The organism is Bradyrhizobium sp. UFLA05-125, assembly GCF_059803515.1.
In genome coordinates this window covers 1-46,346 of sequence record NZ_JBANBJ010000068.1, presented here as the reverse complement: position 1 = coordinate 46,346, position 46,346 = coordinate 1, and the positions used below count along the sequence as shown (strand labels likewise).

The following is a 46,346-nucleotide window of genomic DNA, read 5'->3' as shown; positions in this document are numbered from 1 at the left end:
CGCCGCGCAGGTGAGGGGCGCACCTTTCATATCGAGGACGTGCAGGATCAGGTCGAACTCGCCTTGATGCGCAGCGAACACCACAAGGTCGCCCGGGCCTATGTGCTCTACCGCGAGGAACGGTCCCGCCAGCGCGCCGAGGAAGCGGCCGCGCAGCCGGCGCCCGTCGCCGCACCGACCCTTCACGTCACGCTGCCGGACGGCTCGCGCGTCGGTCTGGACACGCGCCGGCTCGAGCTGATCATCAATGAGGCCTGCGCCGGTCTCGACGGCGTCTCCGCAGCCCCCGTGCTGGCCGAAACCACCCGCAATCTCTACGACGGCATCAGCCAGGACGAGCTGGCGCTGGCCTCGATCATGGCCGCGCGCACGCTGGTCGAGCAGGAGCCGGGTTATGCCTATGTCAGCGCGCGCCTGCTGCTCGACAAGCTCCGCGGCGAGGTGCTGTCGCATGTCCATGGCGTTACGACGTCGGCCTCGCAGGCCGACATGGCGACGCGCTATGCCGAATACTTTCCGGCCTATGTGAAGGTCGGCATCGCAGCCGAACTGCTCGATCCCGAACTCGCCCGCTTCGATCTCGGCCGCATCGCTGCGGCGTTGAAGCCTGAGCGAGACTTGAACTTCCAGTTCCTCGGCCTTCAGACGCTCTACGACCGTTATTTCCTGCATCAGCAAGGCAAGCGGATCGAACTGCCGCAGGCCTTCTTCATGCGCGTGGCGATGGGCCTGGCAATTCGAGAGATCGACCGCGAAGCCAAGGCGATCGAGTTCTACGATCTCTTGTCATCGTTCGACTTCATGGCCTCGACGCCGACGCTGTTCAATTCCGGCACGCTGCGCCCGCAGCTGTCGTCCTGCTTCCTCACCACCGTATCGGACGACCTCGATGGCATTTTCAAGTCGATCAAGGACAATGCGCTGCTCGCAAAGTACTCCGGCGGTCTCGGCAACGATTGGACGCCGGTGCGCGGCCTCGGAGCCCACATCAAGGGCACCAACGGCGAAAGCCAGGGCATCATCCCGTTCCTGAAGGTGGCCAACGACACCGCGATCGCCGTCAACCAGGGCGGCAAGCGCAAGGGCGCGGTCTGCGCCTATCTGGAGACCTGGCACGTCGACATCGAGGAATTCCTCGATCTGCGCAAGAACACAGGCGATGACCGCCGTCGCACCCACGACATGAACACCGCCAACTGGGTGCCGGACCTGTTCATGCAGCGGGTCGACGCCGACGACGAGTGGACGCTGTTCTCGCCGGACGAGACGCCCGATTTGCACGATCTGTATGGGACGTCCTTCAAGATGGCCTATGAGGCCTATGAGGCCAAGGCGAAGGCCGGTGGCATGCGTGTGTTCAAGACCGTGCGCGCGACCGACCTCTGGCGCCGCATGTTGACCATGCTGTTCGAGACCGGCCATCCCTGGATTACCTTCAAGGACCCCTGCAACCTGCGCTCGCCGCAGCGCCACATGGGCGTGATCCATTCCTCGAACCTCTGCACCGAGATCACGCTGAACACTTCGGCCGACGAGGTCGCGGTCTGCAATCTCGGCTCCGTCAACATGCTCGCCCATGTCGGAGCTAACGGCATCGACCAGGCCAAGCTGAAGCGGACGGTGACGACGGCGGTGCGAATGCTCGACAACGTCATCGACATCAATTTCTACACGATCCCGGAAGCGCGCCGCTCCAACATGCGCCACCGGCCGGTTGGGCTCGGCCTGATGGGCTTCCAGGAGGCACTTCAGGTCCAGCGTATCCCGATCGCGTCCGAAGCGGCGATCGCTTTCGCCGACATCAGCATGGAAGCGATCTCCTTCCACGCCATCGAGGCATCCTCCGATCTCGCCACCGAGCGCGGCCGCTATCCGAGCTTCGAGGGCTCGCTGTGGTCGAAGGGCATTTTGCCGCTCGATTCTATCCAGTTCGTTGCCGACTCGCGTGGCGGGCTCGACGTCGATCGCGCCTCGACGCTGGACTGGGATCGCCTCCGCAAGAAGATAGTGGCAGGCGGCATGCGCAATTCGAACGTCATGGCGATCGCGCCGACAGCGACGATTTCCAACATCTGCGGCGTGTCGCAGTCGATCGAGCCGAACTACCAGAACCTGTTCGTCAAATCGAACATGTCCGGCGACTTCACGGTCGCGAACGAGTTCCTGGTCCGCGACCTCAAGGCGAGGGGGCTTTGGGACGAGGTGATGGTGTCCGACCTCAAATATTTCGACGGTAGCGTCGGCCAGATCGATCGCGTCCCGGAGGATCTGAAGGCGCTCTACGCGACGGCCTTCGAGATCGACAGCGCCTGGCTGATCGAGGCGGCCGCACGGCGGCAGAAATGGATCGACCAGTCGCAGTCGCTCAACCTCTACATCGCCAATCCCTCCGGCAAGAAGCTCGATGCGCTCTATCGCCTCGCCTGGCGGCGCGGATTGAAGACGACCTATTACCTGCGCTCCCGCAGCGCCACCCATGTCGAGAAGTCGACGCTGAAGGGCACCGACGGCAAGCTCAATGCGGTCTCCGCCACGGCGGCCGTGTCGCACGCGCCGATCATGATCCCGGCCGCTGCGGCGCCAGATCTCGACGGCATCAAGGCCTGCCGGATCGACGATCCCGAATGCGAAGCGTGCCAGTAAGGAGATGACGATGCTCGATTGGTCCGACACCGAAACCACGGCGGCTGCTCCGGCCGCCTCGACCCTCACCACGGCGCTGCGTCCGCAGACCCAGCTCAAGCTCGAGCCGGCCGACCCGACCGGCCTCGGTGCGATCGATCGTACCGGCGGCCGCGTGTCCGTCGACGAGAAGCGGATGATCAACTGCCGCGCCGACGTCAACCAGCTCCTTCCGCTCAAGTACAAATGGGCCTGGGAGAAATATCTCTCCGGTTGCAACAATCACTGGATGCCAACCGAGGTCTCGATGCAGGCCGACATCGCGATGTGGAAGTCGCGCGACGGCCTGACGGATGACGAGCGGCGCGCGATCAAGCGCAACCTCGGCTTCTTCGCGGCGTCTGAGTCGCTCGTTGCCAACAACATCGTGCTGGCGATCTACCGTCATCTCACCAATCCGGAATGCCGGCAGTATCTGTTGCGGCAGGCGTTCGAGGAAGCGGTTCACACCCACACATTCCAGTACATCGTTGAAAGCCTCGGCTTGGATGAGGGCGAGCTGTTCAACATGTACCGCGAGGTGCCGTCGATCACCGACAAGGCTGCCTGGGCGCTCAAGCACACGCAGCATCTGGATGATCCGTCCTTCCAGACGGGAACACCGGACCGCGATCGCGCTTTCCTGAAGGACCTCGTTGCGTTCTACGTGGTGTTTGAGGGGATGTGGTTCTACACGGGCTTTGCGCAGATCCTGTCGCTGGGACGCCGCAACAAGATGGTCGGCATTGCCGAGCAGTATCAGTACATCCTGCGCGACGAGAGCATTCACCTGAACTTTGGCATCGACGTGATCAACCAGATCAAGATCGAGAATCCGCATTTGTGGACGCCAGAGTTTCAGGAGGAGGTCCGCGGCATGATCCGGGAGGCAGCCGAGCTCGAGGCCGCCTATGGTCGCGATACGATGCCGCGCGGTTTCCTCGGCCTGAACGCTGCGTTGTGCGAACAATACATGCACTTCATCGCGAACCGACGCTGCGCGCAGATCGGTCTGCCGCCCGTATTCGCCGTGGTCGAGAACCCGTTCCCCTGGATGTCGGAGGCGATGGACCTTAAAAAGGAGAAGAACTTCTTCGAGACCCGCGTCATCGAATACCAGAACGGGGGAGCGCTGAGCTGGGACTGAAGCCGCACGCGTTCCAAGCGGGGATGAGGGTGACTTTCCGGGAATGCTGCACTCACTTCCAGAAAGGGGGAGGGAGGACGGTTCGGTTCTTGTCTGCAGTTTGCCAACGGGCTCACATGCAACTGCCACTTCTCAAATCGGCCCTGACCCTCCATTGTGCCGGTCCGAAACGAATGGAAGTGGAACAGAACCCATGTCGGACAAGGTCTCGCGTCGTCAGTTTGCGAAGATCGCGGGGCTGTCCGCAGCGGGGATCGCGGCCCCCGGACAATCCGTCGAGGGAAAACCGGCAGCCGCGCCGCGCCCGGCGGGAGGCTTTCCGCCGGGCTTCCTCTGGGGCACCGCCACTTCGTCCTACCAGGTCGAGGGTGCGGTCGCCGAGGACGGGCGAGGGGTCTCGATCTGGGACACGTTTACGCGCGTGGCCGGCAAGATCGAGGATGGCACCAATGGCGACCGGGCGAATGAGCATTACCATCGCTACAAGGACGACATCGCGCTGATCAAGGAGCTCGGCTGCAAGGCGTATCGCTTCTCGATCGCCTGGCCGCGGGTTTTTCCGGACGGCGACGGCAAGCCCAACCCGAAGGGGCTCGACTTCTACAATCGCTTGATCGACGAGCTCCTGGCAAACGGCATCGAGCCGTGGCTCACTCTCTATCATTGGGACCTGCCGCAATCGCTGCAGGATCGCTTCGGCGGCTGGCGCTCGGCCGAGACCTGCAAGGCGTTCGGCGACTATGCAAGCTATGTCGCGCGGCATCTGACCGATCGCGTGAAGAACGTGTTCACGCTGAACGAGAGCGGCAGGTTCGTCTATTTCGGCTATGGCATCGGCATCGACGCGCCGGGGCTGACGCTATCGCAAGCCGAGGTGAACCAAGTCAGGCACAACACCGCGCTGGCGCATGGGCTCGCGGTGCAGGCGGTCCGCAGCTCCGGCCGCCGGGGCACCCGGGTTGGGCCCGCCGAGAACATCGATGCCTGCATTCCAGCGATCGACACGCCCGAGAACGTCCGCGCCACCGAGATCGCGCTTCGCGAGCTGAACGCGAGCTATCTCAACGTGATCATGGAGGGCAGATACACCGACGCCTTCCTGAAATTCGCGGGGCCCAACGCGCCGAAATACACCGATGCGGAGCTGAAGATCATCTCCTCGCCGATCGACTTCCTCGGCCTCAACATCTACGCGCCGCAGCATTACGTCGTGGCCTCCGACAAGGGCGCCGGCTTCTCGCTGCTGCCGATCCCAAAATCGTTTCCGCACATGAATTCGGACTGGCTGCGCGTCGGCCCCGAGACGATCTACTGGGTGCCGAAGCTGGCGGCGAAGATCTGGAAGACGGGCCCGATCTATATCAGCGAGAACGGCACGTCCGGCGACGATGAGGTCACCGCCGACGGCAAGATCTTCGACACCGACCGCATCATGTATTTGCGCAACTACCTCGCCCAGCTCGAGCGCGCGACCGCGGAGGGCGTGCCAGTCCGCGGCTATTTCCTCTGGAGCCTGATGGACAATTTCGAGTGGATCTACGGCCTCAACAAGCGCTTCGGCCTCTATCACGTGAACTTCGAGACCCAGGTCCGCACGCCAAAGCTTAGCGCAAGCTTCTACCGCAATGTGATCGCCAAGAACGCAGCGGGGGTGTGATCTGTCTCGCTTATCTCCCTTGCCGTCGATCCGTTGGTTGATCCCCAATAAGCAACGGCCGCCCGTGAAGGGCGGCCGCCATCATTTGATGATCGTCAGGCTGACTAATGTTCCGGGAATCCCGGCTCTCAGTGGTCCGCGAACTCGAAGAAGTCGAAGAGATCGCTGATCGCCGGACTGTTGAGGGGAACATAGGGATTGCTGAACTCGGCGACCGGGTTCGGGAAGTTGTCGCGACTGCGATGCGTGATCGTCGGCAGCTGCCAATTGCGCTCTATGAATTTGATGATCGAGACGTGATCCGCGTAGTCGTGCGAGATATGGCCCGGCTTTACGAACGGTGACACCACGATCAGCGGAATGCGAGTGCCGTCGCCGAAAAAGTCGAGCGGCTGCACGTAGCCCGAGTCGTAGTAGCCGCCGCCTTCGTCGAAGGTGATGAAGATGGCGGTGTCGTGCGCGTAGGGCGAAGCCTGGATCTGATCGACGATCTTCTTGGTGAAGCCTTCGAACAGATCGAGCTTGGAGGACGCCGGGTGGCCGTCGACGAAGCCGCTTGGCTTGACGATCGAGACTGCAGGCAGGGTCCGAGCGGAAATATCTGCATACAGTTTCGTCGAGTCGTGCAGGTGCTCGGCAACCTGGTCCGGATGCGACATGATGGACGTGTCGTACTGGAACGGATTGCAGATGTTGCAGTATTCATCCGCGGTCGGACCCGTCGCGCCCCAATTGAGCTGGTACGGATCGTCGACGTAGTTGTCCCACTGGTCGCCATAGTACTTCCACGAAATGTTCTTGTCGTTGAGGAGGTCGCCGATGCTGCGGGTCGACGACGGCGGAATGGTGAACGGCGTATTCGACGGATTATGGTCGATGTAGGCGTTCTTGCCGTTGCCGAACCAGCCGGGATTGTAGTTGTTCAGCAGATAATAGTGGCCGGGCTCGCAGTGGGGATCAATCGGGCGAGGCAGTGACTTGAGATAATCCGTGATGGGCTTGACGCCGGGCTGGCTGGGATCGGAGCAATCGCTGTACGAGCCGCCGCCGGAGGCCGGCGAGACAGAGAACGGCGGCGGATAGCCGGAGTTATAGCTGTTGCCGTAACCATCCTCGGTGTACCAGTTGTTGGTGTCGGACGCCGGATTGGGGTTTTCGATCATATGGACGACACCGGCATCGGGGGTGCCGCCGAAGACCTGAACCCCGTTCGGCGGCGCCGCCGGCTTGCCGTCGGAGTCGCTGAACCAGAGCGCGTCGGCATGGCCGAACATGATGTGGTTGGCGCCGGTGCCGCCGTTGACGGATTGGTGGAAGTTGTCGCTCATCGCGTACTTGTCCGCCAGGCTCGTGAAATAGGGCGCGTCACCCTTTTGCACGTTGTAGAAGCCGAGCGCGGTCGAACCTTCTCCCGTGGTCACTGCGCCTGGCGCATATTGGGTGCTGAAGGTCTCCGGCTGCGCAGCGCCGTTGGCACCGGCACCGACAGTCACTTCGACCCAGGCGAACAAATTGCCGGTGCAGCCCGAGGGATTGTCCCGGCTGGCGGAGCCCTTACCGCAATTCAATTGCTGCCACATCTGGTAGAAGCGATGCACCGGGCTCGCTGCGTAGCTCTCGTAGGGGAACGTGTTGCCGTTGGTCAGCTGAAACGGGCCGGCCGGCAGGCTGTTGACGGCGGTGATGCGCTGGTCCGGCGTTTTCGAGGTCTGGCCGGTGCCGCCGGTCAACAGTGAAGAATAGTAGCTCGGGTCCAACCCGGTTTCCGTTTGCTGCGCGAGCGTCAGGCTCGCCTGGCACTGCGAGATCGGCGTGCTGCCGCACTTGTTGGGGATGTAGGAGACCTGGGGTCCGCCGACCAGCGGAGCCGGCAGCTGATCGTTGGGGAAGGTCTGCTTCGGCGGGCTCAGCAGAAACGCATCCTTTGTACCGATGTCCTTTGCAGCCAGCTGATGCGCCTGTTCGAAGTTGGGGCCGGGGACCGCGTTCTTGTTGGCATCGAGCTTGATGATGCCCCTGGAGAGCAGGTTGTCGACGGTGTTCCGGCGCTCCTTCGGTACGTAGGTCGCGAACACGTGGTCGAAGCTGCGGTTTTCGCCGATGATGACGATGACGTGCTTGATCGGCGACCGCGTGTAGTGATCGGCGGAGGACGGCGCGCCGCCGGCAAGCACTGGACTCAGGCAAAATTGCCCCATCGCCAGTGCACTCAGCCCGATGCGGCAACTGTCCAGCAAACGTGACTTGCGTCTATTTAAACTCATTCTGCGCTCCCTTGGTAAGTTGTTGACCTGACGACTGGGTGGAAACGGCGGTGTCGGTCGGCTCGACACGGATGCGTCCCATCATGCCGTTGTCCTCATGCTCGAGGAGGTGGCAGTGATAGACGAAGGTGCCGACGATGTTCGGGTCGCGAAAATCCATGCGCAGCCGTACGCTCGGATATTGCAGCATGCGGCCGTTGTAATAAGGGACGTTGACGGTATCGCGCACGAACGGCTCGTTGACCTGCATGCCCGACCATTCGCGCAGCTCGAAGTGAAGCTGGTGGGTGTGGAAGTCGTGCAGCTCCGTCGAGCGGTTCTCGATGATCCAATCCTCGACGTCGCCTTGCTTGACGACGATGTCCGGAATGTCGGAACCGGCGTCGAACGGCTTGGGCTTTTCGCCGTCCACGGTGATGTAGAACGTCACCGGGCTGTTGGGATCGTCCGGATTGGCCGGCTGCTCGGAGAAGTACAGTTTTCTGACGCGCACTGGCGCAACATCTCCGATCCATGGGCGAGCGACTAATGGCAGCGGCTGCGGATTTGCCGGCAGCCTCGATTGCGGTTCGGGCGCATCGGCCGCCGCCGTGATCGACACGAGCGCGCGGTTGGGATCGTTTTCACCGGCCGGTCCGGTATCGACCGTTCGCGTCACGAGCAGCGCCGGCACGCCGAGCGGTGGGCCTTCGGCGATGAATTCGACGCGGGAGCCGGGGGGCACGCCGATATGATTGACCCACTCGACCGAGCGCGCCGGGCTGCCGTTGAAATGGATCGGCACGCCATCGATGGCGACGATGCCGAGCGGTTGCGGCGCGCGCCGGAACACGAGTGCGAGATTCAGATAGGTGATCGCCGAGGCGTTGAGAACGCGCCAAAGCTGTCGCTCGCCCGGCTTCATCTGTAGCGATGCCGGCGGATAATCGGGATAAGGCACAGGCAGGAAATTGACGGACAGGTCTTTCGCCGGCCTGCCGAAGCCGGTGCCGTTGTTGGTGGTGTCGCCGTCACTGTCGAGCTGATTTTTCGGGACGACCGGCTCGGATTTTGCCGGCGGTGCGTCGGGATTCAAAAGGTCGAGGTCGCGGATCACCAACACCCGCTCGGGGAGTCCAGCCAATTCCGGAGCAGCCCGCTCGACGCCCTCTATGATCAGGGCGCCTGACGCTCCGCCGAGCACCTGCGCCTTGCTGTAGCCGTGAATATGCGGGTGATACCAATAGACTCCGGGCGGCTCGTCGGCGGGAATGCGCAGCCGATATTCGAATGGCGGATCGTCCGGCTGGATCGAGGTCCTCAGCACATCGTCCTGATGGCAAACCGGCGGGGCCGTCAGCCCGTGAAAGTGCAGATTGGCCGAGGTCGGTCGCATGGCGTCGCTGCCGCACGGATCCGATATCTTTCGCGACACACACAACGGCGCCGGAAACGGCAGCGCTGGCGGCTGATCAGCAACCGGGCGTGCCGGCGCAAACTCGGTGAGATCATTCTTGAAGCGCACGATCAGCAGATCGCCCGGCTTGACCCGCAATGTCGGCGACATCTCGCCATCGGGCGTCAGGTAGCAGTAACGGGTCGAGCCGTCCGGTTGCTTGCTGTTGTGAATGGCCAGATCGACCTGCAGGACCCCGTCGTTGCTGCGAAGGTCCCGCGGTTCCTCCAAGGCGCTTCCGGACGTTGGTCGCTGACAGGGGTCGCGTTGCGGTTGCAAAGTCTGCGTAAGTCCGCTGGTTCCGAGCAATGTCGCGAAGCTGATCGCTCCGAGCCCTAGTATCGCGAACCAGGTCACGACAGCGAATACGCCAACGGACCATCGTCGCGTCGATCGACTTCGGCTGGTCCGACCAAGCCAACCCAGTGAGCGCGCTTCGGAATCAATCATTGATAGACCCGGTCCCGCTTCATTGAGGATGACGGAAAAATGACGGTCGCTGCGTCGTATCGACGCGCGTGTTTTGTATCACCCGCTCTCTGACAGGTTGTTTACACGACGATGACACGCGCGATCGCAGTCGACCGAATTCTCATCTGGCAGGTGACGACGATCAGTGCTGTGCTGGAGACGAAGACGAAAGACTTCGCAAGCAACGTCCGACGGCGTCGTGTACTTTGCGCGAGAGACGTCGATGCTTGCGTGCGATGTCGGATTGGTCGATCTGCTTGATCAAGGTCACGTCGCATGCAATAACGCCGGCCCGCGATCAATCACCGGAACGGCGTTGGGCCAACCGATCGGCTGGAACCTGACGATGCTTGGCTTGGGTCGCGGTCGCCAGAATTTGCGAATGGTTTCAGCTCGGTGATACCGGCACGGGTGCGCTGTATGGCGGGGCGGACAACGATGCTGAAACCGACCTGGTGCCTGTTCCTGGTCTCGACGCTCTGCGTGCTTGCTCCGAATGCGGCGCTGGCTGCGGACAATTTCAGTGAAGAAGCAGCGCGCGGCGCCGGTGATTTGGCCGCAACGCCGTTCGGGGATTCCACCGCAGTTTCCGTTTGGGTGCCGAGCGCGCCTGCCCAGCAGCCGGGCGGCCGCGCGCGACGCGGCAATCCGCTGTGGGAGGTCTCGCTCGAGAGTCTCAGCGTGACGCGCGAGCGTCCGGTGTTTTCGTCCTCCCGACGGCCGCCACCAGCCGCTGTGCCTGAGATCGCCGTCGCGAAGCCGCCGTCGCTGCCGAAGCCGGCGCAAGAGGAGCGTCCTCTGCAGCTATCGCTGGTGGGCACCGTCACTGGCGGCGACCGGAGCCTTGGCATTTTCGTCGACCAGATCTCAAAGTCTGGCTTGCGTTTGAGAATAGGCGAAGAACATCAGGGCTGGACGTTGCAGGCGGTGCAGGGCCGCGCGGCGACGTTCGCGCGGGATCAGCAGAGCGTCGTCCTGAATTTTCCGGAGCCCGGCACAGGGGCGCCGGCGCCACGCGTCGAAGTTGCCGATGTGGCATCTCCGGTCGACGAGCCCAGGCGGCCGCATGTCCATCGTTAGCCGATCGGCACCCGCGGTTCTACTTTGCATGGGGTTGTTTTCGGCTTTTTGCAGCGAGGGCGTCCGCCAGCGCGCATTGACTCCGTTCTGCCCCTGATTCAAAACCGTCCTCAACACTGATAACAAAGGACAACGCCCGTGACCGACGCGCTGATCATCGATGCCTGCCGCACCCCGCGCGGCGTCGGCAAGGCCGGCAAGGGGGCGCTGTCCGGCATCCATCCGCAGCAACTGGGTGCGACCGTGCTGCGTGCGCTCGCCGATCGCACCGGCATCGACACCGCAGATGTCGACGACATCGTCTGGGGCTGTAGCGCGCAGGTCGCAACGCAAAGCGGAGACCTCGGGCGGATGTCGGCGCTCGATGCCGGCTATGACGTGCGCGCCAGCGCGGTGACGCTCGACCGCTTCTGCGGCTCCGGCATCACCAGTGTCAATATGGCCGCGGCTTCGATCATGGCCGGTGCGGAAGACCTCGTCATCGCCGGCGGCTGCGAGATGATGTCGATGGAGGGACGGCGCGGCGCCGGTCCCATGATGATGGATTCCGGCAATCTGCGCCTGCGCGCAAAGCATCCGCAGTCGCATCAGGGCGTCTGTGCGGATGCGATCGCGACCATGGAGGGTATCACACGAAGGGATGTCGATGCGCTCGGGCTGGAGAGCCAAAAGCGCGCGGCGCATGCGATGGCCAATGGCCACTTCAAGAAGAGCCTGGTGCCGGTCTATCGCGAGGACGGCAGCCTCGCGCTCGATCACGAGGAGTATCCGCGGCCACAGACCACGATGGAGGGACTTAGCAGCCTCAAGCCGGCATTCCCTGCGATCGCCGACTATGCGCTCGACGACAAGGGGACGACGTATCGCGGCCTGATCCTGCAACAATATCCCGACCTCAGAATCGACTTCGTGCATCACGCCGGCAATTCGTCTGGTGTCGTCGATGGCGCCGCCGCGATCCTGCTGGCTTCGCCGGCCTATGCCAGGGCGCACGGGCTGAAGCCTCGCGCCCGCGTGGTCGCAATGGCGAATATGGGGGACTCGCCGACCCTGATGCTGAACGCGCCGGTGCCGGCGACCCGCAAGGTGCTGGCCAAGGCCGGGCTTGGCATCGACGACATCGATCTGTTCGAGATCAACGAGGCCTTTGCGGTGGTTGCGGAAAAATACATCCGCGACCTCAGGCTCGACCGCGCCAGGGTCAACGTCAACGGCGGCTCGATTGCGCTCGGCCACCCGATCGGCGCCACCGGCTCGATCCTGATCGGCACCATCCTCGACGAGCTCGAGCGGCGCGACCTGCAGCGCGGTCTCGTCACCATGTGCGCAGCCGGCGGAATGGCGCCGGCGGTGATCATCGAGCGGGTTTAGCCTTATTTTATAGAGTGAATTGCGCTCCTCCTTGCACAAAGGCGGCGCTCGTCGCTTGTCGAGAGCATGGAATCAGCTTTAGCAAGGGCGTCGCGGGCCTTTGAAATAAGGTAAAAAGCGCTGTTTTGGCTACCACCCGCTCTGGAAGTGGCTAAAAAGCAGGGTTTTTTGTCACAGCGGGACAAAAAAGCCCGTAATTTCGCGACAAAACTGTACAGAAGGCTATAGGCCTTCAACGGTTGGTCTAATATGCAACCGGCAACGAATCAGAGGAGACACGATGCCAACCCAACTGTCCAAATCGCAGCTGATCGAAAAGATCGCGACTGCCACCGAGCTTTCCAAGCGCGACGTCAAGAACGTCATGGAGACCTTGACGGACGTCGGCCACAAGGAGCTCAAGAAGAACGGCCTCTTCCTGGTGCCGGGCTTCGCCAAGTTCGTGGTCATCAAGAAGCCCGCGACCAAGGCGCGCAAGGGCACCAACCCGTTCACGGGTGAAGAGATGATGTTCAAGGCCAAGCCGGCCCGGAAGATCGTTCGCGCACGGCCCGTGAAGGCCGCCAAGGACGCCGTGGCCTAACGGCTAAAAGCAAAGGCCCCCTCCACAAGAGGGGGCCTTTTGTTTGAGGTGCCGCAGGGGCGAGGCGGAGGGGTCAGCCCCTGCGGTATCTGGCTTTGACCCTAACGGGCCGAAGCTGACCGCGCGGCGCAGGGATCTGCTCCCGGAGCCGGCCGATCGCGCGATCGAGCCATTGCCGCAACCGCTGCACCGTCCGCTTCGTCTTCGTCCTTTTCAACACCATCGTCATCACCGTTCTCACTCGGCTGCCTCGACCTGCGCCTTGGCCGGGTCAAGCGCTTCGGCGACCGCCTCGTCGACCCGTTCGAGCCAGATGAATTCGAGGCTCTCGCGCGCGCTCTTCGGGATGTCGTCGAAATCCCGCTTGTTGCGCGCCGGCAGCATCACCCGCTTCAGACCTGCGGCTGCGGCCGCCACCACCTTCTCCTTGATGCCGCCGACCGGGAGCACCAGGCCGCGCAAGGAGATCTCGCCGGTCATGGCGGTGTCGTTGCGCACGGTGCGGTTGGTCAGGAGCGAGGTCAGCGCCGTGAACATTGCAACGCCTGCGCTCGGGCCGTCCTTCGGGGTGGCGCCTGCCGGGACGTGAACGTGGATGTCGCTCTTCTCGAACAGCGCCGGATCGATGCCGAGCTGGGTCGCGCGGCTCTTCACGAGCGTCAGTGCGGCCTGCACGCTCTCGCGCATGACGTCGCCGAGCTGGCCCGTCAGGATCAGGCTGCCCCTGCCGGGCACGCGCGTCGCCTCGATGAACAGGATGTCGCCGCCGACCGGCGTCCAGGCAAGCCCGGTGGCAACGCCCGGCACGCTGGTGCGTAGCGCAATCTCGCCCTCGAAGCGCGGCTGGCCGAGCACGGGCGCGATGTCCTTCGGCGTGACCGCGACCTTGGTCGCAGTGCCCTCGGCAATCTGCACCGCCGCATGCCGGAACACCTTTCCGATCTCGCGCTCCAGCCAGCGCACGCCGGCCTCGCGTGTGTAGCCCTTGACGATCAGCTTCAACGCCTCCGGCTCGATCTCGGCCTGTTCTGTCGTCAGGCCATTGGCCTCGAGCTGACGCCGCACCAGATAGCGCGTGGCGATCTCGAGCTTCTCGTCCTCGGTGTAGCCGGCAAGGCTGATGAGCTCCATGCGGTCCAGCAGCGGTCCCGGGATCGAGTCCAGCATGTTGGCGGTGGCGATGAAGACCACCCGCGAGAGGTCGAAGGGCACACCGAGATAGTTGTCCCGGAACGTGCCGTTCTGCTCCGGATCGAGCACCTCCAGCATCGCGGCCGACGGATCGCCCTGCACGCCGCGGCCCATCTTGTCGATCTCGTCCAGCATCATCACGCAGTTCCGGCTGCCTGCCTTCTTGATGCCCTGGATGATGTTGCCGGGAAGCGCGCCGATATAGGTGCGGCGGTGGCCGCGGATCTCGGCCTCGTCATGCACGCCGCCCAGGCTGACGCGCACGAAGGGGCGATCCATCGCGCGCGCGATGGACTGGCCGAGCGAGGTCTTGCCGACGCCCGGCGGGCCGACGAAGCACAGGATCGGCGCCTTGCCCTGCGGCGCGAGCTTGCGCACCGCGAGATATTCAATGATGCGGCTCTTGATCTTCTCCAGGCCATAGTGGTCCGCATCGAGGATGCGGCGCGCCTCCGCGATGTCGATCGGCTTCTCCTCGGGCAGCGCCCAGGGCAGTTCGATCAACCAGTCCAGATAGGTGCGGACCATGCCGGCTTCGCCGGCGGCCTCCGGCATGCGCTCATAGCGGCGCAGCTCCTTCTTCGCATGGGCTTCTGCCTCCGGCGGCATTTTTGCTTTCGCGATCGCCTCGGTCAGCTCGGCGACCTCGGCCGCCTTGCCATCTCCTTCGCCGAGCTGCCGCTGGATGGTCGCCATCTGCTCGCGCAGGATCGCCTCGCGCTGGCGCTCGTCGAAGGCCGCCTTGGTTTGCTGGCCGATTTCGTTGGATATGCGCAAGACCTCCAGCCGCTCGGCGAGCCGCTTCGACACCTTGTCCATGCGGACGGAGAGATCGACAGTCTCCAGGATCTCCTGCTTGTCCTGCGGCTTGATGTCCATATAGGCGGTGGCGAGATCAGCCAGCGCGCCGGGCGCGGTCGTACCCTGGAACATCGCCACCAACTCGGGCGGCACCTGCGGCAGAAGCTGGATCGCCTCGATCGCCTGGCGCTGCAGGTTGAGGAAGCGCGCCTCGATCTCCGGTGACGTCGTGGTCGGCTCCGGAATTTGCTGGATGCGCGCAGCCGGGAACGGCGTCCCCGGCAGGAAGTCGAGGATGCGTGCGCGCTGCACGCCCTGACAGACGATGTGATGGGTTTCGTCGGGCGCGGTGATGTAGCGAACGATGTTGGCGATGGTCGCGATCCGGTAGAGGTCGTCCGGCGCGGGGTCGTCGATGTCGGGGTTGCGCTGGAGCACGATGCCGATCGGCCGCTGCTCGCGCAGCGCCTGCTGCGCGGCGGCGATCGATTTCGGCCGCCCGATCGCGATCGGCGCGATCACGCCCGGAAACAGCACCATGTTGCGGACGGGGATGACGACCAGTGCGTCGTCCGGGATTTTTGCGGCTTCGGTGGTCAGGGTGGTCTCGATCTGTTGTTCGTTGGCCATGGTCGACCTCAGGCGGATTTGGCGAGGCGTAGCGCGACGCAGCCGTCCATCACGAAACGACTGATCGCATAGCGTCCAACTGGCAGTGCAATACGGCGCTCGAAACGCCCCTGCGGCAACTCGAGCCGGTGGATGCGCGCGTTGCGCAGCTCCGGCGGCAGCGTGCGCCGGCCCGAGATGATGAGCACCCCGTCATGGATCACCGTTTCGACATTGTCGGGATCGACGCCGGGTAGGGCAACGAGGATCAGGAGCTCCCGGTCGGTCTCCAGCACGTCGATAGGTGGCTCCCAACAAGACTCCTGGCGGCCGAACTGCTGGCGCAGCCGCTCGCCGCGATTGAGCTGCTCCAGGGCTTCGGAAAGCATCCAGTCGAGGGGATTTTTGGGTTGCATGGCGCGGGCTCTGGGATGGAAAGGCTGCATATGGTGCGCCCCCTGCAAAAATCCAGCGCGTCTGCCGGGTAGCGGTCGCCCCCTCCGCTTCGCAATCGTTCCTCTTAGTCCCGCCGGCTCAGCATCCTGCTTGCGGTCCATTCGGCGCAGTTCGTGCTGAGCAGCGCGGCCGCGGTCCGCGCCGATCTGTCGTGGGATCAATATATTGATTTTCTTGTAATTTTCGCGCGGCGCCCGGGGCGGACATATCACCCTCCGCAAAGCCGTCCGCTTTCTCTTGCGCAGCCTCATGGCTTTGACGTAACTCGGGTCGGTGAGGGCGCGGAACGCGCGCGTCGCCAGGATGCCGATCCCGATGACAAACCAGCGCATGGCCGGCGACGGCACGGCCGCAGAGTAGAAGAGCCTCGCCGGTGTTCGCGCGGATCAGGCACATCGTCGATCGCAAGAGATCGCACAAGGGATCGAACAAAGCGTCGAACCGGATGCTGGTCCGCATCCGCGCCCTGCTGCGCAGCAATGAATTCTACCTGATCCCGCTCGCGCTTCTGATCGGCATCGCCACCGGCGGCGTCGTGACGCTGATGGCCGAGATCGCGCAGATTGCGCACGTCCTGATCTTCGGCATTCCCGTCGACGTGCGGCTGTCGGCGAACGCCTATGTCAGCCCGTGGGCGGCGCTGAGCGCGCCCGCCGTTGGCGGCCTGGCGCTCGGGATGATGGAGTGGTCGCGGCGGCGGCTGAAGATCTCCAGCGCTGTCGACCCGATCGAGGCCAACGCGCTGCGTGGCGGCAATCTGTCCCTGCGCGACAGCGTGGTGGTCTCGAGCCAGACGCTGATCTCCAACGGCTGCGGCGCCTCCGTCGGCCTCGAGGCCGGCTACACCCAGATCGGCTCCGGCATCGCCTCGCTGCTCGGCCAGTTCTTCAACCTCCGGCGCAACGATCTCCGCCTGATCGTCGGCTGCGGCGCCGCGGCCGCGATCGCAGCCGCCTTCGGCGCTCCGATCACCGGCGCGTTCTATGCCTGCGAGCTGATCGTCGGCGTCTATGCCGTCGGCAGCGCCGCGCCGATCCTGGCTGCCTCACTCGCCGGCGCGTTGACCGCGCAGTGGCTCGGCGGCGCGCCGTACTCCATCGAGATACCGAAGGTGAGCACGGTCGGCATCGAGCAATATCTGGCGCTGATCGGGCTCGCGCTCGTCACCGGCGGCGTGGGCATCGCCGTGATGCGCTCGTCCTCGACGTTCGAGCGTCTGTTCGCCTGGCTACCGGTCTGGCTGCGCCCGGTGATCGGTGGCCTCATCGTCGGCTCCTTCGCGATCACCACCCCGCAGGTGCTGGCGGCCGGCCACGGCGCGATGGTGCTCGATCTTTTTCACGACATGACGATCGGCCTGATCGCGCTGATCATTGCGCTCAAGCTGACGGCGTGCCTGATTTCGCTGGCATCTGGCTTCCGCGGCGGCCTGTTCTTCGCCTCGCTGTTTGTCGGCAGCCTGATCGGAAAATTCTTCGCTGCCTTGCTGCTGCTGATCAGCCCCAGCTTCGCGATCGATCCGCTGGTTGCGATGCTCACGGGCATGGCGACGCTCGGGGTCGCCATCGTCGGCGGTCCCCTGACGATGTCGTTCCTGGTGCTGGAGATGACGCGCAATGTCGACGTCACCGCCGTGGTGCTGGCGGGCTGCATCGTCACCTCGATCTGCGTGCGCTTCATGTTCGGCCATTCCTTCTCGACCTGGCGCCTGCATTTGCGCGGCGAGACCATCCGCAGCGCCAACGACGTCGGCTGGCTGCGCAACCTCACGGTCGAGCGGATGATGCGGAGCGACGTCGGCAAGGTGCCGTCCTCGACGACGATCGCCGCCACAAGACGCGAATTCGCGCTGGGCTCGCGGCCGGGCATCGTCGTCGTCAACAACGCCGACGAATATGTCGGCCTCGTCATGCTGCCCGACCTGTTCTCCAGCGACCTCGACACCATCGCCGACGACATCCAGGTGATCGAGCTCGCCCGCTACACCGACATCGTGCTGATTCCGGAGATGAACGTAAAAAGCGCGATGGCGGTGTTCGACGAGGCCGAGGCGGAGATGCTGGCGGTGGTCGAATCCGCCGACAGCCGCAAGGTGATAGGCTTCCTCACCGAGACCTTCGCCCGTCGCCGCTATGTCGAGGAGATCGACAAGGCCACCCGCGGAGTGTTGGGCTCGTTGTCGTAGCACTCAGCGGTATTGGAGGAGGGGTGCCGCGGCGCTCGCCGCCACCCGGCCTCACACTTTCCATGATGGGGTCTTGCTTTGGACAAACCGCATTGGCGATGATGAGCCAAGCGGAAATGCGACGAACGCTCTTCGGGGCGACATTGGGCTGGGGTAGGAGCGCCAATGAATTCCGTGTCAGATCCGACACAAGTCGAGCCACATTTTGTGCTGTCCGCGCGAATGGACCAAGAGCTCACGCACACCTACGAGAAGATCAGAAGCGTGGATGAAGAAATTGCGCGCGCCAGCGAGCAGCTTTCCAGGCTGGAGCGCGAGGAGCGACAGGAGCGTGATGAAGCGCGCAGCCGCCCGCCGCGCGGCCGGCCAGCGCTCCGCGGCTTCGTTGGCTTGGCGCTGGCAGCGGGGATTGGCACCGCGGCCCTGGTCTCGCAATCATCCCACGGTGATGGGATCAGGCAGATGATCGCAGGCTGGGCACCGCTGCATGCTGCGCTGCCCTCACCTTCGCAAGCAGAGCCGGTGCTTGCCGCGCAGCCCGGCCTGGCGCCTGTTCAGCTGGCCCAGGCATCGCCCGCATCGCCGCAACCGGACCCCCCCTCGCAGACCGTCCCGGAGGCGGTCGCGCCGACCGCGACCGTGCTTCCTCCGCAGGTGACGGAATTGCTCGAGAAGATGGCGAGCGATCTCGCCAACGTGCAGCAAGGCATCGAGCAGCTCAAGGCAAGCCAGGAGCAATTGAAGGCGAACCAGCAGCAGATGTCGCTCGACAACCTCAGGGTTGCCGACGAGTTGAAAGCGAGCCAGGAGCAAATGGCGCGCCTTGTTATGAAAACGCCCGATATCAAGACGTCGGTCAATGCCCCTGACCAGACGGCGGGAAAGCCTGTTCATCAGACCTCCGATCCCAACACGCGCCCGAAGACGGCCGCTGCCGCCGTGCCTCCGCCGCGCCCGGCGGCAGCATCGTCACCCAAGCCGGCGCAGGCGGGTCCCGCGCCGCATGCGGCGGTGCGACGGCCAGCTCCGGTGCAACTGGAGTCCGCACAACAATAGCTTGTCGGTGCGGCTCTTGATCTCGGCCCGCGGACGCCGTCCGTGGGGATCGAGGGGTAAATCTCACTCCAGTCGGTCGACCTGGCGCAGGATTGGGAACAGCTTCATCCACGACAGCGCCACTGCGATGGTGCCGATGCCGCCGAGCAGCGCTGCAGGCATTGCGCCGAGCAGGGCGGCGACCATGCCGCTCTCGAATTCGCCGAGCTGGTTCGAGGCGTTGATGAAGAGGAAATTGACGGCGCCGACGCGGCCGCGCATTGCATCGGGTGTGGCGAGCTGCACCAGCGCGACTCGGACGATGACGCTGATCGTGTCGGCCGCACCCATGGCCATCAGTGCAGCGATCGACAGCCACACGGTCTGCGACAGAGCGAAGACGATGGTGGCAAGCCCGAACGCGATCACCGCCTGGAACATCCGCAGGCCCGCACGACGCGCGATTGGATGGCGCGCGATCACCGCCGTCATCAGAAGTGCGCCAACGGCCGGCGCTGCCCGCATCACGCCGAGCGCCCACGGGCCGGCATGCAAGATGTCCTTGGCATAGATCGGCAACAGTGCGGTCGCGCCGCCGAGCAGCACGGCGAACAGATCGAGCGAGATCGTACCGAGGATAGCGGGATTGCTGCGCACGAACTCAAGGCCCGCGAACAATTCGGCGAGGTTCGGCGGCTCAGATTCGGCGGGACGTTCGAGCTCGATCGCAGCGACGAGCACCATTGCGAGGAGTGAGCATAGCGCCATGATGCCGTAGGGCGCGCCAGGTGCAAGCGCATAGGCGATCCCTCCGAGCGCGGGACCCGTGATCGTAGCGAACTGCCGTGTGCCGGTCGCCATGGCGGTCGCGCGCTGGAGCATGCCGTCCGGTGCGACGCCCGGCAGCAGCGCGGAGGCGGCCGGACTTTCGAACGCGCCGGCGAATCCGAGGATGGCAAGGACCGCGAAGATCTCCGGCGCCGTCACCGCTCCCGCGAACGTGCGGACGCCGAGCCAGGCTGCAGCCAAGGCTTGGATGAGCTGGCAAAGTTGAACGATGCGGCGGCGGTCGTAGCGATCGGCCGCGTGCCCCGCGATGAAGACGAGAATGGCGCTCGGAATGAACTGCACGAGACCCGCCATGCCGAGATAGAAGGCGCTGCCGGTGAGTTCATAGATCTGCCAACCCACGGCAACGGTGGCGACGTTGTGAGCGAATTCCGAGAGCGTGCTGCAGCCGACATAGAGCAGCAGCGGCCGATGCCGCGTCAGCGTGTCGGCCCGATTTGCGGCAGAAGCCGTTTGGTCTGAAGTCATTTGATCCAAATTTCATGCGAGGTAGGGCAGGGACGGCGGGCGCTGCTGCCATCCCCGCCGGTTAGAGACCACGAAGGCAGCGATCCGGCGGACCAGTGGCAGGACTACCAGCAACAGGCGCATAGCGCGCCGGCAGGTTGCGAACCGCAACATCTGATCTCTTTGGGAAAAGGACGCGCCGGTCACGTCGAACCCCGAAAATTGCATCGATCCCGACCGCGTCGGTTGATGCGTTGGTTCACGTGAAACGCTTACGGCGCCGAAGAACAGCGCGCCGGTTTCATAACGGCTCCGCTGAAGTCGATCAAGCCGGATTTGCCAGGCAGCTTTACGATCGTTCAAATCGGCGCGGCGGATTGCCGCGATCGGGAAACCACATCGCTGGGTTGTGGGTTATATATCGTTTGCTTAACTTGGTTCTTGATAGCGAACGGAGGAAGGCTCAGATGACGGATCAGGCCATGATGTCCTTGAAAAGCAGGAGCGTCCTGCTGGCTACGCTCGCTGGCCTTGCCCTCGTCGCGGCGTCGGCGGTGCCCTCGGCTGCGGCTACACGCACGCTCGCGAAGGCTGCCACAGTGGCCCCGGCATCCGCCGCTGCGACTGACTTCAGCGCCGCACGGCGCCGCTATTACCGTCGCGGACCGAGTGCTGCGGGCCTCGCCGTCATGGGCGCGGCGACTGGCCTGATCGCCGGCGCGATCGCCGAGCAGCGCCGGCAGGATTACTACGAGAACAACTATTACTACGGTCCGGGTCCGCATTACGGCCCGGGCTATTACGGCGGCGGTCCTTATTATGGTGGTCCGCGCTACTATCAGCCGTACTGATCACGAGGGCTTGCCAACAGAGTTCGCGCGGACAAGCGCGTCTCTAGCGGGGCAGCAGGTTTGTCTTGGCGAGATCGACGACTTCGTCGCCGCGGCCATTCATGACGGCACGCAGGACCCAGAGACTGAAGCCCCTGATCTGCTCCGGGGTGATCGTTGGCGGCATCGAGAGCTCCTGCTTGGCGGTGACCACATCCAGGAGTGCTGGCCCGTCATGCGTCAGGATCTCCTGTATCGCGCCCGGGAGTTCGCCTGGGTCCTCGACGCGACGACCCATGATGCCCATTGCGCGCGCCATGGCCGCAAAGTCAGGGTTCTTCAGATCGACGTTGGTGTCGACGAAGCCTGCAGCCTTCATCTCGAGCGCGACGAAACCGAGCACTCCATTGTTGAAGACGACGACCTTCACTGGCAGCTTCATCTGGGTGAGCGTGATCAGGTCGCCCATCAGCATGGTGAAACCGCCGTCGCCCGAGAGCGAAATGATCTGACGTCCTGGCTGTGCCGCCTGCGCGCCGATCGCCTGTGGCATGGCATTGGCCATGGAACCGTGCACGAATGATCCGATCAGCCGGCGGCGTCCGTTCATCTGCAGATAGCGCGCCGCCCAGACGGTCGGTGTGCCGACATCCGCGGTGAACACCGCATCGTCGGCAGCGTGATCGCTGATCAGCTTCGCGAGATATTGCGGATGGATCGGCTTGCGGCCCGGGGTGCCCTCCGCGAGCGCGTCGAGGCCTTCGCGCGCCTTCTTGTAGTGCGCAATCGCATTGTCGAGGTGCCGTCGTTCGGTCTTGACCTTCAACAGCGGCAGCAGCGCCTCGATGGTCAGCCTGACATCGCCGATTACGCCGAGATCGAGCTTACAGCGCCGGCCGAGATTTTCCGGCCTGATGTCGATTTGCGCGATCTGGCAGTCGGTCGGGAAGAACTGCTTGTAGGGGAAATCAGTGCCCAGCATCAGGAGGACGTCGCAGGCATGCATCGCTGCATAACCGGACGAGAAGCCGATGAAGCCGGTCATGCCAACATCATAGGGATTTTCGTGTTCGACATGCTCCTTGCCGCCGAGGGCGTGTACGATGGGGCTCTTCAAGGTCTCGGCCATCCGCATCAGCGGTGCGTGAGCGCCGGCGCATCCCCGGCCGCAGAACAGCGTGACGCGCTCCCTGCCGTTCAAGAGAGACGCCAGCGCCTCCAGTTCGCTGGTCTCGGGGACGATCTTCGGTATGGACAGCGCCAGGCCCCGGGCGGTCGCCAGAGCACGTTTGGGTGGCGCGCGAAACGCGACGTCGCCAGGTATGGCCACGACCGCAACTCCGCGCAATCCGACCGCCGCGCGGATGGCATTTTCCAGCACGTAAGGCAGTTGGCTTGGATCCGAGATCAGCTCGCAATAATGGCTGCACTCCTGGAACAGATTTTGCGGATGGGTCTCCTGAAAATAGCCGCCGCCGATCTCGGCCGAGGGAATCTGGGCTGCGATCGCGAGTACCGGAACGCGGCTGCGATGAGCATCGAACAAACCATTGACGAGATGCAGATTGCCCGGTCCGCAGGACCCCGCACATACTGCAAGGCTGCCCGTCATCTCGGCCTCGCCGGCCGCGGCAAACGCTGCGACTTCCTCGTGCCGCACATGCACCCACTCGATGGTGCCACGGCGGCGCAGCGCTTCCGTGAGGCCGTTGAGGCTGTCACCGACGATACCATAGATCCGCTTGACACCCGCCTGCTCGAGCGTTGCCACGAAGAGGTCGGCCACGTTGTTGATCGCCATCACGTTCTCTCCGTATCGCTGGTGTTGTCGGGCCAACGGCCGTTTATCCGTCGAAGCTCCCCATGTGGCATGTTACACCCCATGGCCCGCTCCGCAGGATGACCGATCTAACAGTATGGTCGCGCGAGCGAGCAATCACCGCCCTGCGGGCGCCGAGAGCGCACCGGTCGAGTAGCGCCACCAGTCGATCTCGCGTGGCTCGGTCGGCCAGGCGGCAGCGTTGGAGTCGCGGAAGGACTGGGTAGCGGGGGCGGGGGCCTTGCGGGCGTGGTGGCGCTGGCTTGCCGAGGCCGTCTGGATCGTGAGGGCCGCGAGCAGCGTCGTGGCGAGCAGGGTCAGCGTTGTTGTTCGCATCATGGTCTCCCTTGTCTGACGCCGAGCGAGAGAAATGTCTTGTGCTGGTGTTGCCGCTTATCGGAGATGGCGATGCGTCTTGCCGAATATCACGGTTTCGGCGATCACGAAGCGGCGAGCCGAAATTTTGGTCGCGGCTAAATAATCGGCAATGCCGCCCGTGGTCCTGATGGACTCGCCGCCCGCGATCCGCTTGAATGGGACGAGCTGATGGATCGAGCCACAACGATGTGGAAATATTTGCTGGTCTTGGTGCTGGTGGCCTCGCCCGCCGCAGCGCAGGTCAAGCCGACACCGAAAGCCGCGACGGTGGGGCATCCCGACCCTTGCGTGCCGATCGGGCGTACCGCGGACGGCAAGCTGGTCTATTCCATGAAATGCGAAAACCTTCCGGCGCCGCCGCCGCCGCAAGCGGAACTGAAGGAGGGGCCCCTACCCGCCGCTGAGCCGGAGCCCGAGACTCGGCGAAGCGGCATTTTCGGCTGGTCGTATGACCGCAGGTAGCGCGGGGCCCTTGCATAGGTCCTGCTGGAATGCTCTTTGCTTGAAAGTTCCCCTTGGAGGGCCGAAGCCCTCCAACCCTAGAGAGATGAGATGAGCAAACTCGTTATCCGCGCCGGCGATTTCACCTTCGATGCCCGCTTCGAGGAGCAACTGGCGCCGAAGACCGTCGCTGCTTTCCGCAAGGCCATGCCGTTCGAAAGCCACATCATCCATGTGCGCTGGAGCGGCGAGGGCGTCTGGATGCCGCTCGGCGACCTCGATTTCGGCGTCGGCTACGAGAACCACACCAGCTATCCCGCGCCGGGCCAGATCATCCTCTATCCCGGCGGCATCAGCGAGACCGAGATCCTGCTCGCCTATGGCGGCGTGCACTTCGCGAGCAAGATGGGTCAGCTCGCCGGCAACCACTTCATCACGCTGACGTCGGGTCTGGAGAATCTGGCGACGCTGGGCAAGAGCGTGCTGTGGAAGGGCGCCCTGCCGATCCGCTTCGAGGAAGCCTGACTTGTCCGAGCCCCGCTATCCCCGTGATCTGCGCGGCTACGGCCGCAACCCGCCGCATCCGCATTGGCCGGACGGGGCCCGGGTCGCGGTGCAGTTCGTCGTCAATTTCGAGGAGGGCGGCGAGAACAACATTTTGCACGGCGACCGCGCGTCGGAAGCGTTCTTGTCCGACGTGCTGGGCGCGCAGCCCTGGCCCGGCCAGCGCCATGCCAACATCGAATCGATGTTCGAGTATGGCTCGCGCGCCGGCTTCTGGCGGCTGTGGCGGATGTTCACGATACGCAAATGGCCGACCACCGTGTTCGGCGTTGCCACGGCGCTGAAACGCAATCCCGAAATCGTCGCCGCGATGCAGGAGGCGGGCTGGGACATCGCCAGCCACAGCCTGAAATGGATCGAGCACAAGGACATGACCGAGGCGCAGGAACGCGCCGAGATCACCGAGGCCATCCGCGTGCATAGCGAAGCGACCGGCGCTCGGCCGCTCGGCTGGTACACCGGCCGCTCCTCGATCAATACCAACAGGCTGCTGATGGAGGAGGGCGGCTTCCTCTATCTCTGCGACTCCTATGCCGACGATCTGCCCTATTGGATCAAGGGCGCGGGCCGCAAGCAGCTCGTCATTCCCTATACGCTCGACAACAACGACATGCGCTTCATCAACGCGCAGGGCTTTGCCGAGGGCGAGCAGTTCTTCACCTATCTGAAGGACGCCTTCGACGTGCTCTATGCCGAAGGCGAGAGCGCGCCGAAGATGATGTCGGTGGGCCTGCATTGCCGCCTGGTCGGCCGTCCCGGCCGCGCGGCAGGGCTGATGCGCTTCCTCGACTATATCGGGAAGCACGAGCGCGTCTGGGTGCCGACGCGATTGCAGATCGCGCAGCACTGGCACGACCGTCTCGCCCATCTCGCCGACGACGCATTCGAGATCTAGGCGAGGGGGCGATGTCGCAGGTCTCGCTCTCCGATCTCAACGCTGCAAGCGAGGCCGATTTCGTCGCCGCGCTTGCCAATATCTTCGAGCACTCGCCATGGATCGCCGAGCGCGCCGCGGACCAGCGGCCCTTTGCCGGCATTCATCAATTGCTCGCAGCGATGACGGCGGCGGTCGATGGAGCTGCGCCGGAATTGCGGCTGGCGCTGATCAAGGCGCATCCCGATCTGGCCGACAAGACGCAGCGCGCTGCTGGATTGACCGCGGACTCCAATGCCGAGCAGAACAGCGTTGGGCTCGACCGCTTGTCCGACGCCGAATACACGGCGTTCGAACGCATCAACAATGCCTATCGCGCAAAGTTCGGCATCCCCTATATCGTGTGCGTGCGCCGCCACACCAAGGATTCGATCCTGCGCGATTTCGAGCAGCGTCTGCCGAATGATGCCGCGACCGAGACGCAGCGTTCGATCGCCGAAATCTGCCGCATCTCGGCGCTGCGACTGGACCAGCTCGTGGTTGCTGACGATCGTCTGAAGGTCCACGGCAAGCTCTCAACCCACGTGCTCGACAATCACAGCGGCAAGCCCGCGCCGGGCATCGCGGTCGAACTCGTCGAGCTCGCGGCCCTTGGCGAAAGCCGCATCATCGCGCGCGCGGTGACCAACCATGACGGTCGCACCGATCAGCCCTTGATCGGTGGTCGTCCCTTGCCGATCGGCCGCTACGAGCTTCGCTTCAGTGTTGGCAAATATTTTGCTGCGCGCGGCGTGCCGACGTCGGACCCGCCGTTCCTCGACGAAATCCCGCTGCGTTTTGCGATCAGCGAGCCCGAGGGCCACTATCACGTGCCGCTGCTGGTCACGCCCTGGAGCTATTCGACCTATCGCGGGAGCTAGCCGCCGAACTTTTCGTGCAGTGCCGGGAACAGGCGGTCCGGCTTGAACGGTGTCGACGTAAAACGAATGCCGGTGGCATCCGCGATGGCATTGCCGAGCGCGGCAGAGACGGGATTGTATGGGCTTTCGCTCATCGATTTTGCGCCCATCGGTCCGATCGTGTCTGATGTCTCGGCGAAAAGCACTTCCGTGTGCGGCACGTCGGCGAAGGAGGGTAGGTGATAGTGGCGGAATTTGGCGTTGATGATGCGCCCCTGCGCGTCGATCACCATCTCCTCGTACATCGCTGCCCCCAGAGCCTGTGCTACGCCGCCCTCGACCTGGCCGCGGCACTGCATGGGATTGGCGACGACGCCAGCATCTCCCGCCTGCACGCTCTTGAGAATTTTCAACTGGCCGGTGGCCTTGTTCACGGCCACGCGAAAACCCTGCACGTTGAACGCGACCGAGCGCGGGGTGCCCTGAGAATTGCCGCTCGTTGCGAGCACCTCGCCTTGCTCCTGCGCGTTGCTTGCGAGATCAGCAAAGGAGATTCGCCTGACGCCGCTGACGACAGAATTGTCGTCGAGTGTGCAGGTCGCGGCATCGCATAGCCACGCCTCGGCTGCGGTTGCCTTCAACATGTTCGCAAGACGCTCCGCCGCCGCATGCGTCGCCTTGCCGGCAACGAAAATGCCGGCGCTGCCATAGGCGCCGGTGTCGTGACCGCCATGAGCAGTGTCGGATTGCTTGAGGCGGATGTTGTCCACAGTGGTCGCGAGCGCGGTGGCCGCAATCTGCCGGTGCACCGTGCTGGTGCCGTTGCCGAACTCGGCGGTGCCGACGGTGAGATCGAAGCTGCCGTCGTCGTTGAGCGCGATCATCGCGTCCGCGATGTGCCCGGCCGGCGGCACGGTGTCGATCATGGTCAGCGCGATGCTCTCGCCAATCAGCCAGTCCGGCGACAAATCGGGCCGGGGCGCATCCGCCTGCATCGCGCGCTCGACCAGATCGAGGCATTGGTCGAGCCCGTAGGAGCCATAGGCGACGTCGTGATACTCCGACGGGGGTGGCGACAGCATGGGATCACCGGGCCTGACGACGTTGCGGCGGCGGATGTCGTATGGGCTGACGCCGAGCTGCGTTGCCAGCTCGTCGATCGCCGCTTCCACCGCTACCAGCGTCTGGGGCAGGCCATAGCCGCGAAATGCGCCTGCGGGCACCGTGTTGGTGTAGACCGCGACTGCGTCGACCTTCTTGTTCGGACAATTGTAGACGCTGATCGACTCGGCCACCGAGTGGCCTAGCACCGGACCGGCATGATTGCCATAGGCGCCGGTGTTGGAGAGCACATCGAGTTGGAGCGCCGTGAGCTTGCCGTCCGCATCGGCGCCGGCCTTGATATGGACGCGCATCGGATGGCGCGTCGACGTCGCGATGAACTGCTCCTCGCGCGTCAGCTCGAGCTTGACGGGCCGCCCCGTCTTCAGCACGGCGAGCGCCAAGATGTCCTCGACGAACATCTCCTGCTTGCCGCCAAAGCCGCCGCCAACGCGCTCGCAGAACACGCGGACCTTGTCCATCGGCAGATCGAAAATGTCGGACAGCGCGCGCCGCGTCAGGAACGGCACCTGCGTGGAGGAGCGGACGTTGAGCACGCCGGACGGGTCGAGCCAGGCAAGCCCGCCATGCGTTTCCAGCGCTGCATGTTGCACGCGCTGGGTCGTGAAGGTGCCCTCGTAGGTAACGGCGGAATTCGCGAGCGCCGCTGCGACATCGCCAAACTCGCCATGCATCTCCGCGACGATGTTGCGCTTTGCGTTTGCGACGCGATGTTCGGTTGTGCGGTCGGGATGAATAACAGGCGCGCCCGGCGCCATCGCCTGCTCTGGGTCGACAACGGCGGGCAGGACGTCATAGGTGACCTCAAGGCGCCGGCACGCTTCCTCCGCGGCGGCCTCGGTCTCCGCCACGACGGCGGCGACCTTTTGGCCGACGAAACGGACGACGTCGTCGAGGACGCGCGTATCCTCGGGGTCCATCCAGTCCTTTTCGTGCCGCGCGGTCGAGAACAGGCGGTCGGGTACGTCCTCGTGGGTCAGCACCGTGTGGACGCCGGGAACGTTCAATGCCGCGGACTTGTCGATCGAGGCGATCTTCGCATGCGGATGCGGCGAACGCAGGAGCTTGATGTGGAAGAGGCCGTCGATCGCTGTGTCGAAGGTGTAGCGCGCCTTGCCGCGCACGATGTCGGGGCCGACGGGCACGGGAAGGCTGCGGCCGAACGCGCCGCCGGCCTCGACGCCATCGTCGACATTGATCTTACCGTCGAGCGCATCCGCGATCGCGCGATAGCCGGTGCAGCGGCAGATGTTGCCCTTCAGCGCCGCGCCGAGTTCGGTGCGCTGCGCCTGGTTCAGCGACGCACAGGTCAGGATCATGCCGGCGGTGCAGAAGCCGCACTGAAACCCTTGCGCGTCGAGAAAGGCCTGCTGCATCGGATGCGGGCCGTCGTCGCCGCCCAGTCCTTCGATGGTGGTGATTGCGCGGCCCTCGGCGCGGAAGGCCGGGATCAGGCAGCTGTGCACGGGCTCGCCGTCGAGCAGCACGGTGCAGGCACCGCAATCGCCGGCGTCGCATCCCTTCTTGACGCCGAAGTGCCCGAGCTCGCGCAGGAAGGTTCGCAGGCATTGGCCTGCGCGAGGGCTCTCCGAAAACGGCTTGCCGTTGATCTCGAAGCTCATGGGCGCGCGCTATCCAGCAATTCGCGACGGATCTCCTCGGCAAGGTGCAGCGTCATGTGCTTGCGCCAGAACGGCTTGCCGTGGACGTCGTCATGATAGAGGCCGTCGGTGATCTCGACCGCGATGGCTGCGCTCAAAGCTTTCGCATCGGGCAGCTTCGGAAAGGGCAATCGGATCGGGCGCACGGTCGATGCGGTCACCGTCAGGTCCAGCGTACCATCGCCATCGAGACTGCCGATCAACAGCGCTGCGGAGCGGCCGACCGGCGTCAGCGAGATCTGGCGGAACGCCGAACGACGCTTCAGCGCCGCGAGGGGGATATCGATTTGCCGCAACAGGTCGCCCGGCATCAGGCGGTTGCGCTGGTTGCCGGTGACGAAATCGAGGACGGGAAGTTTCTGCTCGCCGCCGCCGGCCTTCCAGATCGTGCAGACGCCGTCGAGCGCCGAGGTCAGCGAGATCATCGGACCTGCCGGCAGTGACATACAGAGATTGCCGCCGACCGTCGCCGTCTTCCAGATCTTGAACGAGGCGAGGAAGGCGCGGCAGCATTGGCTGATCAGCGGTGCGGCGAGCCACTCGGGCGGACTGGTCAGCGCATCGAGCTCTGCGATGGTGCAGGTGGCCGCGATCGTCAGATGGGTATTCGTGATGGTCAGTGCCGGCCATTTGAGGTCAGCGAGATCGATCAACCGGGACAGGTGGGCCTGCGGCTCCGAAAACAGCCAGGTTCCGCCCGCGAGCCAAGCATCACCTGCCGTCCAAGCGGGCAGTTGGGCACGGCTCTCCGGATGGGCCACCGACGTGATGGTATTCAAGTCCATGAGTACGCCAACGCCTTAGATAGGATCGATCGCCTGAAAAGGAGTCTTGCAAGTCCGGAGCCAAGTCGCAACAAGGACGCAAGCGGCTGGCCTTCGCCTTGCAGGCGAAGATGCCGGCCGACGTCAGGAGAAACGGGATCATGGATAACGCAAAGCCGGTCTGGATCAAGGATCCGCTCGCCATTCTGGCCGACGGTGCCGAGCGCGGCATCGTAGTGCAGGATGCCCGAATCATCGAGCTTGTGCCAGCCGGCGGCAAGCCCGCAGCAGACGCCGAGGTCATCGATGCGGGCGAGCATGTCGTGCTGCCGGGGCTGATCAACACGCATCATCACTTCTACCAGACGCTCACGCGCGCGTTGCCGGCAGCGATGGACCGTGAGTTGTTTCCCTGGCTCAAGGCGCTCTATCCGGTCTGGGCGCGGATGACGCCGGAGGCGCTCCAGCTCGGTGTCACCGTGGCGATGTCGGAGCTGTTGCTGTCGGGCTGCACCACAACGACGGATCATCACTACGTGTTCCCCACAGGCTTGGAGGACGCTGTCGACCTCGAGGTCGCCGTTGCGAAGCGGCTTGGCGTGCGCGTGCTGCTCACGCGCGGCTCGATGAACCTGTCGCAGCGCGACGGCGGCCTGCCGCCTGACAGCGTGGTGCAGGACGAGGACACGATTCTCGCCGACAGCGCGCGGGCGGTCGCAAAGCATCACCAGCGCGGCGCGGATGCGATGGTGCAGATCGCACTCGCGCCATGCTCGCCGTTCTCCGTGACGACGTCGTTGATGCGCGCCACCGCCGATCTCGCCGACAAGCTCGATGTCCGTCTGCACACCCATCTCGCCGAGACCGAGGACGAGAACAGGTTTTGCGAGCAGATGTATGGCTGCCGTCCGCTCGATTATCTCGAGCAGTGCGGCTGGCTCAATGCGCGGACCTGGCTCGCTCACGGCATCTTCTTCAATGCCGATGAGATGAAGCGTCTGGGCAAGGCGAAGACGACCATCAGCCACTGTGCCTGCAGCAACCAGCTTCTCGCGTCCGGCTGCTGTCCGGTCTGCGAAATGGAGGAGGCCGGTGTCGGCATCGGACTGGGGGTCGACGGCTCGGCCTCCAACGATGCGTCCAACCTGATGCAGGAGGTGCGCTCCGCGTTCCTGCTCCAGCGTGCCCGCTATGGCGTGACGAGGATCAGTCACAAGGACGCACTGCGCTGGGCTACCAAGGGCTCGGCCGCCTGCGTCGGCCGTCCCGAACTCGGTGAGATCGCGGTCGGCAAGGCCGCCGATCTCGCGCTCTACAAGCTCGATGAACTTCGCTTCTCGGGCCATGGCGACCCGATTGCGGCCGTTGTGCTCTGCGGTGCGCATCGGGCTGATCGGGTCATGGTTGCGGGCAAATGGGCCGTGGTCGACGGTGCGATTCCGGGCCTGGACGTCGCCGACCTGATCCGCCGCCACAGCGCGGCGGCCCGTGCGATGCAGGCAGGCTAGGCGGGCAGGATAGAGAAGAGGGGGCAACCACCATTGCCGGGTATTGGTGGCTACCCCCTCTGACCTCCTCCGGGAGGAGCAGGTGATTTTACCGATGCAAGAAGCGTGCTACTTGCCCGGGATCTTGTCGTCGATACCCTTGACGTAGAAGTTCATGCCGAGGATCTGGCCGTCATCGAGATGATCGCCGCCCTTGCATTCAACTTCCTTGCCGTCCTGCCCAACCACCGGACATTTGAACGGCAGCACCTTGCCGTCGATGATGCCGGCCTCGGTGTCCATCGCTAGCTTTTTCACGTCGTCAGGCATGTTGGTATAGGGCGCCATCACCACCATCTTGGATTTCAGCCCGCCCCAGACGTCCTCGGACTTCCAGGTTCCGTCGAGCTCGGCCTTGACGCGCTCGATGTAATAGGGCGCCCAGTTGTCGATGATCGACGTGAGCTGGGTCTTGGGCCCGAACTTGATCATTTCGGAGTCTTGGCCGAAGGCGAGCTTGCCGCGCTCGGAGGCGATCTGCATCGCCGCCGGGCTGTCGGTGTGCTGCATGATGACGTCCGCGCCCTGGTCGATCAGCGCCTTGGCGGCATCGGCTTCCTTACCCGGGTCGAACCAGGTGTTCACCCAGATGATCTTGACCTTGATGTTGGGGTTGACGGTTTGCGCGCCGCGCATCGTGGCATTGATGCCCATGATGACCTCGGGAATCGGGAACGAGCCGATGTAGCCCAGCACGCCGGCCTTCGACATCTTGCCCGCTATGATGCCCTGGATGTAGCGGCCCTCGTAGAACCTGCCGTTGTAGATAGACATGTTCTTGTCGCGCTTGAAGCCGGTCGCGTGCTCGAAATGCACGTTGGGATATTTCTTCGCGACCTTGAGCGTCGGGTCCATGTAACCGAACGACGTCGTGAAGATCAGCTTGTTGCCGGCACGGACCAGCTGCTCGATGGAGCGTTCGGCGTCCGGCCCCTCGGAGACGTTCTCGAGATAGGTCGTCTCGATCTTGTCGCCGAACTCCTTCACCAGCGCTTGGCGCGCGAGCTCATGCTGATAGGTCCAGCCCAGATCACCAACCGGGCCGAGATATATGAAACCGACTTTCAGCTTGTCGGCGGCAGAGGCTGCGCCGATGCTGCCGGCGAGCAAGAGCCCCGCGACAGCCGCAAGAAGTGTTTTCCTCATCGTCAATCTCCAAACAGTCGGGGAAAGCTACACTCCGCAGCGTGCACGCCCCATCGTGCACGTTGCGGAAAAACTCTAACGATCGGGCACAAAGACAGTGCCAAGCGCGGCCGGCGCGGTCGAGCCGCCCGTGCGCGCCCGGGAGAGCAGGACCAGAACGATTACGGTCGCAAGATAAGGCAAGGACGACATCAGTTGCGAGGGAATGCCGATTCCCCAGCCTTGCGCGTGCAATTGCAGGATGCTCACCGCGCCGAACAGATAGGCGCCGACGACAAGACGTCCCGGCCGCCATGACGAGAATACCACGAGCGCGAGCGCGATCCAGCCGCGGCCCGCGGTCATGCCGGGAATGAAGAAGGGTGTGTAGGCCAGCGGCAGATAGGCGCCTGCAAGTCCCGCGCAGGCGCCGCCAAACATTATGGCCAGTGTCCTGATGCGCAGGACCGGATAGCCTAGCGCATGCGCGGAGATGTGGTTATCGCCGCAGGCGCGAAGGATCAGCCCGGCGCGCGTGCGGTAGAGGAACCACCAGACACCGACGATCAGTGCCAGCGAGAGATAGACGAAACCATCTTCTCCGAACACGACGCGGCCGATCAGGGGAATGTCGGTAAGATACGGAATATTGAGGTGCGCCGCCGGCGTGATGCGCATGCCGACGAAGCCGGCGCCGATCAGGCCCGACAGGCCGATGCCGAGAATGGTGAGCGCCAGTCCTGTCGCGACCTGATTGACGGCGAGGCCGAGCGTCATCAACGCAAAGATCAGTGACATCAGCGTGCCCGCGAGGATGCCGCAGAGCGCGCCGATGATGATTGAGCCACTCAGCCAGGCACCACCGAAGCCGCAGGCCGCGCCCATGATCATCATGCCTTCGACGCCGAGGTTGAGGACGCCGGAGCGCTCGGTGACGAGTTCGCCCGTTGCCGCGATCAAAAGCGGCGTCGAGGCGGCAAGCACCGACAGGATGATGGCTTCAACCAGCTCCACGGGCCACCTGACGGTTCGGGAAGACCAGCCGAAAGCGGTAGAGGATCAGGGAATCGCAGGCCAGCACGTAGAACAGCAAAATCCCCTGAAAAACCTTGGTGACATCCAGCGGGATCTTCATTGCGATCTGGGCCTGTTCGCCACCGATGAAGGTCAATGCGAGGAAAAGGCCTGCAATTAATATTCCAATCGGATTCAGCCTGCCGAGGAAGGCGACGATGATGGCGGTAAATCCGTAGCCTGGCGAGATGCCGGGCTGGAGATGCCCGACCGGGCCGGCGACCTCGATGATGCCGGCAAGACCGGCAAGCGCGCCCGAGACGGCGAAGGTCAGGATGATCAGCTGGTTGGCCTTGAAGCCGCCGAACCGCGCCGCTCGCGGCGCAGCGCCGACCACGCGGATCTCGAACCCCTTGATGGTTCGTCCCAGCAGCACCGCAGCTGCCGCTACGACCAGGAGTGCGATGATCGAGCCGAGATGAAGCCGCCCACCTTCGATCAGCACCGGGACCGTCGCCACGGGATCAAACTCGGCCGTGGTCGGGAAGTTGAAGCCGTGCGGATCGCGCCAGGGGCCACGGACGAGATAGTCGAGGAAGAGGTCGGCAACATAGACCAGCATCAGGCTGGTCAGGATTTCGCTGGCGCCGAACTTAACCTTGCAGATGGCCGGGATCAGCGCGTAGAGCGCTCCTGCGATCGCGCCGAGCAGCAGCATCGTCGGCAGCACCCAGGCGCCGGCGTCGGTGCCCTGCGTCCTCACCGCGATCCAACTTCCGGCGACGGCGCCGATCAAGAACTGCCCTTCGGCGCCGATATTCCACGCGTTCGCGAGATAGCAGAGCGACAGTCCGATCGCGATCATCACCAGCGGCGTCGCCTTCACTGCGATCTCCTGGAGCGAGTAGCCGTCGGTCAAAGGCGCGATGAAGTAGGCTTGGAGGGCAAGCAGCGGATTCTTGCCGAGGACCGCGAACAGGATGCTCATGGTCACGATCGTCAGGCCGATCGCGATCAGCGGCGAGACCAGCGCGATCGCGTTGGAGCGCTCGGCGCGCTTCTCAAGCACGAGCTGCATGCGCGACCTCCTTCTGATCCAGGCTGCTGCCGCCCATCAATAGGCCGAGCTTCTCGCGTGTCGCTTCGCGGGCCGCGAGCGGCGGCGACAGCCGGCCGTGGAACATCACGGCGATACGGTCGGCGATTTCGGCGAGCTCGTCGAGATCCTGGCTCGTCACCAGCACCGCCGCGCCGCTGGCGGCGAGATCCAGGAGCGCCTGGCGGATGACGGCGGCCGCGCCTGCGTCCACGCCCCAGGTCGGCTGGCTCACCACCAGCACGGCCGGGTTGCGCAGGATCTCGCGACCGACGATGAATTTTTGCAGATTGCCGCCGGAGAGGCTGGCCGCTTCCGGATCCCGCTTGGCCTTGCGTACGTCGAAGGTTTCGGTCGCCTTGTCGACGGTTTTCAATGTGGCCGCCGTGTCGATGAAACCGTGCCTGACCATGCCGCTTGCGGCGTGGCCCGTCAGCAGTGCGTTTTCCGACAATCGCATGCGCGGCGCGGTGCCGTGGCCGAGACGCTCCTCGGGGACGAAAGCCGCGCCGAGCTTGCGGCGCTGGGTGATCGACAAATGGCCGGCGGCGATACCTTCGATCACCACCGTGCCGGGATCCTTCGACAGCCGCTCGCCCGACAAGGCCGCGAAGAGCTCGTCCTGGCCATTGCCGGCGACGCCTGCGATGCCCAGGATCTCACCGCCCTTGAGCTCGAGCGAGATGTGCTCGAGCCGCACGCCGTGCGGCTCGTCGGGGGCGAGCGTGAGATCGTTGACAACGAGCCGCGGTACCGTTGTCTGCCTGCCGGCCGCAGCCCTGACCTCCTTGATCTCGCCGCCGACCATCATGCGGGCGAGCGAGGCTGCCGTCTCTTGCCGTGGATTGCAGGTCGCTACCTTCCTGCCGCCGCGCAGGATGGTGGCGGTGTCGCACAGCCGCTTCACCTCTTCGAGCTTGTGGCTAATGTAGAGGATGGCGTGGCCTTCGGCCTTGAGGCGTTCGAGCACGATGAAGAACTGGTCGGCCTCCTGTGGCGTCAGCACGGCGGTCGGCTCGTCCAGGATCAGGAATTTGGGGTCTTGCATCAAGGCGCGCACGATCTCGATGCGCTGACGCTCGCCGACCGACAATTGCCAGACCTCGCGCTTGGGATCGAGCGGCAGGCCGTAGGTCCTGGAGAGCTGCTCCAGCCGTGCCGACATGTCCTTGAAGGATTCCTTGCCGTCGAGCCCGAGCGCCACGTTCTCGGCGACGGTGAGATTCTCGAACAGCGAGAAATGCTGGAACACCATGCCGATGCCGCGGCTGCGGGCCTCCGACGGACCGGACAGAACGATGCGCTCGCCCCGCCAGCGAATCTCGCCGGCGCTCGGCTGGATCAGGCCGTAGATCGCCTTGACCAGCGTCGACTTGCCGGCGCCGTTCTCGCCGAGCAGGGCATGGATCTCCCTGGGGAAGACATCAATGTCGATCGACGCGTTGGCGAGGAAGTCGCCATAGCGCTTGGTGAGCCCGATCGTCTGGAGCAGCGGTGGCTCCCCGGTATGCAGGCTGTTGGGCATCGCGTCTGACATTCGCCGTCACGTGGGTCGAGTAAAGTGTCTCTGCCTCAATAGTGGGCTAGTTTGATCCGCCGCGTAAGTAGCGAAAAAACGTCATGCCTTGCTCAACGCTTCGGCAAACGAGGGGATTCGCTGTCCATTCGCGATTCTCAGGCGGCAGTTTTAGCGAGTCCGTAGTTGTGCTGTAAGGGTCTGTTGCAAATTTGTGACGGTCCAAACCAAAACGGAACCGCCTGTGCAGCGTTGATGCCAAGTTGGGCAAGTGATGCGTTCGGCTTGTATGCTTTGCGCTGATGCGATGCCCCCGTGCACTCGAGCCCGCTTTCTCGTTTTTTTGCCACGCACAAAAGGCAAATGAAAACAATCGGGATACTCCGGCAACCGCTTGCGCGCGGTTCTGGGGCGAAGCGCGCTGCCGCGCGTGAAGCTTGGCGCAAAAATCCTGAACCCGGTGAGCCTTCTGCTGAAACCTGCAGCAGGCGTTGAAACAAGTTGAGGCTTCTCACCTCTTGGGAACGGCGCAAGTGTCGCACCCAACAGGGCTTGATTTCTAAAGCTTCAACATTGGGGGTGTTCAGGATGTCGTTTCGTTTCAAGGCAATTGCAGCAACGGCGCTGTCTCTTGCTACGCTAGCCACCGGCGGCTTGGCTCATGCGGCGGATCTTCCGGTCAAGGCCGCAAAGAAGGCTTCGGATCTTCCGTTCTTCCTGGCGATCGACGACCGGGTGTCGTTCTCGTATATGCCGAAGGGCACCGACCCCGGCATGTGGAGCGTGCGCCCGGACGGAAGCATCAACGGCACCACGCCCAAGCAGGTCTACTCCTTCACGCATTTCGACCTCTGGGCCTACGGCACCAACTTCTTCACCATCTCGATGTTCAAGTCGGGTCACAACGACCCGGCCAGCCCTTGCGTTGCGCCCGGCGTGACCATCACCGGCGGCGCCGCCGACTGCGCTGGTGCGACGGAGATCTACGGCCTGTTCCGTTCGACCTTCGGCTGGAACGAGCTGTTCAACACCAAGGCCTTCACCGCCGGCCCACTGCACAACATCTCGTTCGAAGTCGGTATGGACGGCAACACCGAGAACAACTTCCTCGCGCCCGCCAAGCGCGATGTCGTCGCCGGTCTGCAGTTCGCCTTCGATCTTCCCTACAAGGGCTATATCAACGTCGCGCCGTTGATGTACTGGGAGTTCTCGAACCACAACGCCTTCACCCAGTGTGGCCTGTTCGTCGCTGGGCCGGCGGGGGTTGTCTGTAACTCGGACGGCAATGTCAGCTACAACCCGACCTGGGCGGTCGAGATCAACTACTACATGGACCTGGGCTTCCTGCCGCCGAACATGCAGTACTGGTCGATCAGCGGCCGTGCCGGCTGGTATGGACCGAAGGGCGACTCCAATGGCCTTCCTGCGCTCTCGGGCGTCGGCCGGTTCTCCACCGCGTCCAAGACCGAGCTGAATAGCGAGCCGATCCGCCTGACCTTCGACGCCTCGAAGGCGGCGTGGGGTGATAAGTACTCGCACTTCGTCGACCTCTGGGTTGCCTACCGCTACTGGCAGAACAAGTTCGGCCTCGACCACAACGCCATGCCCGGCGTTTGCACCGTCGCCGCCACCGGCCAGAGCACCAAGAGCTGCACCGAGTCCACGGTCTATGGCGGTGTCACTCTGAAGTTCTGATCGAAGCTCTCTGCTGAGGACGGAGCCGCACAGCAATGCGCGGCGCCGTTCGCGCATGAGACGTAGAATTGTAGGGTGGGGTTAGCGAAGCGTAACCCACCTCTTCTGCCTCCGCGGACATAGACAGTGGTGGGTTACGCCTTCGGCTAACCCACCCTACGATTGAGGCGCTGGCTACTTCGACCACACGCCGTCGTGCAGGGCTTCGGCTTCGTCTTCCAGGAGCGGACCAACGACCTCGGTTGGCCGCTGGCCGCTGGCAAAGACCTCGCGGCAGGGTAGATCGAGGGTCGGGTTTTCCGCGTGATTGCCGGTGACGCCGCGCAACCGATGCTCGCTCAAGGCATAGACCACGCGGCCGATGCCGGCCCAGTAGATTGCGCCTGCGCACATTGCGCAGGGCTCGGCGGAGGAATAGAGCGTCGACTTGGCGAGCACGTCGTGGCTCAGCGTGCGGCAGGCTTGCGTCGCGGCGAGGCGTTCGGCGTGCGCGGTGCCGTCGTGGTCGGGCATGTAGCCGTTCTCAGCCTCGATCAGCACGTTGCCGTCCACATCGACCACGAGGCAGCCGAACGGGTGGTTGCCGTGGGTGAGGGAGCGGCGGGCGACCTCAAACGACAGCCTCAAGAAGTGATCGTCGCGTTCCGATGCGCCGCTCATCGCTGCTCCGCGGTTAATGTCCCGCCATGTGCCGGCCGACCACGGTGAGGTCGGCTTCGCTGGTTCGTGCTTCATACACGAATTCGCCGTGGAACATCACCACCAACCGGTCGGACAGCTCGAGCAATTCGTCGAGATCCTCGCTGACCAGCAGCACCGCCGCGCCACGATTGCGCGCAGCCATGATCTCTGCGTGGATTTGCGCAACCGCCGCGAAATCGAGGCCGAAGCAGGGATTGGCGGCAATCAGCACCTCGACGTCGCCGCCGAGCTCGCGCGCCAGCACCGAGCGCTGGACATTGCCGCCTGACAGCGCCGAGATCGGCGTGTCCGGTGTGCGCGTCTTGATTTTGTATTGCGCGATCTTCTTCCTCGCGTCGTTGCGGAATGCGCCGCGGTTGAGCCACCAGCCGAGGCTCGCAAAGGGCGCTCGGTCGAACTCGCGGAAGGCGATGTTGTCGGCGACGCTCATGCCGCCGACGCAGGCGTTCTTGAGCGGCTCCTCCGGCAACAGTGACATTTTGTGCCGGCGCATCTCCTCGCGGCGCGCGTGATAGGGATCGCCGGCGACGCGGATTTCGCCGCTCTCGCGGTCGCGCTGGCCGGCCAGCACCTCGACGAGCTGGCGTTGGCCGTTGCCTGATACACCGGCGATGCCGACGATCTCGCCGGCGCGCACCGTGAGGGAGACGTCGTGCACGGCAATCGCGCCGGCATCGTCGAGCGCGCGGACCTTTGCCAACTCCAGTCGCGCCTGGCCTGTTTCGCCCGTGCGCGGGGGCTGCACGGTCAACTGCTCGGCGCCGATCATGGTTCGCGCCATGGCATCGGGCGTGAGCTCGGCAACCTTGCCCTGGCCGGCGAGCTTGCCGCGCCGCAGGATCGTCACCTCGTCGGCGAATGCCATGACCTCGCGGAATTTGTGCGTGATCATCAGGATCGTCAGCTCGCCCTTGACCACCATGCCGCGAAGCATGCCGAGCACCTCGTCGGCTTCGGCCGGCGTCAGAACCGAGGTCGGCTCGTCCAGGATCAGGAAGCGCCGCTTCAGATAGAGCTGCTTGAGGATCTCGCATTTCTGCCGCTCGCCGGCGGAGATGTCGGAGACCTTCGCGTTGAGCGGTACCTTGAACGGCATCCGCGCCAGAAACGCCTCAAGCTCCTTCTTCTCTTTGCTCCAATCCACCACTGCCGGAACGTCGTCGCGGGCAAGCACGAGATTTTCGGCAACCGTCATCGCCGGCACCAGGGTAAAATGCTGGTAGACCATGCCGAGCCCGAGCGCATGGGCATCCCTGGGATTGCCGATCGTCTGCTGGCGGCCGCCGATCAGAATATCGCCTTCGGTGGCGTGGTAGTAGCCCATGATGCATTTGACGAGCGTCGACTTGCCAGCGCCGTTCTCGCCGAGCAGGGCGTGGAACGAGCCCGGCCGGACCTTCAGCTCCACATCGTCCAGCGCCAGGAAATCTCCGAAGCGCATGGTCATGGCGAGTGCCTCGACGCCGAAGGCGCCTGCGGGTGGTGGCGTCTCCCCGATGATCACGAAATCGCTCCGATCAGCGCGTCCGAGTTTGAAACCGCGCCGAACACGCCGCCCTGCATCTTGATCATCTTCAGCGCGTGGTCGTGGTTGCTTTTGTCGGTCGCGCCGCAGCAATCGTGCAGCAGCACGCATTCGAAGCCGCGGTCATTGGCCTCGCGCATGGTGGTGTGAACGCAGACGTCGGTGGTGATGCCTGTCAGCACGATGTTCTCGATGCCACGCACGCGCAGGATCAGTTCGAGATCGGTGGCGCAGAACGAGCCCTTGCCGGGCTTGTCGATGATGGCTTCATCCGGCATCGGTGCGAGCTCGGGGATGATCTCCCAGCCGGGCTCGCCGCGCACGAGAATGCGGCCGCACGGGCCGGGATCGCCGATCCCGGCGCCGATCTGCCGCGAGCGCCAGCGCTTGTTGGCGGGCAGATCAGCGAGATTGGGGCGATGGCCTTCGCGGGTATGTATGATGTGGAAGCCCTGCTTGCGCATCACCGCGAGCAGCTTCGTGATCGGCTCGATCGGCGCTCGCGTCAACGACAGGTCGTAGCCCATCTTGTCGACATAGCCGCCGACGCCGCAGAAATCGGTCTGCATGTCGATGATGATCAGCGCCGTGTTCTCTGGTCGCAGATCGCCGTTATAGGGCCAGGCGTAGGGCTCGGACTTGATATGGCGCTCGGGCATTGTTGGCTCTCTGCAGCTCTAGAGCATGATCCGGAAAAGTGTGCGGCGGTTTTCCGAAGAGATCATGCTCAAACAAAAGGAGCTAAGGCGCGATAATCATTCATCGCGCCTTAGCGGGTGATCGACAATTCGGCCGGCGCGCCTGTCAGCGTGCGCTTCGGCGAGCAGGTGATGATCATGATCGCCAGCGTCAGGATGTAGGGCGCGGCGTTGAAGAGGTGATAGCCGGAGGTGACGCCGACCGATTGCAGCGCGGGGCCGAGCGCCGCGGCGCCGCCGAAGGCGAGCGAGGCCCACAGGCACAGCATCGGATCCCAGCGCGCGAAGATGACGAGCGCGACCGCCGTGATGCCCTGTCCGGAGGACAGTCCCTCGTTCCAGCTTCCGGGATAGAACAGCGACAGGAACGAGCCGCCGATACCGGCGAGGAAGCCGCCGACCATGGTGGCGCGCAGCCGGATCAGGAGCACGGAATGGCCCATGGCGCGCGCGGCGTCCGAGCTTTCGCCGGCGGTGCGGATGAGCAGGCCCCAGCGCGTCGTACGGAACGCCCAGTAGAGGATGGGCGCGAGCGCGACACCGATCAGGAACATGACGTTGATGCGAAGCGCCGCCCGGACCTGCGGGATATCGCTCCACCAGCCGAAATCGATCGCGGGCAGCCGCGGCGCGGTTGGCTCGATCAGCGGTTTGCCGAGATAGAAGGCGAGGCCCGTGCCGAACAGCATGAGCGCGATGCCGACCGCGATGTCGTTGACGCGCGGCAGCGAGCAGATGCCGGCATGCAGCGCGCCCAGCAACGCGCCGGTAACACCGGCGGCGAGCACGCCAAGCCAGGGCGAGCCGGAAAGATAGGAGATGCCATAGGCGCTCATCGCACCCATCACCAGCGTACCTTCGAGGCCGAGATTGATGCGGCCGGAACGCTCGGTGATGCATTCGCCCAGGCTCACGAACAGGAACGGCGTAGAGACGCGAATGGCGCCGCCGAACACGGCGAGCGGCACGGTCCAGAGTCCGATCGAGCTATCCGCCATCTCAGGACTTCCCCTTGAGAAAACCGATGCGTCCGTACAGCGCATCGCTTGCCAGCACGAAGACGAAGATGATGCCCTGAAGCACAAGCACGGACGCATCCGGCAGCCCCAGGCGGCGTTGCAACAGCCCGCCGCTGGCGCTGATGCCGCCGAGCAGGATGGCGACTGGAATGATCGCAAGTGGATTTTGCCGCGCGAGGAAGGCGACCAGGATTCCGGTGAAGCCATAGCCGGCGGCGAGGTTGGCATTGGTGCGGCCCTGCACGGCCGCGACCTCGACCATGCCGGCGAGCCCCGCCGCGCCGCCGGCGACAAAGCAGATCGTGAGGATGAGCCTGTTGACGCCGAGCCCGACGATCTTTGCAGCGCGAATGTTGCCGCCGGCAACCCGCGCGGCGAAGCCGAACACAGTGTGGTAGATCAAGATGTAGGCGGCGATCGTGGCGACCAGGCCGAAGACGAGCCCCCAATGGACGTCGGTGCCGGGGATGCTGCCGATCATGTTGGCCGCGCCGATCTCGCGCGTCGAGGGCTTGTTGAGGCTCGCGGGGTCACGCATCGTGCCTTCGACGAGATGGTTGAGGATGGCGAGCGCGATATAGACGAGCAACAGGCTCGATATTGTCTCGTTGACGCCGCGATATTGCCGCAGCGCGCCGGACAACATGATCCACAGTCCGCCGCCGATCACGCCGCCACAGACCATGGCGATCTGGATCACGAGCGGCGGTGCACCTTGCAGTGCCAGCGCCGCGCTGGTTGCCGAGAGCGCGCCGATCAGCAGCGCACCTTCGCCGCCGATGATGACCATGCCGAGCTGCGCTGGCAGTGCCGTGCACAGCGCGGTAAGGATGAGCGGTGCTGCGCGTGTCAGCGTGTTCTGCCAGGAGAACCAGGTGCCGAACGCGCCCTGGTACATGTAGAAATAGAGGTCGAGCGGGTTCTTGCCGAACAGCGCGACGAAGATGCCGAACACCGCGAGCGCGCCGACCAGCGCCGCGCCCGGGATCAGGACGTACTCGATGCTCGCGCCGTGGCGCCGGAGGAAGCCCGCGTCAGCAGCCGGGGCGAGAGCCTCGACCGCTCCGACGGGATCCGCCGCTTCCGTTGTCACGAAGTCGCTCCGATCACGCCCTCGACGAGATAGTCCATCTTCTCGAGTTCGGGATCCTTCTGGCCGCGCTCGGTGCTGGCGGTGATCACCGTCTTGCCCTTGTTGTCGAGCAGCGGGCCCTTGAAGATGGCAAAGCCGTCCGCAGACAGGAATTTGGCCTTGGCCTCGTCGGCCGCCTTGCGTGCCTCGGCCGAAACAGCTTCGCCATAGGGAGATACCTTCACGATCTCTTCCTTCAGGCCGCCGCGGTAGAAGTTCGGGATCTCTTCGCCGGCGGCGATCATCTTGACGAACTTCGGATAGAGCGCTTCCCAGTTCCACTCGGCGCCAGTGAGATACGCCTTGGGCGCCAGCGCCGACTGGTTGGTGTGATAGCCGCAGACGAAGGCGCCGCGCCGCGCGGCGTTCTCGACCATGGTCTTGGGACCGTCGACATGACAGGTCAGGACGTCCACACCCTGGTCGATCAGGCTGTTGGCGGCCTCCGCCTCCTTGACCGGCATCGACCAGTCGCCGGTGAAGATCACCTGCGTGGTGGCCTTCGGATTGACGGACCTGGCGCCGAGCGTGAAGGCGTTGATGTTGCGCAGCACCTGCGGGATCGGCTTGGCTGCGACGAAGCCGAGCTTGCTGCTCTTCGAAGTCAAGCCCGCGACGACGCCGGAGATGTACTGGGCTTCGTCGATATAACCAAAATAACTGCCGGCGTTCTTCGGGTCCTTGTCGGTCCAGAGGCCACCGCAGTGCTCGAAATGCAGCTTCGGGTACTTGGTCGCCATCTTGATCATGTGCGGGTTGTAGTAGCCGAACGAGGTCGGGAAGAGCAGGGTCGCGCCATCGAGATTGATCATGGACTCGATGGTCTTCTCGACCGCATCGGTCTCCGGCACCTTCTCTTCCTCGACCACCTTCAGGCCCGGAATCTTCTTCAGTGCGGCGGCGCCCTGCGCGTGCGCCTGGTTGTAGCCGTAGTCGTCACGCGAGCCGACATAGATGAAGCCGATCGTCGTCTCGGCCGCGAAAGCCGGGCGGACACCAACTGCGGCTCCCAAGGAGAGCGCCGCGCCACCCTGCAACAAATGCCGTCGTGAAATCCTGCCAAAATCCATTGGATTCTCCCTTGGCGGATGGACCGCCCCTCTCTCCTGGCCACCGCCGGTCTGGGGCAGCCGGAAGACGGTGTCGCAAGCTTCGTGCCAGAGGTTATCGAGCGGGCAGATGCATATAAACTACTGTAAAATAATAGCTTTGCTTCAAGTTCGAATCTTGGGCAGCTGACGGGCAGGTTAAATTATAGGCAGTATCTCAATATTGTATGCAAGGTAGTTAAGCAGCCTTAACCGGCTTCCCTTGGACTATCCGCCTGCCGGATGGCCTGTCGACGCTGTGTTCATGCTAACCGGTCCGTGTCGTACCCTGCGCGTGAGGCGCGCTGGCACCGAACTTGTATCGGTGGTCATCGGGCCTCCCTTGAGCGGTTGCGCCCCGCAGGATGGAAAGTTTAAGCGAGATGGCTCCTGGTATCGCCGTTCAAAATGGCTCGCTCGGCGAAGAGATCGTACGCCGCATCAATGAGCTCGGCGCCATTTCGGAGGACGCGGACAAGCTCACCCGGATTTATCTCAGCAGGGAATTGCGCATCGCTGCCGATCTCATCCTCGGCTGGATGCGCGAGGCGGGCATGCGCGCGCATCTCGATGCGATCGGCAACGTTTGCGGCCGTTACGAGGGCGAGCGGCCGGGCTTGCCGTGCCTGATGCTGGGCTCGCATTACGACACCGTGCGCGATGCCGGCAAATGGGACGGCCCGCTGGGCGTGATCACCGCGATTGCCTGCGTCGCCGAATTGAACCGCCGCGGCAAACGCCTGCCGTTCGCGATCGAGGTCATCGGCTTCGCCGACGAGGAGGGTGTGCGCTTTTCGTCCACGCTGCTCGGCAGCCGCGCGGTCGCAGGTACGTTCGACGAGAGCGTGTTGAACACGCGTGATCGCGACGGCGTGTCGATGCGCAATGCGCTCGTGCAGTTCAGCCTCGATCCCGACCACATCGGCGCGGCGGCGCGGACGCGGCGTGAGCTACTGGCTTATCTCGAGCTGCATATCGAACAGGGACCGGTGCTGGAAGCGCAAAATCTCCCGGTCGGCGTCGTCACCGCAATCGCCGGTGCGACGCGCCTCGCCGCGCGGCTGACCGGCATGGCTGGTCACGCCGGCACCGTGCCGATGGCCCTGCGCCGCGACGCGCTGACGGGTGCAGCCGAATGCATCGCCGCGATCGAACAGTTCTCCCGCACCGATGAAGGCGGGCTCGTCGGCACCGTCGGCTACATCCACGCAAAGCCCGGCGCGACCAACGTCATTCCCGGTGAGGTGTCGTTCACGATCGACATGCGCGCGCCAACCGACATGCACCGCAAGCGCGCAGTCGCCGACGTCGTCCGTCAGATCGAGGCGATCGCAAGGCGCCGACAGCTTGCACTGCAACTCGACGTCACCCACGAGAACCGCACCGCGCCGTGTGCGCCCTGGTTGAAGGACCAGATCGCGCAGGCGATCGCCGGGGAAGGATTTGCCGTGTTCGAATTGCCGAGTGGCGCCGGCCATGACGGCATGGCGATGATCGACATCGCCGATGTCGGCATGATCTTCGTCCGCTGCCGCGGCGGCGTCAGCCATCACCCTGACGAGCACGTCGAGCCCGCCGATGCCGATGCCGGTGCCCGCGTGCTGTTTCGGGTGATCGAGAACTTTCGGCCGCGCGATGGCTAGGCCCGTTCCCGCAAGTCACCGGATAGAGACACGAATCAGACAGGTCTAGAATAGTGACCGCCCGCCACCGGGATCACGAGACATCATTCGACAACGCATATGAATAGTGACATCTCTTTTCCATCTTATCGCGAAAACCGCTTTTATCAGGGACTGACCGCGACCGTTGTCGCCAACGCTCTTCAGGTGGTGAATTTTCTCGGTGACCGCTTCCTGAGGAAGTCGCATCATTCGTTGTCGGCCATCGAGGATCTTTACCGGCACTCGATGGACAGCGCCTTTTCGCTGACGGAGTCGTTTCTTGTCACGGGCGCGCCGCACGCATCCGCCTATTACCCTCGCGACTTCGCCTGGTTTTATCCTGACGTTCTCGATCCAGAAACCATCATGGATTCGCAGGATGCCGTCCGGCGGGCGCGGTTGCTTGAAAAGAGCGTCCGTCTCCTGCTGGAGGCGGTTCGCGCCGACGTCGTCACGACCACCATCGTTCCGGCGGGACGCGCGCGGTATCTCGGCGTAAACTATTTCTCGCGGCCCTCGGATACCCTGCTCGGCATCCTTGCGGGTCTTCAGCAGATGCTCTCTGCCGAGGAGCGGGCGTCGTCTTATCTGGCGATGTCCCAATGCGCGCATGCCGGGCGTCTGTTGTTGGCCGAATATGGCGTCGACCTGAAACGGGCGATCTTGCAGCTCGCAAGTGAGCTTGGGCCGTTCAACGATGATGGAGCCAGTTATTTGCTGTGCGACGTCGGCACCCCTCGTTCCGCGGCAACGGACACGCGGGCCGAACGCAGGCGTTTCGTCACTAACGCGTGTGTCTACACGACGTTCGTGTGGGGCGTGAAGCTCGGCGTCGTCGACGAGAGCGAACTGAAGGTACTGCTCGGACGTGAGCTCGTGCAGTACAAGAAGGAGCTGCTCCGCCTGTTCGGCAAAGAGGGTTATATCAGGC

The 46,346-nt window shown here is 63.9% G+C and carries 35 protein-coding genes and 1 pseudogene; 17 read left to right on the top strand and 19 right to left on the bottom strand.

From position 1 onward, the window contains the following. The 3 genes from SO156_RS36295 to SO156_RS36285 all read left to right on the top strand — a co-directional run. Positions 1 to 2,643 (top strand): ribonucleoside-diphosphate reductase subunit alpha (locus SO156_RS36295; RefSeq protein ID WP_498538133.1); only part of this gene is annotated, 2,643 nt, incomplete at its 5' end. Positions 2,644 to 2,653: 10 nt separating this feature from the next. Continuing rightward, positions 2,654 to 3,808, top strand: a complete 1,155-nt coding sequence (locus SO156_RS36290; protein WP_498538132.1) for a ribonucleotide-diphosphate reductase subunit beta — start codon at positions 2,654 to 2,656, stop codon at positions 3,806 to 3,808. Between the two features lie 193 nt (positions 3,809 to 4,001). Further along, positions 4,002 to 5,465: a GH1 family beta-glucosidase gene (locus SO156_RS36285; protein ID WP_498538131.1), complete on the top strand. Its 1,464-nt coding sequence runs from the start codon at positions 4,002 to 4,004 to the stop codon at positions 5,463 to 5,465. A 128-nt stretch (positions 5,466 to 5,593) separates the two neighbouring features. Here the strand turns inward: SO156_RS36285 and SO156_RS36280 are convergent, their stop codons facing one another. Then, positions 5,594 to 7,729, bottom strand: coding sequence for an alkaline phosphatase family protein (locus SO156_RS36280; protein WP_498538130.1), 2,136 nt, complete (start codon positions 7,727 to 7,729; stop codon positions 5,594 to 5,596). Continuing rightward, positions 7,716 to 9,395: a multicopper oxidase family protein gene (locus SO156_RS36275; RefSeq protein WP_498538129.1), complete on the bottom strand. Its 1,680-nt coding sequence runs from the start codon at positions 9,393 to 9,395 to the stop codon at positions 7,716 to 7,718. The genes SO156_RS36280 and SO156_RS36275 overlap by 14 nt, the downstream gene beginning before the upstream one ends. 678 nt (positions 9,396 to 10,073) lie before the next feature. Between SO156_RS36275 and SO156_RS36270 the strand changes: the two genes are divergently transcribed. From SO156_RS36270 to SO156_RS36260, 3 genes are all read left to right on the top strand, one after another. Next, positions 10,074 to 10,715, top strand: coding sequence for a hypothetical protein (locus SO156_RS36270; protein WP_458149811.1), 642 nt, complete (start codon positions 10,074 to 10,076; stop codon positions 10,713 to 10,715). A 138-nt stretch (positions 10,716 to 10,853) separates the two neighbouring features. Beyond that, a complete protein-coding gene (locus SO156_RS36265) occupies positions 10,854 to 12,086 on the top strand; it encodes an acetyl-CoA C-acetyltransferase (protein ID WP_498538128.1) in 1,233 nt (410 codons plus the stop codon). 280 nt (positions 12,087 to 12,366) lie between these two features. After that, positions 12,367 to 12,669 carry an HU family DNA-binding protein gene (locus tag SO156_RS36260; RefSeq protein WP_027528369.1) on the top strand — a complete coding sequence of 101 codons (303 nt, stop codon included), beginning with the start codon at positions 12,367 to 12,369 and terminating at the stop codon, positions 12,667 to 12,669. Between the two features lie 237 nt (positions 12,670 to 12,906). Here the strand turns inward: SO156_RS36260 and lon are convergent, their stop codons facing one another. Next, a complete protein-coding gene (gene lon, locus SO156_RS36255; RefSeq protein WP_498538127.1) occupies positions 12,907 to 15,291 on the bottom strand; it encodes an endopeptidase La in 2,385 nt (794 codons plus the stop codon). Positions 15,292 to 15,299: 8 nt separating this feature from the next. Continuing rightward, positions 15,300 to 15,686 (bottom strand): Hsp20/alpha crystallin family protein, encoded by a 387-nt coding sequence (locus SO156_RS36250; protein WP_458149814.1) that lies wholly within the window; start codon positions 15,684 to 15,686, stop codon positions 15,300 to 15,302. Between the two features lie 413 nt (positions 15,687 to 16,099). Here SO156_RS36250 and SO156_RS36245 point away from each other — a divergent pair, with 413 nt between their 5' ends. Both SO156_RS36245 and SO156_RS36240 read left to right on the top strand, forming a co-directional pair. Further along, positions 16,100 to 17,911, top strand: a complete 1,812-nt coding sequence (locus SO156_RS36245; protein WP_498538126.1) for a chloride channel protein — start codon at positions 16,100 to 16,102, stop codon at positions 17,909 to 17,911. Between the two features lie 165 nt (positions 17,912 to 18,076). Beyond that, positions 18,077 to 18,967: a hypothetical protein gene (locus SO156_RS36240; protein ID WP_498538125.1), complete on the top strand. Its 891-nt coding sequence runs from the start codon at positions 18,077 to 18,079 to the stop codon at positions 18,965 to 18,967. Positions 18,968 to 19,030: 63 nt separating this feature from the next. On the opposite strand, the gene SO156_RS36235 is transcribed toward SO156_RS36240, so the two are convergent. Beyond that, complete coding sequence (locus SO156_RS36235; RefSeq protein ID WP_498538124.1) at positions 19,031 to 20,263, bottom strand: MFS transporter; 1,233 nt, start codon at positions 20,261 to 20,263, stop codon at positions 19,031 to 19,033. A gap of 446 nt (positions 20,264 to 20,709) precedes the next feature. Between SO156_RS36235 and SO156_RS36230 the strand changes: the two genes are divergently transcribed. After that, positions 20,710 to 21,093 (top strand): hypothetical protein, encoded by a 384-nt coding sequence (locus SO156_RS36230; RefSeq protein ID WP_498538123.1) that lies wholly within the window; start codon positions 20,710 to 20,712, stop codon positions 21,091 to 21,093. Positions 21,094 to 21,136: 43 nt separating this feature from the next. Here SO156_RS36230 and poxB read toward each other — a convergent pair whose 3' ends face one another. Next, entirely contained in the window at positions 21,137 to 22,873 is a 1,737-nt protein-coding gene (gene poxB, locus SO156_RS36225) for a ubiquinone-dependent pyruvate dehydrogenase (RefSeq protein ID WP_498538122.1), read from the bottom strand. A gap of 135 nt (positions 22,874 to 23,008) precedes the next feature. Then, complete coding sequence (locus tag SO156_RS36220; RefSeq protein ID WP_498538121.1) at positions 23,009 to 23,227, bottom strand: hypothetical protein; 219 nt, start codon at positions 23,225 to 23,227, stop codon at positions 23,009 to 23,011. 228 nt (positions 23,228 to 23,455) lie between these two features. Between SO156_RS36220 and SO156_RS36215 the strand changes: the two genes are divergently transcribed. From SO156_RS36215 to uraD, 4 genes are all read left to right on the top strand, one after another. Continuing rightward, a complete protein-coding gene (locus SO156_RS36215) occupies positions 23,456 to 23,731 on the top strand; it encodes a hypothetical protein (protein WP_498538134.1) in 276 nt (91 codons plus the stop codon). A gap of 90 nt (positions 23,732 to 23,821) precedes the next feature. After that, the gene (locus SO156_RS36210; protein ID WP_458149821.1) at positions 23,822 to 24,235 is read left to right on the top strand and encodes a DUF3830 family protein; all 414 of its coding nucleotides are present in this window, start codon (positions 23,822 to 23,824) and stop codon (positions 24,233 to 24,235) included. A gap of 1 nt (position 24,236) precedes the next feature. After that, complete coding sequence (gene puuE, locus SO156_RS36205; RefSeq protein ID WP_498538120.1) at positions 24,237 to 25,169, top strand: allantoinase PuuE; 933 nt, start codon at positions 24,237 to 24,239, stop codon at positions 25,167 to 25,169. 11 nt (positions 25,170 to 25,180) lie between these two features. Then, entirely contained in the window at positions 25,181 to 26,068 is an 888-nt protein-coding gene (gene uraD / locus SO156_RS36200) for a 2-oxo-4-hydroxy-4-carboxy-5-ureidoimidazoline decarboxylase (protein WP_498538119.1), read from the top strand. On the opposite strand, the gene SO156_RS36195 is transcribed toward uraD, so the two are convergent. Together SO156_RS36195 and SO156_RS36190 are read right to left on the bottom strand one after the other, a co-directional pair. Continuing rightward, positions 26,065 to 28,791, bottom strand: coding sequence for a molybdopterin-dependent oxidoreductase (locus SO156_RS36195; protein WP_498538118.1), 2,727 nt, complete (start codon positions 28,789 to 28,791; stop codon positions 26,065 to 26,067). The genes uraD and SO156_RS36195 overlap by 4 nt on opposite strands. Then, positions 28,788 to 29,615, bottom strand: coding sequence for an FAD binding domain-containing protein (locus SO156_RS36190; protein ID WP_498538117.1), 828 nt, complete (start codon positions 29,613 to 29,615; stop codon positions 28,788 to 28,790). Before SO156_RS36190 ends, SO156_RS36195 begins: the two co-directional genes overlap by 4 nt. A 140-nt stretch (positions 29,616 to 29,755) precedes the next feature. On the opposite strand from SO156_RS36190, the gene SO156_RS36185 reads away from it, so the two are divergent. Beyond that, positions 29,756 to 31,102: an 8-oxoguanine deaminase gene (locus tag SO156_RS36185; protein WP_498538116.1), complete on the top strand. Its 1,347-nt coding sequence runs from the start codon at positions 29,756 to 29,758 to the stop codon at positions 31,100 to 31,102. 108 nt (positions 31,103 to 31,210) lie between these two features. On the opposite strand, the gene SO156_RS36180 is transcribed toward SO156_RS36185, so the two are convergent. From SO156_RS36180 to SO156_RS36165, 4 genes are all read right to left on the bottom strand, one after another. After that, the gene (locus SO156_RS36180; RefSeq protein ID WP_498538115.1) at positions 31,211 to 32,287 is read right to left on the bottom strand and encodes a BMP family ABC transporter substrate-binding protein; all 1,077 of its coding nucleotides are present in this window, start codon (positions 32,285 to 32,287) and stop codon (positions 31,211 to 31,213) included. 75 nt (positions 32,288 to 32,362) lie between these two features. Then, positions 32,363 to 33,280: an ABC transporter permease gene (locus SO156_RS36175; protein WP_458149828.1), complete on the bottom strand. Its 918-nt coding sequence runs from the start codon at positions 33,278 to 33,280 to the stop codon at positions 32,363 to 32,365. Next, a complete protein-coding gene (locus SO156_RS36170) occupies positions 33,267 to 34,358 on the bottom strand; it encodes an ABC transporter permease (protein ID WP_498538114.1) in 1,092 nt (363 codons plus the stop codon). The genes SO156_RS36175 and SO156_RS36170 overlap by 14 nt, the downstream gene beginning before the upstream one ends. After that, positions 34,342 to 35,913 carry an ABC transporter ATP-binding protein gene (locus SO156_RS36165; RefSeq protein WP_498538113.1) on the bottom strand — a complete coding sequence of 524 codons (1,572 nt, stop codon included), beginning with the start codon at positions 35,911 to 35,913 and terminating at the stop codon, positions 34,342 to 34,344. Before SO156_RS36165 ends, SO156_RS36170 begins: the two co-directional genes overlap by 17 nt. A 567-nt stretch (positions 35,914 to 36,480) precedes the next feature. Between SO156_RS36165 and SO156_RS36160 the strand changes: the two genes are divergently transcribed. After that, positions 36,481 to 37,587 (top strand): hypothetical protein, encoded by a 1,107-nt coding sequence (locus SO156_RS36160; RefSeq protein WP_498538112.1) that lies wholly within the window; start codon positions 36,481 to 36,483, stop codon positions 37,585 to 37,587. A 174-nt stretch (positions 37,588 to 37,761) separates the two neighbouring features. Here SO156_RS36160 and SO156_RS36155 read toward each other — a convergent pair whose 3' ends face one another. The 6 genes from SO156_RS36155 to SO156_RS36130 form a co-directional block, all read right to left on the bottom strand. After that, entirely contained in the window at positions 37,762 to 38,247 is a 486-nt protein-coding gene (locus tag SO156_RS36155; protein WP_458149832.1) for a nucleoside deaminase, read from the bottom strand. A 13-nt stretch (positions 38,248 to 38,260) separates the two neighbouring features. Beyond that, positions 38,261 to 39,793: an ABC transporter ATP-binding protein gene (locus tag SO156_RS36150; protein ID WP_498538111.1), complete on the bottom strand. Its 1,533-nt coding sequence runs from the start codon at positions 39,791 to 39,793 to the stop codon at positions 38,261 to 38,263. Then, positions 39,790 to 40,473 (bottom strand): biuret amidohydrolase, encoded by a 684-nt coding sequence (biuH, locus tag SO156_RS36145; RefSeq protein WP_498538110.1) that lies wholly within the window; start codon positions 40,471 to 40,473, stop codon positions 39,790 to 39,792. Before biuH ends, SO156_RS36150 begins: the two co-directional genes overlap by 4 nt. A gap of 110 nt (positions 40,474 to 40,583) precedes the next feature. Beyond that, a complete protein-coding gene (locus tag SO156_RS36140) occupies positions 40,584 to 41,510 on the bottom strand; it encodes an ABC transporter permease (RefSeq protein WP_458149835.1) in 927 nt (308 codons plus the stop codon). A 1-nt stretch (position 41,511) separates the two neighbouring features. Beyond that, a complete protein-coding gene (locus SO156_RS36135) occupies positions 41,512 to 42,624 on the bottom strand; it encodes an ABC transporter permease (RefSeq protein ID WP_498538109.1) in 1,113 nt (370 codons plus the stop codon). Next, positions 42,621 to 43,733, bottom strand: coding sequence for a BMP family ABC transporter substrate-binding protein (locus tag SO156_RS36130; RefSeq protein ID WP_458149837.1), 1,113 nt, complete (start codon positions 43,731 to 43,733; stop codon positions 42,621 to 42,623). Before SO156_RS36130 ends, SO156_RS36135 begins: the two co-directional genes overlap by 4 nt. Positions 43,734 to 44,134: 401 nt before the next feature. Here SO156_RS36130 and SO156_RS36125 point away from each other — a divergent pair, with 401 nt between their 5' ends. After that, on the top strand, positions 44,135 to 45,394 hold the full coding sequence (locus SO156_RS36125; protein WP_498538108.1) for an allantoate amidohydrolase: 1,260 nt from the start codon (positions 44,135 to 44,137) through the stop codon (positions 45,392 to 45,394). Positions 45,395 to 45,493: 99 nt separating this feature from the next. After that, positions 45,494 to 46,346, top strand: a pseudogene (locus tag SO156_RS36120) (hypothetical protein); the annotation flags it as partial.

Coding starts and splice junctions, on each gene's coding strand:
- uraD (WP_498538119.1), top strand. CDS start 25,181: ATGTCGCAGGTCTCGCTCTCCGATCTCAACGCTGCAAGCGAGGCCGAT.
- poxB (WP_498538122.1), bottom strand. CDS start 22,873: ATGGCGATCAACAACGTGGCCGACCTCTTCGTGGCAACGCTCGAGCAG.
- SO156_RS36250 (WP_458149814.1), bottom strand. CDS start 15,686: ATGCAACCCAAAAATCCCCTCGACTGGATGCTTTCCGAAGCCCTGGAG.
- SO156_RS36220 (WP_498538121.1), bottom strand. CDS start 23,227: ATGCGAACAACAACGCTGACCCTGCTCGCCACGACGCTGCTCGCGGCC.
- SO156_RS36125 (WP_498538108.1), top strand. CDS start 44,135: ATGGCTCCTGGTATCGCCGTTCAAAATGGCTCGCTCGGCGAAGAGATC.
- SO156_RS36260 (WP_027528369.1), top strand. CDS start 12,367: ATGCCAACCCAACTGTCCAAATCGCAGCTGATCGAAAAGATCGCGACT.
- SO156_RS36165 (WP_498538113.1), bottom strand. CDS start 35,913: ATGTCAGACGCGATGCCCAACAGCCTGCATACCGGGGAGCCACCGCTG.
- SO156_RS36130 (WP_458149837.1), bottom strand. CDS start 43,733: ATGGATTTTGGCAGGATTTCACGACGGCATTTGTTGCAGGGTGGCGCG.
- lon (WP_498538127.1), bottom strand. CDS start 15,291: ATGGCCAACGAACAACAGATCGAGACCACCCTGACCACCGAAGCCGCA.
- SO156_RS36180 (WP_498538115.1), bottom strand. CDS start 32,287: ATGAGGAAAACACTTCTTGCGGCTGTCGCGGGGCTCTTGCTCGCCGGC.
- SO156_RS36160 (WP_498538112.1), top strand. CDS start 36,481: ATGTCGTTTCGTTTCAAGGCAATTGCAGCAACGGCGCTGTCTCTTGCT.
- SO156_RS36290 (WP_498538132.1), top strand. CDS start 2,654: ATGCTCGATTGGTCCGACACCGAAACCACGGCGGCTGCTCCGGCCGCC.
- SO156_RS36285 (WP_498538131.1), top strand. CDS start 4,002: ATGTCGGACAAGGTCTCGCGTCGTCAGTTTGCGAAGATCGCGGGGCTG.
- SO156_RS36235 (WP_498538124.1), bottom strand. CDS start 20,263: ATGACTTCAGACCAAACGGCTTCTGCCGCAAATCGGGCCGACACGCTG.
- SO156_RS36185 (WP_498538116.1), top strand. CDS start 29,756: ATGGATAACGCAAAGCCGGTCTGGATCAAGGATCCGCTCGCCATTCTG.
- SO156_RS36230 (WP_498538123.1), top strand. CDS start 20,710: ATGACGGATCAGGCCATGATGTCCTTGAAAAGCAGGAGCGTCCTGCTG.
- SO156_RS36190 (WP_498538117.1), bottom strand. CDS start 29,615: ATGGACTTGAATACCATCACGTCGGTGGCCCATCCGGAGAGCCGTGCC.
- SO156_RS36170 (WP_498538114.1), bottom strand. CDS start 34,358: ATGCAGCTCGTGCTTGAGAAGCGCGCCGAGCGCTCCAACGCGATCGCG.
- SO156_RS36215 (WP_498538134.1), top strand. CDS start 23,456: ATGTGGAAATATTTGCTGGTCTTGGTGCTGGTGGCCTCGCCCGCCGCA.
- biuH (WP_498538110.1), bottom strand. CDS start 40,473: ATGCCCGAGCGCCATATCAAGTCCGAGCCCTACGCCTGGCCCTATAAC.
- SO156_RS36210 (WP_458149821.1), top strand. CDS start 23,822: ATGAGCAAACTCGTTATCCGCGCCGGCGATTTCACCTTCGATGCCCGC.
- SO156_RS36155 (WP_458149832.1), bottom strand. CDS start 38,247: ATGAGCGGCGCATCGGAACGCGACGATCACTTCTTGAGGCTGTCGTTT.
- SO156_RS36195 (WP_498538118.1), bottom strand. CDS start 28,791: ATGAGCTTCGAGATCAACGGCAAGCCGTTTTCGGAGAGCCCTCGCGCA.
- SO156_RS36270 (WP_458149811.1), top strand. CDS start 10,074: ATGCTGAAACCGACCTGGTGCCTGTTCCTGGTCTCGACGCTCTGCGTG.
- SO156_RS36280 (WP_498538130.1), bottom strand. CDS start 7,729: ATGAGTTTAAATAGACGCAAGTCACGTTTGCTGGACAGTTGCCGCATC.
- SO156_RS36140 (WP_458149835.1), bottom strand. CDS start 41,510: ATGGCGGATAGCTCGATCGGACTCTGGACCGTGCCGCTCGCCGTGTTC.
- SO156_RS36240 (WP_498538125.1), top strand. CDS start 18,077: ATGAATTCCGTGTCAGATCCGACACAAGTCGAGCCACATTTTGTGCTG.